This is a genomic window from Peribacillus sp. B65 (assembly GCF_058513295.1).
This window is the reverse complement of sequence record NZ_CP195840.1, coordinates 288,357-344,940: the sequence shown is the minus strand read 5'-3', so window position 1 is coordinate 344,940 and position 56,584 is coordinate 288,357. Positions and strand designations below refer to the sequence as shown.

General features: G+C 40.8%; 60 protein-coding genes and 1 pseudogene (2 of these 61 only partly in view). 43 read left to right on the top strand and 18 right to left on the bottom strand.

Translation table 11 applies throughout. The features are described from left to right. Both sigI and ACSR9O_RS01720 read left to right on the top strand, forming a co-directional pair. On the top strand, window positions 1–637 hold the 3' portion of the coding sequence (sigI, locus tag ACSR9O_RS01725) for an RNA polymerase sigma factor SigI (protein ID WP_101224483.1). It extends 107 nt beyond the left edge of the window; only the last 637 of its 744 coding nucleotides appear in the window; its start codon lies off the left edge, out of view; it ends in the stop codon at window positions 635–637. Continuing rightward, a complete protein-coding gene (locus ACSR9O_RS01720; protein ID WP_101224484.1) occupies window positions 634–1,887 on the top strand; it encodes an anti-sigma factor domain-containing protein in 1,254 nt (417 codons plus the stop codon). Before sigI ends, ACSR9O_RS01720 begins: the two co-directional genes overlap by 4 nt. Before the next feature lie 56 nt (window positions 1,888–1,943). On the opposite strand, the gene ACSR9O_RS01715 is transcribed toward ACSR9O_RS01720, so the two are convergent. Next, window positions 1,944–2,135, bottom strand: a complete 192-nt coding sequence (locus tag ACSR9O_RS01715; protein WP_034314196.1) for an alpha/beta-type small acid-soluble spore protein — start codon at window positions 2,133–2,135, stop codon at window positions 1,944–1,946. A 234-nt stretch (window positions 2,136–2,369) separates the two neighbouring features. On the opposite strand from ACSR9O_RS01715, the gene ACSR9O_RS01710 reads away from it, so the two are divergent. The 14 genes from ACSR9O_RS01710 to ACSR9O_RS01645 all read left to right on the top strand — a co-directional run bounded on the left by ACSR9O_RS01710 (window position 2,370) and on the right by ACSR9O_RS01645 (window position 16,197). Beyond that, complete coding sequence (locus tag ACSR9O_RS01710) at window positions 2,370–3,722, top strand: TrkH family potassium uptake protein (protein WP_101224485.1); 1,353 nt, start codon at window positions 2,370–2,372, stop codon at window positions 3,720–3,722. 197 nt (window positions 3,723–3,919) lie between these two features. Then, the gene (locus ACSR9O_RS01705) at window positions 3,920–5,242 is read left to right on the top strand and encodes an ATP-binding protein (protein WP_157831110.1); all 1,323 of its coding nucleotides are present in this window, start codon (window positions 3,920–3,922) and stop codon (window positions 5,240–5,242) included. Window positions 5,243–5,346: 104 nt separating this feature from the next. Continuing rightward, complete coding sequence (locus ACSR9O_RS01700) at window positions 5,347–6,576, top strand: acyl-CoA dehydrogenase (RefSeq protein WP_101224487.1); 1,230 nt, start codon at window positions 5,347–5,349, stop codon at window positions 6,574–6,576. Beyond that, window positions 6,573–7,346 carry an SDR family oxidoreductase gene (locus ACSR9O_RS01695; RefSeq protein WP_101224488.1) on the top strand — a complete coding sequence of 258 codons (774 nt, stop codon included), beginning with the start codon at window positions 6,573–6,575 and terminating at the stop codon, window positions 7,344–7,346. Before ACSR9O_RS01700 ends, ACSR9O_RS01695 begins: the two co-directional genes overlap by 4 nt. A 37-nt stretch (window positions 7,347–7,383) precedes the next feature. Continuing rightward, window positions 7,384–8,994, top strand: a complete 1,611-nt coding sequence (locus tag ACSR9O_RS01690; RefSeq protein WP_491725433.1) for a long-chain-fatty-acid--CoA ligase — start codon at window positions 7,384–7,386, stop codon at window positions 8,992–8,994. A gap of 72 nt (window positions 8,995–9,066) precedes the next feature. Then, a complete protein-coding gene (locus ACSR9O_RS01685) occupies window positions 9,067–9,630 on the top strand; it encodes a TetR/AcrR family transcriptional regulator (protein ID WP_260356997.1) in 564 nt (187 codons plus the stop codon). Between the two features lie 43 nt (window positions 9,631–9,673). Next, window positions 9,674–10,561 carry a 3-hydroxyacyl-CoA dehydrogenase family protein gene (locus ACSR9O_RS01680; protein WP_101224490.1) on the top strand — a complete coding sequence of 296 codons (888 nt, stop codon included), beginning with the start codon at window positions 9,674–9,676 and terminating at the stop codon, window positions 10,559–10,561. After that, window positions 10,558–11,337: an enoyl-CoA hydratase gene (locus ACSR9O_RS01675; RefSeq protein ID WP_230177626.1), complete on the top strand. Its 780-nt coding sequence runs from the start codon at window positions 10,558–10,560 to the stop codon at window positions 11,335–11,337. The genes ACSR9O_RS01680 and ACSR9O_RS01675 overlap by 4 nt, the downstream gene beginning before the upstream one ends. 16 nt (window positions 11,338–11,353) lie before the next feature. Continuing rightward, a complete protein-coding gene (locus tag ACSR9O_RS01670) occupies window positions 11,354–11,755 on the top strand; it encodes an acyl-CoA thioesterase (RefSeq protein WP_491723815.1) in 402 nt (133 codons plus the stop codon). A gap of 19 nt (window positions 11,756–11,774) precedes the next feature. Continuing rightward, the gene (locus ACSR9O_RS01665) at window positions 11,775–12,836 is read left to right on the top strand and encodes a phosphotransferase family protein (RefSeq protein ID WP_491723814.1); all 1,062 of its coding nucleotides are present in this window, start codon (window positions 11,775–11,777) and stop codon (window positions 12,834–12,836) included. 3 nt (window positions 12,837–12,839) lie between these two features. Continuing rightward, a complete protein-coding gene (locus ACSR9O_RS01660) occupies window positions 12,840–13,598 on the top strand; it encodes a 2-phosphosulfolactate phosphatase (protein ID WP_230177624.1) in 759 nt (252 codons plus the stop codon). Window positions 13,599–13,626: 28 nt separating this feature from the next. Then, window positions 13,627–14,406, top strand: coding sequence for an SDR family NAD(P)-dependent oxidoreductase (locus tag ACSR9O_RS01655; RefSeq protein WP_491723813.1), 780 nt, complete (start codon window positions 13,627–13,629; stop codon window positions 14,404–14,406). A 17-nt stretch (window positions 14,407–14,423) separates the two neighbouring features. Next, a complete protein-coding gene (locus ACSR9O_RS01650; RefSeq protein ID WP_402941623.1) occupies window positions 14,424–15,203 on the top strand; it encodes an enoyl-CoA hydratase/isomerase family protein in 780 nt (259 codons plus the stop codon). Window positions 15,204–15,219: 16 nt separating this feature from the next. Continuing rightward, entirely contained in the window at window positions 15,220–16,197 is a 978-nt protein-coding gene (locus ACSR9O_RS01645; RefSeq protein WP_101224496.1) for a quinone oxidoreductase family protein, read from the top strand. 60 nt (window positions 16,198–16,257) lie between these two features. Here the strand turns inward: ACSR9O_RS01645 and ACSR9O_RS01640 are convergent, their stop codons facing one another. Beyond that, window positions 16,258–16,593 (bottom strand): DUF3905 domain-containing protein, encoded by a 336-nt coding sequence (locus tag ACSR9O_RS01640; RefSeq protein ID WP_101224497.1) that lies wholly within the window; start codon window positions 16,591–16,593, stop codon window positions 16,258–16,260. A 123-nt stretch (window positions 16,594–16,716) separates the two neighbouring features. On the opposite strand from ACSR9O_RS01640, the gene ykzP reads away from it, so the two are divergent. Beyond that, complete coding sequence (gene ykzP, locus ACSR9O_RS01635; protein ID WP_094246584.1) at window positions 16,717–16,875, top strand: protein YkzP; 159 nt, start codon at window positions 16,717–16,719, stop codon at window positions 16,873–16,875. Further along, a complete protein-coding gene (locus ACSR9O_RS01630) occupies window positions 16,875–17,021 on the top strand; it encodes a hypothetical protein (RefSeq protein WP_157831111.1) in 147 nt (48 codons plus the stop codon). Before ykzP ends, ACSR9O_RS01630 begins: the two co-directional genes overlap by 1 nt. A 37-nt stretch (window positions 17,022–17,058) precedes the next feature. On the opposite strand, the gene ACSR9O_RS01625 is transcribed toward ACSR9O_RS01630, so the two are convergent. Together ACSR9O_RS01625 and ACSR9O_RS01620 are read right to left on the bottom strand one after the other, a co-directional pair. After that, a complete protein-coding gene (locus ACSR9O_RS01625; RefSeq protein ID WP_101224498.1) occupies window positions 17,059–18,819 on the bottom strand; it encodes a B12-binding domain-containing radical SAM protein in 1,761 nt (586 codons plus the stop codon). Window positions 18,820–19,012: 193 nt separating this feature from the next. Continuing rightward, on the bottom strand, window positions 19,013–20,038 hold the full coding sequence (locus ACSR9O_RS01620) for an acyltransferase family protein (RefSeq protein WP_101224499.1): 1,026 nt from the start codon (window positions 20,036–20,038) through the stop codon (window positions 19,013–19,015). 272 nt (window positions 20,039–20,310) lie between these two features. On the opposite strand from ACSR9O_RS01620, the gene ACSR9O_RS01615 reads away from it, so the two are divergent. Beyond that, complete coding sequence (locus tag ACSR9O_RS01615) at window positions 20,311–22,470, top strand: PAS domain-containing sensor histidine kinase (protein ID WP_202190630.1); 2,160 nt, start codon at window positions 20,311–20,313, stop codon at window positions 22,468–22,470. 608 nt (window positions 22,471–23,078) lie between these two features. Further along, window positions 23,079–23,318 (top strand): aspartyl-phosphate phosphatase Spo0E family protein, encoded by a 240-nt coding sequence (locus ACSR9O_RS01610; protein ID WP_101224501.1) that lies wholly within the window; start codon window positions 23,079–23,081, stop codon window positions 23,316–23,318. A gap of 304 nt (window positions 23,319–23,622) precedes the next feature. Here the strand turns inward: ACSR9O_RS01610 and ACSR9O_RS01605 are convergent, their stop codons facing one another. From ACSR9O_RS01605 to ACSR9O_RS01595, 3 genes are all read right to left on the bottom strand, one after another. Continuing rightward, window positions 23,623–24,354: a ZIP family metal transporter gene (locus ACSR9O_RS01605; RefSeq protein ID WP_101224502.1), complete on the bottom strand. Its 732-nt coding sequence runs from the start codon at window positions 24,352–24,354 to the stop codon at window positions 23,623–23,625. A gap of 113 nt (window positions 24,355–24,467) precedes the next feature. After that, entirely contained in the window at window positions 24,468–25,691 is a 1,224-nt protein-coding gene (locus ACSR9O_RS01600) for an MFS transporter (protein WP_101224503.1), read from the bottom strand. Window positions 25,692–25,833: 142 nt separating this feature from the next. After that, window positions 25,834–27,249, bottom strand: coding sequence for an ATP-binding protein (locus ACSR9O_RS01595; protein ID WP_491723812.1), 1,416 nt, complete (start codon window positions 27,247–27,249; stop codon window positions 25,834–25,836). A 234-nt stretch (window positions 27,250–27,483) separates the two neighbouring features. On the opposite strand from ACSR9O_RS01595, the gene ACSR9O_RS01590 reads away from it, so the two are divergent. From ACSR9O_RS01590 to ACSR9O_RS01580, 3 genes are all read left to right on the top strand, one after another. Beyond that, window positions 27,484–27,921, top strand: coding sequence for a MarR family winged helix-turn-helix transcriptional regulator (locus ACSR9O_RS01590; RefSeq protein WP_034314147.1), 438 nt, complete (start codon window positions 27,484–27,486; stop codon window positions 27,919–27,921). 216 nt (window positions 27,922–28,137) lie between these two features. After that, on the top strand, window positions 28,138–29,832 hold the full coding sequence (locus tag ACSR9O_RS01585; protein ID WP_427573970.1) for a M3 family oligoendopeptidase: 1,695 nt from the start codon (window positions 28,138–28,140) through the stop codon (window positions 29,830–29,832). Window positions 29,833–30,281: 449 nt separating this feature from the next. Then, window positions 30,282–31,322 carry a YkvI family membrane protein gene (locus tag ACSR9O_RS01580; protein WP_101224506.1) on the top strand — a complete coding sequence of 347 codons (1,041 nt, stop codon included), beginning with the start codon at window positions 30,282–30,284 and terminating at the stop codon, window positions 31,320–31,322. 52 nt (window positions 31,323–31,374) lie between these two features. On the opposite strand, the gene ACSR9O_RS01575 is transcribed toward ACSR9O_RS01580, so the two are convergent. Further along, window positions 31,375–31,989: a DUF8580 domain-containing lipoprotein gene (locus ACSR9O_RS01575; RefSeq protein WP_260357010.1), complete on the bottom strand. Its 615-nt coding sequence runs from the start codon at window positions 31,987–31,989 to the stop codon at window positions 31,375–31,377. Between the two features lie 189 nt (window positions 31,990–32,178). Next, window positions 32,179–32,355, bottom strand: coding sequence for a YkvS family protein (locus ACSR9O_RS01570; protein WP_064505160.1), 177 nt, complete (start codon window positions 32,353–32,355; stop codon window positions 32,179–32,181). Window positions 32,356–32,809: 454 nt separating this feature from the next. Between ACSR9O_RS01570 and ykzS the strand changes: the two genes are divergently transcribed. Next, complete coding sequence (gene ykzS, locus ACSR9O_RS01565; RefSeq protein WP_101224508.1) at window positions 32,810–33,004, top strand: protein YkzS; 195 nt, start codon at window positions 32,810–32,812, stop codon at window positions 33,002–33,004. A 63-nt stretch (window positions 33,005–33,067) separates the two neighbouring features. Here ykzS and ACSR9O_RS01560 read toward each other — a convergent pair whose 3' ends face one another. Together ACSR9O_RS01560 and ACSR9O_RS01555 are read right to left on the bottom strand one after the other, a co-directional pair. After that, the gene (locus ACSR9O_RS01560; RefSeq protein WP_230177612.1) at window positions 33,068–33,544 is read right to left on the bottom strand and encodes a sigma-70 family RNA polymerase sigma factor; all 477 of its coding nucleotides are present in this window, start codon (window positions 33,542–33,544) and stop codon (window positions 33,068–33,070) included. A gap of 853 nt (window positions 33,545–34,397) precedes the next feature. Further along, a complete protein-coding gene (locus tag ACSR9O_RS01555) occupies window positions 34,398–35,183 on the bottom strand; it encodes a thermonuclease family protein (protein ID WP_491723811.1) in 786 nt (261 codons plus the stop codon). Window positions 35,184–35,362: 179 nt separating this feature from the next. On the opposite strand from ACSR9O_RS01555, the gene ACSR9O_RS01550 reads away from it, so the two are divergent. From ACSR9O_RS01550 to ACSR9O_RS01520, 7 genes are all read left to right on the top strand, one after another. Then, window positions 35,363–35,992, top strand: a complete 630-nt coding sequence (locus ACSR9O_RS01550) for an ABC transporter ATP-binding protein (RefSeq protein ID WP_101224729.1) — start codon at window positions 35,363–35,365, stop codon at window positions 35,990–35,992. Beyond that, the gene (locus ACSR9O_RS01545) at window positions 35,992–36,777 is read left to right on the top strand and encodes an ABC transporter permease (protein WP_491723810.1); all 786 of its coding nucleotides are present in this window, start codon (window positions 35,992–35,994) and stop codon (window positions 36,775–36,777) included. The genes ACSR9O_RS01550 and ACSR9O_RS01545 overlap by 1 nt, the downstream gene beginning before the upstream one ends. Before the next feature lie 213 nt (window positions 36,778–36,990). Beyond that, window positions 36,991–37,257, top strand: coding sequence for a phosphocarrier protein HPr (locus ACSR9O_RS01540; protein WP_034314127.1), 267 nt, complete (start codon window positions 36,991–36,993; stop codon window positions 37,255–37,257). Then, window positions 37,257–38,975 (top strand): phosphoenolpyruvate--protein phosphotransferase, encoded by a 1,719-nt coding sequence (ptsP, locus tag ACSR9O_RS01535; RefSeq protein ID WP_434169000.1) that lies wholly within the window; start codon window positions 37,257–37,259, stop codon window positions 38,973–38,975. The genes ACSR9O_RS01540 and ptsP overlap by 1 nt, the downstream gene beginning before the upstream one ends. Window positions 38,976–39,282: 307 nt before the next feature. Further along, on the top strand, window positions 39,283–40,068 hold the full coding sequence (locus ACSR9O_RS01530) for an SDR family oxidoreductase (RefSeq protein ID WP_101224513.1): 786 nt from the start codon (window positions 39,283–39,285) through the stop codon (window positions 40,066–40,068). A gap of 38 nt (window positions 40,069–40,106) precedes the next feature. Next, window positions 40,107–40,976, top strand: coding sequence for an NAD(P)-dependent oxidoreductase (locus tag ACSR9O_RS01525; RefSeq protein WP_402941648.1), 870 nt, complete (start codon window positions 40,107–40,109; stop codon window positions 40,974–40,976). A 64-nt stretch (window positions 40,977–41,040) separates the two neighbouring features. Next, window positions 41,041–41,406: a hypothetical protein gene (locus tag ACSR9O_RS01520; RefSeq protein ID WP_034314117.1), complete on the top strand. Its 366-nt coding sequence runs from the start codon at window positions 41,041–41,043 to the stop codon at window positions 41,404–41,406. A 98-nt stretch (window positions 41,407–41,504) separates the two neighbouring features. Here ACSR9O_RS01520 and ACSR9O_RS01515 read toward each other — a convergent pair whose 3' ends face one another. After that, window positions 41,505–42,653: an aminotransferase A gene (locus ACSR9O_RS01515; RefSeq protein WP_260357012.1), complete on the bottom strand. Its 1,149-nt coding sequence runs from the start codon at window positions 42,651–42,653 to the stop codon at window positions 41,505–41,507. Between the two features lie 157 nt (window positions 42,654–42,810). Here ACSR9O_RS01515 and corA point away from each other — a divergent pair, with 157 nt between their 5' ends. Both corA and ACSR9O_RS01505 read left to right on the top strand, forming a co-directional pair. Further along, window positions 42,811–43,785: a magnesium/cobalt transporter CorA gene (gene corA, locus ACSR9O_RS01510; protein ID WP_434169004.1), complete on the top strand. Its 975-nt coding sequence runs from the start codon at window positions 42,811–42,813 to the stop codon at window positions 43,783–43,785. Window positions 43,786–44,138: 353 nt separating this feature from the next. After that, complete coding sequence (locus ACSR9O_RS01505) at window positions 44,139–45,044, top strand: chemotaxis protein (protein ID WP_491723809.1); 906 nt, start codon at window positions 44,139–44,141, stop codon at window positions 45,042–45,044. A 54-nt stretch (window positions 45,045–45,098) separates the two neighbouring features. Here the strand turns inward: ACSR9O_RS01505 and ACSR9O_RS01500 are convergent, their stop codons facing one another. Both ACSR9O_RS01500 and ACSR9O_RS01495 read right to left on the bottom strand, forming a co-directional pair. Then, complete coding sequence (locus tag ACSR9O_RS01500) at window positions 45,099–45,605, bottom strand: YkyB family protein (RefSeq protein ID WP_101224517.1); 507 nt, start codon at window positions 45,603–45,605, stop codon at window positions 45,099–45,101. A 289-nt stretch (window positions 45,606–45,894) separates the two neighbouring features. After that, a complete protein-coding gene (locus ACSR9O_RS01495) occupies window positions 45,895–46,206 on the bottom strand; it encodes a hypothetical protein (protein ID WP_397315031.1) in 312 nt (103 codons plus the stop codon). Window positions 46,207–46,368: 162 nt separating this feature from the next. Here ACSR9O_RS01495 and ACSR9O_RS01490 point away from each other — a divergent pair, with 162 nt between their 5' ends. Both ACSR9O_RS01490 and crcB read left to right on the top strand, forming a co-directional pair. Further along, window positions 46,369–46,749 (top strand): fluoride efflux transporter FluC, encoded by a 381-nt coding sequence (locus ACSR9O_RS01490; protein ID WP_101224518.1) that lies wholly within the window; start codon window positions 46,369–46,371, stop codon window positions 46,747–46,749. After that, window positions 46,746–47,108: a fluoride efflux transporter CrcB gene (gene crcB / locus ACSR9O_RS01485; protein ID WP_101224519.1), complete on the top strand. Its 363-nt coding sequence runs from the start codon at window positions 46,746–46,748 to the stop codon at window positions 47,106–47,108. The genes ACSR9O_RS01490 and crcB overlap by 4 nt, the downstream gene beginning before the upstream one ends. 169 nt (window positions 47,109–47,277) lie before the next feature. On the opposite strand, the gene ACSR9O_RS01480 is transcribed toward crcB, so the two are convergent. Beyond that, window positions 47,278–48,141 (bottom strand): metallophosphoesterase, encoded by an 864-nt coding sequence (locus tag ACSR9O_RS01480; protein ID WP_101224520.1) that lies wholly within the window; start codon window positions 48,139–48,141, stop codon window positions 47,278–47,280. A gap of 163 nt (window positions 48,142–48,304) precedes the next feature. On the opposite strand from ACSR9O_RS01480, the gene ACSR9O_RS01475 reads away from it, so the two are divergent. Then, a complete protein-coding gene (locus ACSR9O_RS01475) occupies window positions 48,305–50,161 on the top strand; it encodes an SLC13 family permease (protein WP_230177602.1) in 1,857 nt (618 codons plus the stop codon). Here ACSR9O_RS01475 and ACSR9O_RS01470 read toward each other — a convergent pair. Next, window positions 50,162–50,366 (bottom strand): annotated as a pseudogene (locus ACSR9O_RS01470) (transposase); the annotation flags it as partial. A 443-nt stretch (window positions 50,367–50,809) separates the two neighbouring features. On the opposite strand from ACSR9O_RS01470, the gene ACSR9O_RS01465 reads away from it, so the two are divergent. The 3 genes from ACSR9O_RS01465 to ACSR9O_RS01455 all read left to right on the top strand — a co-directional run bounded on the left by ACSR9O_RS01465 (window position 50,810) and on the right by ACSR9O_RS01455 (window position 52,985). Next, window positions 50,810–52,015 (top strand): EAL domain-containing protein, encoded by a 1,206-nt coding sequence (locus ACSR9O_RS01465; RefSeq protein WP_101224522.1) that lies wholly within the window; start codon window positions 50,810–50,812, stop codon window positions 52,013–52,015. A 74-nt stretch (window positions 52,016–52,089) separates the two neighbouring features. Then, window positions 52,090–52,317, top strand: a complete 228-nt coding sequence (locus ACSR9O_RS01460; RefSeq protein WP_101224523.1) for a hypothetical protein — start codon at window positions 52,090–52,092, stop codon at window positions 52,315–52,317. Window positions 52,318–52,499: 182 nt separating this feature from the next. Beyond that, complete coding sequence (locus ACSR9O_RS01455; protein ID WP_157831112.1) at window positions 52,500–52,985, top strand: DUF3993 domain-containing protein; 486 nt, start codon at window positions 52,500–52,502, stop codon at window positions 52,983–52,985. Window positions 52,986–53,076: 91 nt separating this feature from the next. Here ACSR9O_RS01455 and ACSR9O_RS01450 read toward each other — a convergent pair whose 3' ends face one another. Both ACSR9O_RS01450 and ACSR9O_RS01445 read right to left on the bottom strand, forming a co-directional pair. Beyond that, window positions 53,077–53,310 (bottom strand): glutaredoxin family protein, encoded by a 234-nt coding sequence (locus tag ACSR9O_RS01450; protein WP_061462251.1) that lies wholly within the window; start codon window positions 53,308–53,310, stop codon window positions 53,077–53,079. A 92-nt stretch (window positions 53,311–53,402) separates the two neighbouring features. Further along, the gene (locus ACSR9O_RS01445; RefSeq protein WP_260357016.1) at window positions 53,403–54,362 is read right to left on the bottom strand and encodes an MBL fold metallo-hydrolase; all 960 of its coding nucleotides are present in this window, start codon (window positions 54,360–54,362) and stop codon (window positions 53,403–53,405) included. A gap of 183 nt (window positions 54,363–54,545) precedes the next feature. On the opposite strand from ACSR9O_RS01445, the gene ACSR9O_RS01440 reads away from it, so the two are divergent. The 4 genes from ACSR9O_RS01440 to ACSR9O_RS01425 form a co-directional block, all read left to right on the top strand. Beyond that, window positions 54,546–54,785, top strand: a complete 240-nt coding sequence (locus ACSR9O_RS01440) for a YkuJ family protein (RefSeq protein WP_034314086.1) — start codon at window positions 54,546–54,548, stop codon at window positions 54,783–54,785. 115 nt (window positions 54,786–54,900) lie between these two features. Further along, on the top strand, window positions 54,901–55,047 hold the full coding sequence (locus ACSR9O_RS01435) for a hypothetical protein (protein WP_202190634.1): 147 nt from the start codon (window positions 54,901–54,903) through the stop codon (window positions 55,045–55,047). Between the two features lie 122 nt (window positions 55,048–55,169). Next, entirely contained in the window at window positions 55,170–55,610 is a 441-nt protein-coding gene (gene cbpB, locus ACSR9O_RS01430; protein WP_101224526.1) for a cyclic-di-AMP-binding protein CbpB, read from the top strand. Window positions 55,611–55,730: 120 nt separating this feature from the next. Beyond that, window positions 55,731–56,584, top strand: the 5' portion of a protein-coding gene (locus ACSR9O_RS01425) for an MDR family MFS transporter (protein WP_230177598.1). It continues 661 nt past the right edge of the window; 854 of the gene's 1,515 nt are visible here — the first part of the coding sequence; its start codon is at window positions 55,731–55,733; its stop codon lies beyond the right edge, outside the window.

Here is a 56,584-nt window from a genome sequence, read left to right as displayed (position 1 = left end):
ATTCAAACCTTTTATTGCGAAAACAGTGTCATCGGTTTGCAAACGTTACATATACGAATCAGATGATGAATTCAGTATTGGACTGATTGCTTTTAACGAGGCAATCGATAAATATTCCCCGGAAAAAGGCCGTTCTTTATTGGCATTTGCCGAAACCCTCGTTAAACGAAGGGTTATAGATTATATAAGAAGCCAGTCCAAACAAAAAGAAGTCCTATTGGATTTATCACTGAATGATGATAATGAGCAAAGCCATATATATATCGATAATGAAAATTCCATCAATGAATACGAGAAGCAGAAGGAATCGGAAAGAAGAAAAGAAGAAATTCTGCTTTATATAAGCCATCTAGAGGATTTTGGTCTGTCATTTGAGGATTTAGTTGAAAACTCTCCCAAACATGCAGATGCCAGGAAGGGAGCTATTATGATCGCTAAATTGTTAATGGAAGATGACGAACTGAAAGAAATCCTGTTTGCAAAAAAGCGGCTGCCCGTAAAACAGCTTGAGGGAAAAGTGGAAGTAAGCAGAAAAACGATTGAACGGAACAGAAAGTACATCATTGCTGTGGCAATCATAATAAACGGAGATTTTTTGTATTTGAATGATTATATAAAAGGGGCTATCGATGAATGAAAAAAGGAGTTATTCTTTCAGTTAATAAGCGATTTGTTACCCTATTGACCCCCGAGGGTGAATTTCTGAAAACCAAAAGGCAGGAACGGGAATATGAAGTGGGTGAGGAAATCACTTTTTCACCTGCTAAACAAAAGTTCACTTTAGCCTTTTCCAATTTTCATTCATCTTTCAAAAAAACGGCCGTGCTAAGCATTGCCTCCACCTTCTTGATTCTGTTTTCGATTCTTCCTTCTTATTTCCCTGGTCCTGTGTCGGCATATATGACGATAGATGTGAATCCAAGCATTGAATTGGAGCTTGACGATGATTTAGAAGTTCTCAAACTTACCGGTTTAAATGAAGACGGCAAGCTTGTGATTGGTCAGCTGAAGGACTGGAAAGGCAAGGATATAAAGACTGTTACAAACCGTATCGTTGAAACGACGAAGCAACTTGGTTATTTGAAAGGAAATAAACAAATTGTGGTTTCCACAACGTTATTGGAAAAAGATAAAGAACTGGATAAGAATTTAAAAGAAGAGATAAAAGAAATTTCTGAGCAGGATAATGTTTCTAACACAAAAATGAAAGTGATCCAGGCAACAAAAAGCGATCGGAAGCAAGCAAGGGAACAAGGCATATCCACTGGAAAGTATCTCGAAAAGAAGTTGAATGAAGATAAAGATAAGGATAAGGTAAAAGTCAATAAGAGGGAGCCTGCTCCAGCACCAGATAAAAAAGTCGAGGATAAGGGTGTTAATCCGAAAGAGAAGAGCGTAACGCTGAGTACGGAAAACAAATCGGATGGAGAAAAGAAAAAAGAGAATAATGAAATTGAAATAAAGCAAAAGCAGGCCAATGAAGCCAAACCGACTGAACGGAAAAACGCGGGTATGGAAGTTACCAAAATTAAGAAACAAAATGAACGGGAAGATACAATTGGAAAACGGAAACGGGATGCAATAAATGGACACAAGGAAAAAAGCAACGAGAAAAAAGGAAAATCCGAAAGCGACCACAGCAACCAATCAAAGAACAAGCAGAAAAATGAAAAGAATGATAAAAAGTTCGATGTGAAAAAAGTTTCTTCAGCCAAAGAAAATAATAATGATCATTTAAAGCACGAAAGTAAAAATAAACAAGCTAACCAAGTGAAGCAGGCTAATCGGGATAAGCAAGCAAAACAGCATAAGCAAAATAAACAAGATTGGGATAAGTCGAAAAGGGGTATCGGCAATAATGGAAAAGGAAATGGACATAATGATTAAAAAGAGTCCAGCATGCAGCTGGACTCTTAGCCATGGATATTTAATTGTGTTAGGAATTATTGACCTTTAAGTTGAGATTGTGCTTGTTGTACAAGGCGTTTCGTAATTTCTCCGCCAACTGAACCATTGGCACGTGCTGAAGTATCGGAACCTAATTGTACACCGAATTCAGATGCAATTTCATATTTGATTTGTTCTAATGCTTGTTCGATTCCAGGAACAAGAAGATTGTTACTGCTGTTAGCCATTTTTAAATCTCCCCTTTACTTTTTCAACGGCTTTTGCCGCTGTAATGATAGTATAAGTAGAATGTCGAGTTTTACTTATATGAGCAGTACCAAACTTATTGGTAAACCTGCCTTTTTGTTGTAAGTAAGTCAGTTTTAAAAGAGAATGGAAAAAAGAATGAAAAAAGGGTAAACTAGATATTTAATGGTTATGTGATTCACATAACTATATAGGAGTAAGAAAGGAAACTCTTTATGTTTGCTATCAAAAAAATATTATCAAAGTTAACACCAGCTCAGCTTATTGTCGGTTATTATTTTTTGGCCGTCACTATCTCGACCGTACTGTTGAGCTTGCCGGTTGCTCTGAAGCCAGGCGTGGAATTTAAATTCATGGATGCTTTATTCACAGCCGTAAGTGCAGTTAGTGTGACAGGTCTGACAGTTGTTAGTTTGCCTGAAGTGTATAATGAGGTAGGCTATTTCATTCTAATGTTCGTTCTCCAATTTGGCGGTATTGGCATCATGACACTCGGAACCTTTTTCTGGCTTATAGTGGGAAAGAAAATCGGTTTGAAGGAAAGGCAATTGATCATGACTGATCAAAATCAATCGAATCTTTCGGGCCTTGTTAAATTATTGATCCAAATCATTCAGATATTTGTCGTAATTGAAATGATTGGAGCTCTCGTTTTAGGTATTTACTTTCTGAATTTTTTTCCAGACTGGAAAGAGGCCTTTTTAAATGGCTTATTTTTAGCCGTAAGTGCCACCACGAATGCTGGTTTTGATATTACCGGTATATCGATGATTCCATTTAAAGACGATTATTTTGTACAGTTCATTACGATTATCCTGCTTACCCTTGGCGCCATTGGGTTTCCTGTTTTAATTGAGCTGAAAGAGTTTTTGTCCAATAGGGCCCGTACTTATAAGTTTCATTTTTCTTTGTTCACGAAGCTGACCTCAGTCACCTTCTTTTCCCTTATAATTGGGGGAACGATCCTGATTTACCTCCTGGAAATAAATGGATTCTTTAAAAATAAGAGCTGGCATGAATCGTTCTTCTACTCTTTATTTATGTCCTCCAATACTCGAAGCGGCGGGTTAGCAACAATGAATGTGAGTGACTTTTCGGAACCGACCCTTTTATTGATGAGCATTTTGATGTTCATTGGAGCATCCCCAAGTTCAGTCGGGGGAGGAATCCGGACAACTACATTGGCCATCATGATTCTATTTTTATGGAATTTCATGAGAGGAAGGCGTTCCATTAAAGTGTTCAAACGGGAAATTCACCCCGATGATATCCGAAAAGCGACTGCAGTTATGATCATGGGATCCCTCCTTTGCATAATGGCGGTCTTCATTTTATCAATTACCGAAAATTTCACTTTGATGCAAATCATTTTTGAGGTATGTTCGGCTTTCGGCTCAGTCGGCCTTTCGATGGGAATAACGCCTGACCTCAGCAATACCGGTAAAATTGTCATCATGATCATTATGTTCATTGGCCGTGTCGGGATAACCTCCCTCCTGTATATCATAGGCCATAAAGAAGTTACGGAAAATTTCCATTATCCAAAAGAACGCGTCATCATTGGGTAAATGATTTAAGTTTAACAGTGACCTTTCCACCCGTGGAAAGGTTTTTTGTGTTGTTTGCAGGAATCATGGATAAAATGTTGAAATTTACCTATAAGTGAGTTTTCCACCATTTCTATTTAAAAGATATGCTAATTTAATCCCTTACTTGGAATTCGATCAGATGAAGTATAAATCATTTTGGTAAGGAGGTGGAAGAAGTGAAGAAATATACAGGAAGAATCTTTGTCCCTGCCCTTTTCTTCATATTGATACTGCCCTATATAGGGTGGCTGGGTCATGAAGAACGCAGGTTTTCCGCCTTTGCAGGAATATATTTAATCGTAATTTTGACCATAGCCTGGTGTTTGGGTGCCAACTTTGATCATAAACGTAAAACGATTGCTTTATTGCAGGATAGCGAAGGGCGTTATCGCATTATCTCCAATTACTCCAAAGAACTGGTCAATAGCTTCAATGAGGTTATTTTCCAGACGGATGATAAAGGAAATTGGCTGTACTTAAACCCGGCATGGAAATCGATGAGTGGTGCAACCGTGAATGAATCCCTGGGGCTTCACTTTTCTAAACATATGGATAAAAATTCTTATCAGGATGTATTAAAGGCCTTTGCGGACACCTTTCATCGAGGGAATAAATACTTTCGCGCGGACATCAAACTAAATGCGAAAAAGGGAACAAGTTGGGTTGAAGCATTCGTTAAACTAATTTATGATGACGCTGGGAAATTCATCGGGACGGCGGGCATATTATCGGAAATCAATGAACGTAAACATGCGGAAGAGAAGCTTGTGAGCCTAAACGAACATTTGGCAATCACATCAAGCAAATTATCAACGGCTGCCCAACTTGCGGCAGGGATTGCACATGAGGTCAGGAACCCGATGACAGCGATAATGGGATTCGTGAAGTTGATTAAAGATGGCGGTGCCGAAAAGCAGGAGTACTATGATATTATTTTTTCGGAAATAAATCGAATTGAGCAAGTGCTGAATGAACTCTTGCTGCTATCGAAACCTGCTGAGGCGGTTTTTCTTGAGAAGGATTTAAAGGAAAGCTGCAACCATGTCGTGACGTTGTTGGAGACAAACGCCGTACTGAACGATATTCAAATTCATAAAAATTATGATTCGGAACCTATTTTTATGTACTTTGATGAAAACCAAATCAAGCAAGTACTAATAAACATGATAAAAAATTCCATAGAATCGATGCCGAATGGCGGAAATATTTTTGTAAGCATAAATGGGGAAAATGGGGAAGTTTTTTTGAGCATTTTGGACGAAGGGGAGGGTATTCCGGAAAACTCCCTGCAAAAAGTAGGAGAACCATTTTTTACTACAAAAACATCAGGAACAGGATTGGGTCTTTCCGTTTGTTTTAGAATCATCGAAAATCATGGCGGAAAAGTTTTCATCACAAGTGAACTGAAAAAAGGTACGAAAATCGTATGTATATTTCCCACCGTCCAAAAAAAGGAATATAGTGGGAAAGAAAAGGTCCAGGTACAGGGCTTTGAATGATAAGAAAATAATGATTTAATTGTTGAAAAAATCTGAATGTTGTGTATATAATTTAAAAGTAATAACATACTAACCGGTCAGTTAGTTTAAAAGGAGGATTCAATTTGAACTTTGAACATACTCAAAAGGTGAAAAACTTGGAAAAGAAGTTAACGGAATTCATGGAAAAGTACGTATACCCAAATGAATCAATATACAAAAAGCAGCTCGAAGCACAGAAGAGCCGCTGGAGTGAAATACCCCCGATATTATCTGAATTGACGGCAAAAGCAAAGGAAGAAGGATTATGGAATTTATTTTTACCTGATAGCGATTACGGTGCGGGTTTAACAAATATAGAATATGCCCCGCTTTGTGAAATCATGGGTAGGTCGACGATAGGACCTGAAATCTTCAACTGTAATGCGCCGGACACAGGTAATATGGAAGTGTTGGTGCGATACGGTTCGGAGGAACATAAAGAACGCTGGCTGAAGCCCTTGCTTGCTGGGGAAATCCGCTCATGCTTCTCGATGACGGAACCGGAAGTGGCGTCTTCCGATGCGACCAATATCGAATGCAGGATAGAAAAGACGGGTAATGAGTATGTCATAAACGGCCGAAAATGGTGGTCTTCGGGAGCAGGCGATCCTCGATGCAAGATTGCCATCGTCATGGGTAAGACAGATCCTGAGGCGTCCAAGCATGAACAACAGTCAATGATTCTTGTACCGCTGGATACACCGGGTGTCAAAATCGAGAGAATGCTCCCTGTGTTTGGCTATGATCATGCCCCGCATGGCCATGCTGAAATCACTTTTGAAAATGTGAGGGTCCCGGCAACGAATATTCTATGGGGTGAAGGCAAAGGATTTGCAATTGCCCAAGGACGACTCGGACCCGGAAGGATTCATCATTGCATGAGGCTGATCGGCGCTGCTGAAAGAGCACTTGAAGAATTATGTAAGCGCATTCAAAACCGTGTCGCTTTTGGTAAAACATTGGCGAGACAAGGTGTGATCATGGAGTGGGTCGCCGATTCACGGATTGAAATCGAACAAGCGAGACTTCTGACCCTAAAAGCCGCTTATATGATGGATACTGTCGGGAACAAGGAAGCGAAGGCGGAGATTGCCATGATAAAAGTGGTGGCACCAAATATGGCATTGAAAGTGCTGGACAGGGCCATCCAAGGCTTTGGAGCTGCAGGGATCTCCGATGATTTCCCTTTTGCTGCACATTGGGCAAATGCACGGACGTTAAGGCTTGCTGATGGGCCAGATGAAGTTCACCGCTCACAAGTTGCTAAAATAGAACTTCGAAAATACCAACAAAAGCATGAGGTGAAAATATGAAAGTTACCGATTTATTCGATTTGACTGGAAAGACGGCGATCATAACCGGTGGAGGGAGAGGATTGGGAGCACAAATAGCGACTGGCTTTGCCGAAGCTGGGGCGAATGTCGTTCTTTGTTCAAGGAAGAAGGAGGCATGCGACGAAGTTGCTTCACAAATCGAAAAGCTTGGAGTCAAGGCGCTTTCCTTCAAGTGTGATATCACCAATCCGTCAGATGTACAGGAAGTTGTTAACGAAACTTGCCGAGAATTCGGTGCCATCGACATTTTAGTAAACAATAGCGGGGCATCCTGGGGGGCACCGGCCATCGACATGCCCCTTGAAGCATGGCAGAAGGTGATGAATGTCAATGTAACCGGAACCTTTATCATGAGCCAGACAGCAGGCAGGGTAATGATTGAGCAGGGACATGGGAAAATCATAAATATCGCTTCCGTCGCCGGATTAGGGGGGACCGACCCTAGGGTGCTCGATACGGTCGGATATAATACGAGTAAAGGGGCGGTCATTACTTTAACGAAGGATTTAGCTGTTAAATGGGGTCAGCATAATATCAATGTAAATGCAATCGCACCAGGATTCTTTCCGACAAAAATGACGAAAGGGGTTCTTGAGCAAGGAAAGAATCCTATCTTGGATTCCACTCCGCTAAAAAGATTAGGGAGTGATGATGATTTAAAAGGGGCAGCGGTTTTCCTTGCCTCGAAGGCATCTGATTTTGTGACTGGAAATATCCTGATCGTCGATGGGGGTTCACATGCAAAGTAATGAAAGGTAAGTAAATATGGCTGGAGGGTATGAAATGATGAATGAAAAAAAATGGCTGTCCGTTTATCCTGATTCAATATCAAAGGAAATCAAAGTCCCTGAGTTTCCGATGCAAAGAATCCTTCAAAATGCATCTCAGTCCCATCCAAACAATACAGCTATTACTTTTTATGACCGAAAGATATCCTATCAGGAACTTTTTCATGCGTCGCAAGCCTTTGCTTCAGCCCTGCAAAAAAAAGGTGTTCAAAAAGGCGACCGTGTCGCCATCATGCTGCCTAACTGTCCGCAATACGTCATTGCGTATTATGGTTCGTTGACAACAGGAGCCATTATCACACAAATTAACCCAATGCTGGTTGAAAGGGAGTTGCAGCATATTTTACAAGACTCCGGTGCAGAAACGATCGTGGTATTGGACGGATTATACCCGAAAGTGAAAAGTGTACAGCAACATGCAAATTTGAAAAATATTATCGTCGTAAGCCTGCAGACTTCGGATGCAGATTTTCAGTCTGATGCTTCGTTTGACCAATTCTTGAAAACAGGAGATGGCAAAATCAATCCAGTATCAATCGATCCGGAAAATGATATAGCCGTTCTTCAGTATACAGGAGGAACGACTGGCCGTTCAAAAGGAGCGATGCTGACACACAGCAATATTCTGGCCAATGTCGTTCAAACGTATGAATTCTTCAAGCATGAATTAAAAATAGGTACTGAAAGAACGCTGTCGGTCATCCCGCTTTTTCATGTTTTTGGAATGTCGTCCGCAATGAATTTATCCGTGTATATCGCGGGTGACTCGATCATGCTGCCCCGATTTGAAATAGAAGAAGTGCTGGAAACGATAAAGCGTGAACAGCCGACCACTTTTCCTGGTGTTCCCACCATGTATGTAGCGTTGACGAATCACCCGAGGGCAGAAGAATATGGAATGGGCTCAATTCAGGTCTGTAACAGCGGAAGTGCACCGATGCCCGTGGAACTGCTGCGTGAGTTCGAACGAAAATCAGGTGCAAAGATATTGGAAGGCTACGGTCTTACGGAAGCTTCGCCAACAACTCATTGTAATCCGGTATTTGCAAAAAGGAAGCCGGGGAGCGTCGGGATCGGAATCCCTTCGACTGAATATAAAGTGATGGACCTGGGTGACGGGACAAAAGAAGTGGCCACTGGCGAAATGGGGGAATTGGTCGTCAAGGGACCACAAGTGATGAAAGGGTACTGGAATATGCCGGAGGAAACGGCGGTAACCCTTAGAGATGGTTGGCTTTATACGGGTGATATCGCCAAAGTTGATGATGACGGGTATCTCTATATTGTCGATAGGAAAAAAGATTTGATCATCGCAAGTGGTTATAATATATATCCGCGAGATGTGGAGGAAGTGCTTTATGAACATCCTGCTGTCCAGGAAGCGGTTGTCATCGGCGTTCCGGATGCGTACCGAGGAGAGTCGGTAAAAGCGGTGCTTGTACTTAAAAATAATAAAACGGCAAATGAGCGGGAAATCATCGACTACTGCCGTGCCAACCTATCGGCCTATAAAGTTCCGCATTTCGTTGAATTTCGTGAAAAGTTACCGAAAACAAATGTCGGAAAGATTTTAAGGCGGGCTTTAAGAGAAGAACTTTCCAGGAAATAAGAGGGCTTTGATAGTACGAAAGCGTATGATATCAATTCAGCTGAAATTTTAACAGATTGCGAGGGTGCTTACATGAAAGAAAAAATGACAGAACATAGCATACGCTTATTTGAAAAGAAGGGCTTTAGTGAAACGTCGATTTCTGATATCGTCGAATCGGTCGGGGTGACGAAGGGAACGTTTTATTATTACTTTACGAGCAAAGAGCAATTGCTTATGGATATTCATCTCGCTTATATAGACGAGTTGCTTAGTGAGCAGGAAATGATCATTTCGGAACCTGGGAAAAGCTGTAAGGATAAGCTTTTCGATATGGTATATATGCTTATAAAAAGCATCAAAACCAAAAAATCCAGCGCAACGGTCTTTTTCCGTGAAATGAAAAATCTAAGTGACGAAAAACTTGCACAAATCCTTCCTAAGCGGGATGAGTTCCGTAATAAAATCGAGCAAGTGCTGATTAGCGGCATCGAGAGCGGAGAACTACGTTCCAATCTCGATGCATCCATCATCTCTTTCGCTATTTTGGGTGTAGCCAATTGGAGCTATCATTGGTTCGACCCAGAAGGTGAAAAAAACGAACAGGAAGTTGCCTCCATTTTTATGGGGATGATTCTGCAGGGAATTGAAGCGTGACCAGGTAACATACTAACCAGTTAGTTGAAGGGAGATAGAAGGCATGGCCAACAAGCAAATTCAATCGATAACCGTAATTGGGGCCGGGCAGATGGGGCATCAAATTGCGATGCTTGCTGCACTTGGAGGGTACGAAACGATTCTTCAGGATGTTCAGGAATTAGCGTTGAATACAGCCAAAGAAAAACTGGACGCCATTTTGACTAAATGGGTTCAAAAAGGAAAATTGTCTGAAGATCGTAAATTGGCTGCTTTTAGCCGTCTTCAATATACTACCGATCTTGAGAAAGCGGCGAGTGGAGCTGATCTGATCATTGAAGCGGTAGTTGAAAAACTTGATGTGAAACAGGAGGTCTTCGCTAAACTTGAAGAATTCGCCTCCGCGGAAACCATTTTTGCTACGAATAGTTCAACGATCGTCAATAGCCTGCTTGCGAGTGTGACGAAGCGCCCGGATAAGTTTATTAATATGCATTTCTTTTTTCCGCCTCTAGTTATGGATTGTGTTGAGGTTGTCATGAGTGATCAAACATCGGAGGAAACAGCCGAGCTTGCGATGGAAGTGACAGAGAAAATGAATAGGACAGGAGTTTTGTTGAGAAAAGAGATATCGGGATTCGTAGCCAATAGAATTTTGGGAGCGTTGCAGCGTGAGGCCCTATATTTGTATGAAGAAGGAATTGTGGATTATAAGGATATCGATTTAATTTGCAGGAAAGCTTTAGGCCATCCCATCGGCCCTTTTGAACTGATGGATCTATCAGGTATTGATGTAGGATATTTTGTCATGCAGCAGCGATACAATGAAACTGGAAATCCAGAAGACAAGCCGAATGCTTGTATAGCAGAAAAGGTGAATAAAGGGGATTTAGGAAGGAAAACAGGAAAAGGCTGGTATGATTATCCAAATCAAGGGGTGAAGAATCGATGACAAAATTAATTAGAGTGGTTAAGGAAAATAAGCTTGCGATCATCACCATCGATAATCCTCCATTAAACGTAATCAGTAAACAAGTATTCAGGGAGTTGGGAGAAACATTCGATGAACTTTCAAAAGATAATGAAACAGTTGCGGTACTCATAACAGGTGCAGGCAATATCGCATTTGCGGCTGGTGCTGATATAAAAGAATTCCCTAGCATGATGGGGAACCCGAATATGAAGGAAATTGTAAAGGAGGGTCATGCCGTCCTAACCAAAATAGACCAGTTTCCTAAACCTACAATAGCTGTATTAAATGGCCTGACTTTGGGCGGTGGATGTGAACTGGCTCTGGCCTGTGATTTGCGAGTGGCTGAAACACAGGTTCAAATTGGTCTGCCGGAAGTGAAATTAGGCTTATTTCCTGGAGCTGGCGGTACACAGCGTTTGTCTAGACTTGTCGGAAACGCAAAGGCAAAAGAGATTATATTTACCGGTGATCCGCTAGGTGCCATGGAAGCGGAAAAGATCGGGCTTGTCAATAAAGTCGTCGAGCAAGGCTGCGGCTTATCGGAAGCGAAAATCTTGGCCTCACGAATGACAAGGCACTCACTTCAGGCACTTTCGAGAATCAAAAAGGCGATTAATGAAGGAAGTGAAGCCACGCTTGAACAAGGTCTGGAGATTGAAACGAATCTTTTTGAAGAAATCTTCCAAACTGAAGATGTTAAAGAAGGGGTTTCCGCTTTCTTGGATAAACGTAAACCTGCTTTTGTGCATCGTTAATTCAAGGAGGGGTCTTATGCATGAATTGGAAGTCGACGTCCGTTTTTCCGAAACGGATGCTTTGGGCCACATCAATAACACAAGCTATTTCATTTACCTTGAAGAAGCGCGAATGAAATTTTTTGAAGCGTTGGGCTTGGCTACGAATGTCGAGTCATGGAACTTTTTGTTAGCCTCCACTAAATGCGACTTTATTGCTCAGGGATATTTCAATCAACTCTTGACCATTCGTTCATCTATAAAAAAGGTAGGGACGAAAAGTTGTGAAATGGCCCATGATATCCTTTGCTCAAAAACTGGGGAAATCATTGCTAAGGGAAGTGCAGTTTTAGTTTGTTTTAATTTTTTGAATCAAAAAAGTGAACCTATTCCTGAAATGATTAAAGAAAAACTCATTTCACATCTTGTTCATAATTAGAATGAAGGAGTGGAAGAACATGGTTGGCGATACGATTCCTGTTCGGCCCGGCGAGGAACTGAATATTGGTGCATTAGAAGGTTTCTTAAGAAAAAATGTATTGGACCTTCCAAATGAACCGTTAGAATTGCAACAATTTTCAACGGGCTATTCCAATTTGACTTATCAGCTGAAAATTGGTGAGTGGGAGGCTGTTCTAAGAAGGCCACCGCTTGGCCCTGTTGCGCCAAAGGCACATGATATGAAGCGTGAACATCATATCCTTTCCTCAATAAACCCATATTTTCAAGCGGCTCCCGAGCCTATTCTGTTCTCGGATGATGAATCGATTGCGGGGGCCCCTTTTTTCCTAATGGAAAGGAAACATGGAATTGTAATAGATACCGAATTTCCCAAGGGAATCGAGCCTACTGTTGAAAAGTGCATACAGCTTTCTCATGTCATGGTCGATCGGCTTGCTGATCTTCACTCGATTCCCTATGAGAAAACTGCGTTGGTGGAAATCTCCAAACCTGAAGGGTTCATTGAAAGACAAGTGCGCGGGTGGATTTCCCGCTATGAGAGAGCAAAGACAGATGAAATCAAGGAAATTCGACCGCTCATCGATTATTTTCAACAGTATATCCCGAAACATAGCCAGACTTCCATTATCCATTATGACTATAAGATCAATAATGCCATGTTTAACCAGGACCTTACAGAGATGGTTGGTTTATTTGATTGGGAAATGTCCACCGTTGGTGATCCGTTAGCCGATCTAGGAGTGGCTTTAAGCTACTGGACGGAAAGCGGTGATCCGGAACTTATCAAAATCGGTGTGGGTAAAGGATCCGTCACCACTTTACCTGGTTTCCCGACACGAAGGGAATTTATCGGGATGTATGCAGCTAGAAGCGGCAGGGATGTTTCCAACGTCGATTTTTATTTAACATTTGGTTACTTTAAGTTGGCTGTCATTCTTCAGCAAATTTATTATCGATATAAAAAAGGCCAGACTAATGATCCCCGTTTTTCCAATCTCGGAAAAATGGTTAAAAGCTTACTCACTCATGCAGCAAATGTAGCTGCGAAGGAAGTTTAATATATGGAATATATACAAAACATTCATTTGCTGCTAAAAAAAGAAGAGATAGATGGAAAAAAGCTTCAAGAAGGGGAAAAAGTTGCGGTCGTACTTGATGTATTATTAGCGACCACTACGATTATTTCAGCACTTCATGAGGGAGCACGCCAGGTGATACCTGTCATGGATCCAGTGGATGCCTTGGTGAAAAGCCAGGAATTGGACCATGGGGATGTTGTAGTTGCAGGGGAACTAAAAGCTAAGCCGGTTGATGATTTAATGTATCCGAGTCCGACGCTATTGAGTAAGTTGGTACGCGGCAAAACATTAATACTTTCCACGACTAATGGAACGGTTGCGCTGAGAAATTCTGCAGCTGCCAAAAAGGTTTATATCGCATCTTTGTTGAATAATCCGTCTGTTGCAGAAAAAATAAGAAAACATCATAAAACAGAAACGATCATCATCGTTTGCTCGGGAAATTCAGGTGAATTCAGTCTGGAAGACTTTTACGGTGCAGGTCATTTGATAGATTGCCTGATTGCTGGGTCGCAAGGCTCTTTCATACTCAACGATGCAGCAAAGGCTGCCAATGCGCTTTATCGCACGAATAGCGAAAATGCCTTTGATATCCTGAAATCATCATATGTCGGACAGCTGTTTGACAAACATAGTTTGATCGCCGATTTGGAATTGGCGGCGCAAAAAGGTTCGTTGGATCTTGTCCCGGAGTTGGTGGATGGAAGGATCGAAGCTGAATTGAAAAGGCAGGAAACGTAGTTCAAAATCCAGATAAGGAGTGAAGGGGATGAGGTTTTCACAATCAATAGCGGTGGTGACAGGTGCAGGCTCAGGTATTGGGAAAGCTACAGCGATGCGCCTATCGGACGAAGGGGCAAAAGTGTTATTGGTAGGGCGGACGAAAGGAAAGCTGGAGGAAGCAGCTGCAGAAATCAATGCGAGGCATACGATTCCCGTGGCCGACATTTTCCCTGCAGATGTTACCGTCGAGGAGGATGTAATAGAGCTGGCCATGTATGTGAAGGAACAATATCGTGACCTTCACATTTTAATCAATAACGCAGGTGGATCAAAGTCCTCGAAGCTTTTGGATACATCTGCTGCTGATTGGGATATGATTCAGCATGTCAATTTGAAAAGTGTCTTTCTTGTTTCCAAGTACTTGGGGAAAGTGATGGAAGAAGGAGCGGGCAGTGGTAATGAAGGCTCCGCCAATCGGGCAATCGTGAATGTGGCTTCACTGTCAGGGCATCAGGCAGGTGCATTCATCCCGCATTACAGCTCTGCTAAAGCAGGTGTCATCAGTTTAACTAAATCATTGGCACTGGAACTCGCTGCAGTCGGCATTCGGGTCAATTCCGTATCACCTGGATTCATTGAAACTCCATTGACGGAGGATGGATTGCAAAATGAAAAATTCGTAAAGTCCATTCAACGGAACACGGCACTGGAAAGAGTGGGGAGAGCGGAGGAAATAAGTAATGTCATTACCTTTGCTGCTTCCCCGGAGGCTTCCTATATGACTGGGACGGATTTATTGGTGGATGGCGGCTGGTTGATCAAATAGAAAAAGGGGATGGGTAAATGTTAAAAGAACACTTATTGACAGAAGTAATCGATAATGTAATGATCCTTACTTTGAATCGTCCTGAAAGTTTGAATGCGTTTAGTCCTGATATGATCGCAAGCTTAACGAAAGCGATTAAGGATGTAAAACATACACCACATATAAGGGCCGTCGTCATTAAAGGGGCGGGAAGGTCGTTCACTGCAGGAGGAGACGTAAAGTCGATGGGGAAGGCCTCTGCAGGTCAATTGTATGATCATGTCGGCAGAATGAACGAATGCATAATGGCTCTCGATGCCTCTGAGGTTCCCGTAATCGCTGCCGTCCATGGATTTGCGGCAGGGGCAGGATTCAATTTGGCACTCGCTTGTGATTTGATCGTGGCTTCCGATGATAGTCAATTTGCCATGAGTTTTTCACAGGTAGGCCTGATTTCTGATGGAGGGGGCTCGTATTTTTTACCTAAGTTAGTAGGGCCCCACCTTGCAAAGCAGCTCTTCTTTTCTGCCGAACCGATTTCTGCGGAGCGCTTATACCAGTTAGGTGTCATTAATTATTTATACCCACTCAATCAACTTGAAGAAGAATCATTGAAACTTGCGGAAAAGCTGGCAAATGGACCGACAAAGGCTTATGGAATGATGAAAAAGCTCGTAAGTCATTCATTTACAGCTACACTTGATGAAATACTCGAACAAGAGCGCATCACGCAAACCTTGATGGCTTCAACAGAAGATCATCTGGAGGGAGTTGCAGCATTCAAAGAAAAGAGAAAACCGGAATTTACAGGGAATTAATGAGGGAGGGATAAAGATGAGAGCCATTCATTTTGAAGAATACGGCGGACCGGAAGTACTGAAATTGACTGAAATGGAAAGACCCGTGCCAACTGGGCATGAAGTTCTGATTGAAATCGATTGTGTCGGCGTCAATTATGCAGATACAGCCAGAAGGGAAGGGCAATATGTAGTACCTACGCCGCTTCCTTTCATTCCAGGTGCGGAAGTGGCTGGCGTTGTGGTGGAAGTTGGTGGAAAGGTGACTAAAATCAAACCTGGTACAAGGGTTGTGAGTTTAATTGAATCAGGTGGGTATTCGGAATACGCCCTATCTGATGAGTTCTCGGCCATTCCGCTTCCTGATGCCATTCAGTTCCATGAAGCTGTTGCCCTGCCCCTTCAAGGTCTGAGCGCCTATCATATTTTAAAGACAATGGGACGCATGCAACAGGGGGATACGGTATTGGTCCATGCTGCTGCAGGTGGAGTAGGAACGATTGCTGTCCAGCTAGCCAAAATCTTCGGGGCTGGAAAAGTGATTGCCACAGCCAGCACAGTGGAAAAGTTGAAACTGGCTAAAGAGATGGGGGCAGATGAACTCATCGATTACACGAAAGAAGGATGGGAAATGGAAGTCCGTGAGGTCACGGGAGGTAAGGGAGTCGACGTGGCGCTGGAAATGGCTGGAGGGGATATTTTCAATAAAACATTGAAATGTTTGGCACCATTCGGACGTCTAGTTGTTTTTGGTAATGCCAGCCGTAAGCCATATACGATGAATCCGCAGCAATTAATGAGGCGCAATCAATCCGTTGTAGGTTTTTTCCTGCCACAGATCATGAAACACCCAGATTTACTGTTGCCCAGCATTCAAGAACTTTTTGCATACGTCGCGTCTGGGGAACTTAAGCTAACCATCGGCGGCATCTATCCAATTGAAAAGGCAGCAGCCGTCCATGAGGAAATGAACGCACGTCAAACAAAAGGGAAGTTGATTTTGCAGGTTAAATGAGAAGAAGGGGTGTGATGCACCCCTTGTATGATAATGGGATTCTTGCCCTTCTAGAACGACTCAATCCGCATCGGTGCTGACATCCTTATCGGGATGCATGAAAGGCGGCTGCGGTGCTCTTTTAGCCTCTAACAATTCACGGTTTTCAGTTGTATTCCAGCCTATATCATTGGTGGGGTGTATCCATTCGTCTCCAGCCATGATTTCCGGATCTGTATCTTCACTCCAATTTTCAAGTGGTGAGTTTTCGGATGCATATTTACTGTCGCCGATGACGACTCCATAATCATTAACGAATGGAGCCTTTGGTTTTATGCCGGTTCCTTTAAAGCTTGGTGCGTTAATTTGGTGCGGTTGTGTATCGTCGATAATTGGTGAATCCAATTTTTTTTTCATATAGCGACTCCCTTTCCGTTTTACGGTTATTTTTCTCGTCTGTCCCTATATTATCCCTGAATAATTTCCGGCATTTTTACCCCACTCTAAAGAAGTAAACTATATTAAAAAGGGTGGATGAAAATGAAACGGAAAGCCAATGTGGATGGTGCTGTCAAAGCAAGTAAAACGCCAAAAAGAAACCAAGCTGAAAATGAATTTTCCAATGAGTTCGCAATGGAGGAAAACGCGATGAAAGGTGCCAACCGCAATTCAAAGCAGGGCAGAAAAGGAAGAAGTTAATGGATAAAGAAAAACGGGACAGCGGGGAAAAGATGGGGGAACATGTACGGACGGAATTTGGAATCGAATTCAGCGGCGATATGAACGCAACAAAAATTTATGAGATTTTGGCAAAAGAAAATAAAAAACGTGAAAGTGATAAGTAAATAAGGACGGACCCAATTCTTGGGTCCGTCCTTATTCTTAAAGTATGATGCTGCCAGATTTTGATTGAGGGAAAATCGTTGATCCCTTACCACTCGGATCAAAATAGGCAAGCATGAACGATGGTTTATCGACGATTGTTCCCTCAGCTAAATACGTTTCCAAATCAAAGGGAAGTGCCTCGAGCAATGTGTGTTTGTGTATTTCCTTTTCATTAAGGGCCAAAGCTGTGAAAGAGGAACCAAGCTGTCCAGGGTTATTCAGAATATCTTCATATATCTCTTTCCGCCCATTTTTATCTAATGAAGCTTCCCACCAAGGTTTACGTGGTTTGTATTTTTGATTGATGAAATAATCCAATTTCATGAGTCCGATAATGTTTTTCAGTTCGGCAGATTCCCGGGAAGCCAAAAACTGCTGTAAACGTCTGAACAAGTCTTCAAGCTGATGTCCGATTCGTGACCACCCTTGTTCATCCCAATAGGTACCGAAATCTTGAAAGAAGTCGAACGGTGATTGAAATACCGTTTGGACAAGATATTCCGTGGTATGGTCCATTCTATGATCGTTCCAGTATTTTTCAAGGACATCTTCAACTTGTTTAATGCGGACAATGTCATCGAAGGATAAAACATTATTCCCCAGGATTTCATAGGGAGCATGTTCGCTGTATATATATTGGTGTTCATCGGCACGTATCCGTAAGCCAGTGCCACGAAGCATCTTTAAGAAACCAAGCTGCATCTCTTCGGGTCTGAGCTCGAAAACATCATTGAAGGTCTTTCTGAAAGAATGATAATCTTCTTCAGGCAAACCTGCAATAAGGTCTAAATGCTGATCAATTTTCTGCCCTTCTTTTACCATGGTTACGGTCCTTGTCAGTTTTTCGAAGTTCTGCCTTCTCATTACTAGATCATTCGTATGATCATTCGTCGACTGTACTCCTATTTCAAAGCGGAACAATCCTGCAGGGGCATTATCATTCAAGAACTGGATAACTTCCGGACGCATGATGTCTGCCGTGATCTCGAATTGGAAAACCACACCGGGAAGATGTTCATCGATTAGGAATTGAAACATTTCCATGGCATAGCTTCGGCTGATATTGAACGTTCTGTCAACGAACTTAATTGTCTTGGCACCATTAGCCATAAGGTACCTGATATCTTCTTTAATCTTTTCTCGATCAAAATACCTGACACCCACTTCAATCGATGAAAGGCAAAATTGGCAGCTGAACGGGCACCCTCGGCTAGTTTCGATATAGGTGACACGTTTAGATAGGTCTCCGCGGTCTTCCTCCAAACGATATGGAGTAGGGAGGGATTTTAAATCAACCTTGCCGTTCTGAGGCTGGATGATTTTTCTCCCATCCTGCCGATACGCAATGCCGCCGACCTTCTTATAGTCATTCGAACCTTCGATTTCAGATAAAAGGGCCTTGAAGGTAACTTCACCTTCGCCAATTACGATGAAATCAGCCCCGGGAATCTGATCAAGCCATTCCCCAACATCATAGGTGACTTCAGGTCCGCCCAGGATGATAACCAATTCTGGATTGATCTTCTTCAGCATGGCTACGACCTTCATTGTTTCCTCGATGTTCCAAATATAGCAGCTGAATCCGATTACGTCAGGTTTTTTGGAATGAAGGTCACCAACTATGTTCATAATCGGATCTTTTATTGTATATTCCGCCAGCTGTACATCATAATCTGGCTGGGCATAAGCTTTTAAATATCGGATGGATAGCGATGTATGGATATATTTTGCATTAAGAGTACTGATTATTATATTCATGTTAAAGGGCGTAAAGTAAACGCCTGACTCCTTTCGTGTACATGTCTTTTTAAGCCAACAAGCACTAACGAGTAATTTTACCATAGCGTGCTTCATTTGAAAAATGAGTTATTGTATTGAAGGGGAATCTTTTCCCTTGAAGGTCGATATGAAATAAAAACGGATAAAGCAGAAAATGCTTCATCCGTTTTATTTAAAAAGCTTGTTTAATATATTCTTTTGTTTTAGTCATGAAACGTTTTGTTTTGGTCGCCTTCAATTCGATGATCGGCTGTGCCATCGTAGCGATCATTTCACTTGATAATAACACCGTAATCAAGAAAGAGAGACCGGCGAGCATGATGAAGCTCTCGGTATTGCTGAAGTATTCCTGTATGGTGCTTTCACGGAAGAACCGAATGAAGAAACCATGCAGCAGATAGACATAAAGGGTTTGTTTACCCCAATTCGTAAAGAAATATTGTCCGCGTGGGATGAATGAAAGGAAGCTGAACACTGAAATTATGCTCAATCCATAAAATCCCAGACGTTTGAACATGGACACGATTGTCGCATCTTCAAGTTCGGCATATGGTTTCGAACCGAGCAGCCATTTATAATTGATATCGGTATTTAAATAAAATCCGATAAAAATCACTAACATGACACTAAGTGAAGCCAAACGAATTTTGGGAGTGAAAAGTTTTTTTAAATGGTCCTTGCTTAAATGGTATCCGATCAAGAACATCGGGAAAAAAACGAATGTCCTGGAAAGACTAAGGTAATTGGAGATATTGTCAATATATCCAATCAATAATGCGATTAAGATTGATAAACCTATGCCTACTGATGGCTTTAGCTTTGAAAAACCAAGCAGCATGATGTTCCAGCAGAATAAACTGATCAAGAACCATAGCGACCATTGGGGATCAAGCAGGTCTACGGTGATGGCAGAGCGTTCATATAAAAAATAATAGTAAACGGTATATATCAATTGGAAAATGATGTAGGGTAAAATCAGTTTTTTAGTAATTTTACCTAAATACCCTTTTTGATAAAAACCTTTTGCAAAGAAGCCTGAAACCAGGATAAAGGCAGGCATGTGAAAGGAATAAATGGTTTTATATAAAGCATAAATCGTTTCACTGTCATGTATATACGTATTCAGCAAATGTCCAAAGACGACAAAGGCCATGAGAATGAACTTGGCGTTATCGAAGAAAAAATCACGTTGTTTCATTGTTGCCTCCATTTAATAAATTTTTAAGGTAGCTAGAAAGAAAGCATTGTTATCTCTTATACCCTAAATACCTTGTACGAAATCAATATTTATTAAATTTATTATAAAAATCTTAAATTAAGCTTAACGCGAAGTTTTATAGTATTCAATATACTATCATTTGATATATAGTAAAATTTTGTAATTTTATCGTTTTTCGAAAATACCGAGGAAAATCAAGATGGATGTCGAATAAAGTTTGGTAAGTTGGGGTTTTGATGAGGGGGGTTAATATGAATATCGGTTATGAGAATGAAACGGGATATAAACAGGAAATTATAAAGTTGAATAAACAAATCGAAGGGTTTTTGAATATTTTCAATTCAATGTCAGAGCCTTATATTAGGGTTGATGAGGAACTGCGTATCACTTTTGCCAATGATGCCTCATGTGCCCTGCTGGAATCATCGAAAAATCAGCTGGAGTCCATGAAGATAACTGATTTTCTCGATGTCATCCCTTTAAATAATCAGGAAGTGTCAAGTTCCCTAAAAACCTCGAATGAACCTGAAAGGCAAATTATCCAGCTTCATACCGGAGCCCTTAAGCAAATAGAGTTTATGCGTATAGGCGAGCTTTCCGAAGGACAGCAGTTCTATCGTTTGAGGGATGTGACATTGGATGTTTCTTCGTCAAGGGAAACAAGGATGTCAAGGCAGATGTTTTTGGACATTTTTGATACAGCCATAGAAAGTATCGTTCTATTCGACAGTTCAGGAATAATCATGGAAGTGAACCATGCCTTTATCCATGTCATGGGCATCCCGAAAAAAGAGATTGTCGGTAAGAATATGAGGGACCTCATATCCCCTGATTATCGGGGGTATTGGGATGAGAGCATACAAAGAGCCTTTTATGAGTCGAACTTCAAAGGAGAGGTAGAGATTGAGGTTGGGGATGAACTGCATCACTTTACTTTTTCCATAAGTTCAACGGTAGGAAATGAATTATATATGTCGGTGCTTCGAAGAATTACAGAATCAAATATAATAGAAAAAAAGTTAGAAACGAGCGAACGGATTTTTGCGGAATTATTCGACCAGTCGATGGATGCGATCATATTCTGGAATGATGATGGAATCATTTTTCGGGTCAATCATTCAGCATGTAAAATATTCGAATCCAGCAGAGAGGATTTGATAGGCAGTTATATCTGGAAATACGTGTACAGCAATAATCACCATTTTGGTCAGATGATGGAAACGTTTGAAAGAGACACCCAAGTTCGGGGTGAGCTGATTTATAAAATGCCTAATAACCAAATTAAATTGCTTGAATTGACTGCCAAAAAACATGAAGGTGACGGGTATAACGTAACGATATTTCGAAATGTCAGTGAGCGCTGGTTGATTGAGAAGGAATTAAGGGATAGTGAGAAGAAGTTCAGGAAAATTTTTGAGGGAACATTAGACGGCTTGATTCTCTGGAATCATGAAGGGTTCACGGATATTAATGAAGCAGGTCAAAAAATATTGGAGATTTCAAAGCGTAAACTGATTTCTTTATCTGTTAAGGGATTCATCAAAAAAATTCCTGAAAATGCTCCTGTCTTGAACGCTCACATTGAAAATGTTTATAAGCATGAGGTCTACTCATCCATCATTCCAATAACATTCGAAGATGGAAGAGTAAAGCATATTGAATTTTTGACAAGGAAAAATTTATATTCGAACCTGAATTTAAGCATTTTCCGAGATGTGAGTAAAAATCTCGAAATGCAGGAACAGATCAGGAAATCGGATACTTTGAATGTCGTTGGTGAACTGGCGGCCGGAATTGCTCACGAAATCAGGAATCCAATGACAGCCTTAAAAGGTTTTATCCAGTTACTTGAGGATGGTGTCAAGGGGGAGTTTTCCACATATTTTCATGTGATAACATCCGAAATTAAGCGAATCGAATCCATTATCACGGAATTTTTGGTACTGGCAAAGCCGCAGGCGCTAAAAATTTTTAAACAGGATGTTCATACAATTTTGAGAGAGACACTAGAATTACTGGCCGCTCAGGCACTGTTGGAAAATATTCAATTCGAGACAGACTTTGAAGAAGAGGAATTTAAGGTTTTATGTGAAGCGAACCAGTTAAAGCAAGTGTTCATTAACATCATCAAAAATGCATTGGAAGTCATGCCGGATGGCGGATCTGTTCAAATTAAAACAAGCCGGTTTTCAGAGAAATACGGCTGCATCTCAATTACCGATAAAGGTATGGGGATTTCAACGGAAATGCTAAAAAAATTGGGCGAACCTTTTTATACGACGAAGGATAGGGGAACAGGACTGGGGCTCATGGTCAGCTATAAAATCATTGAAGAGCACAATGGCTATATAGAGGTGGAAAGCGAAGTGGGAAAAGGGACGAGCTTTCATATTTATTTGCCTTTCGAGTAAAAGATATTTGCGACATTACTGCCGAATAACTGCTATGCCTGCTTTGATGTGGCTTGGAAGGCAGTAGGCGGAAAGGGAGTGGATTCTGAGAATAACTAGGACGTTTTTCGTGAAAAAAGGTTCTATCTAATTTATTAAAGGGATTGGAACGGAAAGCGTGTGCCTGGAGTGGACAAATAGTACTTATCCTAAAAAACTGCAGGCAGACTGGCATTTCTTCGAATTTTCTACAGTCTGGGGAATCCTTTATTGGATTCCTTTTTTTGTTCCATCATTATTATCTTGGAATCACAATTAAGCTCATAAAAAATGTTGTGCTTTCATAAAAGGGAACTGTGCCGAATTAATTAAGCGGAAACTAATAATCCCCTCAAATTGGGTGACTTTCGAATCATTTCTCGGAGCTGGCTTCATATGATTCTTCCTGATAATTATCAGGGTTTTATGGTTAGAAATTTCCGTCATATCCTGTCTGCTGGTGGGTAAAGCTTTATCGCAATTTAAGAAGTTTTGTCTTTTTTTGCGAATCTATTTACATATAAGGCATATTTTGTAATACTTCTTTATTATAATGTAACTTTAAAAGGGCAGGAGTAGTGAATGTTGTTATGAATTCTAGGTGTGCAATGGAAATTTGTTCTGAGATTCGAATGAAGCGTTGGGAAATGATGGAGTTAGCCAAAATGTATGGACTAGGTCATGAGTATACCCTTCGCCAAAGCGAGCAGCTTGATAAACTAATAAATGAGTATTTGATCCTTCAACATCATTCATCGGAAGTGAGAAATAAGCGGGAAGAAATGGTTGTTATAGTGCAGCAGCCCTTTAATGATGACATAACCTTTTAAGGGAACTGAATGCGTGCATGACCTTTTAAATTGGCAGGCAGGGAGACAATCCCCTTTTTGCGATTTCTCATGAAGGAACCTTTACGAACATATCATTTAAAACAATTAAAGAAAGACTCATATACACAAGAAATATCTTTGGAATTTCATGGGCTTGGGATATATATCGGGAGAGGTCACCAGAAGGTGTCCTTCATGCATCGGGATTGGTTTAGAGGCCTTATTTTTCTGAATGGATTACACTGATAAATGAAAAGTAAGGGCTGACTCACTTGATGGAGCCAGCCATGGCAGGTGGGGGAAATTACAAAACTTCCAATAAAATTACCATGAACAAAAGGCCGACGATGAAGGAATAGGTTGATGTGCGTTCATTACCATCCCCATGGCTTTCAGGAATCAATTCCTTATAAACGATGAAAAGCATGGCCCCGGCGGCGAAGGCTAGGCCGTATGGAACCAGGAACCCAATGTAAGAGGTTAAATAATAACCCAATAATCCTGTAATTATTTCGATGGTACCGGTTAAGGTTGCTATAAGGAACGCTGTGAGTTTACCAATTTTTTGATTAATTAAAAACAAAGCCACCAGCAAGCCTTCCGGAGCATTTTGCAGGCCGATGGCAAAAGCGATCAAGTTACCTGTATCAGCTGTATCAGACGCATAACTGACCCCGACGGAAAGACCCTCAGGAATATTATGAAGTGTAATGGCAGTGATGATGAGCAAAGCCTTTTCATCGAACTGAATGCCACTTTTCGTATGGCTGAGATCGATATGAGGAATGTTTTTTTCCATGATCGTTAATGTCAATACCCCGAGAAACACTCCAATGACTAGCTGAATATACCCTCCGGTGGCCAGAGACTCCGGGATCAGGCTCAATAACGAAGCAGCCATCATGATTCCAGCGGTGAATGCCAGAAGAGTGTCTCTGAATCGATGTGTGATTGAACCTTGAATGAACAAGATCGGTAACGCACCAAACCCTGTAGACATAGCAGATAGGATGCTGCCTAATAAAACTCCACTCATAAATTTCTCCTTTGTATGGTACTTATCGTTACTGTTTTAAATTTTTGGGTTGAAACAATAATTTATTGTATTTAGACACAAAAAATATGTTCCAGGAAATAACAATTTTGCAGTTACTCTTCTGCATACCATTTTTTCAATGTTTGATCAGTCGGCAGCGACATGCTGATGATTCCCAGCAATGGCAGGAATCCCACTAGCTTAATCATGGATTCGATTCCAATTATATCGGCAATGGCTCCTAATGAAACGGATCCAATGGCACCCATTCCAAAGGCTAACCCTACAGTCAACCCTGCCATCGTTCCGACTTTCCCCGGGACCAATTCCTGTGCGTATATTACAGTGACGGAAAAACTGCTCATTATAATGAAACCCGCCATCAATAATAAGATAAAAGCGGCTGTAGGAGGTACGAATGGTAAAAGTGCTGTTAGTGGCATGCTGGCAGCGAATGAAAAGAAAATGACATTTTTGCGCCCGAATCTATCAGCAAGCGGACCTCCGAAAAACGTACCTACAGCACCAGCGGCCAAAAAGGCAAATAGGAAAAATTGTGCGGATTTTATCGTGAATGAATACTGCTCGATCAAATAAAAACTATAAAAGTTCGTCATGCAAGATACATACCAAGAACGTGCAAAAATAATGAATAATATCAATACCAGGGCTTTTGCCACTTTATGGGACCGCTCTTTATTGATTACTTTCGCAGCAAGCTTTTTAGGTTGGAAGTGAACTAACTTTTGGGAATACCACTTCGCAATATACAGCAATAGGATAACGGCCATTAAGGCAACCAGGGCAAACCAGAGTGCGCCTTTTTGTCCAAAAGGAACAAGTACGATGGCTGTGATGAGCGGGGCAAGTGCCTGCCCGCTATTCCCTCCGACTTGATAAATTGATTGTGCCAGGCCTCTCTTTGATCCGCCTGCCATGTAGGCAACCCTGGAGCCTTCCGGATGGAATATGGCTGACCCTAAGCCCATCAAGATGACTGCACCAAGGATAATGGTATAGTTTGGGGCAAGTGCAAGAATGATGACCCCGATTAAAGTACTGGTCAACCCGATGGGCAATGCATATGGAAATGGCTTTTTATCAGTATAGAACCCAACTGCCGGTTGCAGAAGCGATGAGACGATATTCAGGCAGAATGCAATCATCCCCAGCTGTGTATACGTTAACGACATTGATTTTTCGAGGATTGGGAACATGGCCGGTACGACGGCCTGTAGAGAATCATTCATTAAATGGCATATGCCTATGATGATCATGATTTTAAGAGTCATATCCTGTTTTTGCGGTTTTGTTTTAATGGCAGCGATACTTCCCATCTGTTTATTTCCTTCTTCCTGATTGAGATTTTTACCTATTCAATAAATAGATTCAAGAGGCATACACCGTATGCATGACATCTTAAAATAAATCGGAATCGTTACTAGTCTTCATAAAAAAATGAAACCCTTCAATGTATTGCTATGAATGTTTTATCAGCGGTAAGCTGATTGTAACGGTTGTACCGATTTGAGGTTTACTTGAAAACTCGATGGTACCGTTAAAAGATTCAATAATTCGTTTACACACAAATAGCCCTAATCCGGTTCCTTCCTTTTTCGATGTATAGAAGGGATCGAACACTTTATCTATATCTTTTTCATTCAGTCCTTGCCCGGTGTCGATGATCATGATTTTAGCCCATTCATTTTCATGGTGAATTTGAATCTTTAACTTTTTCCCAACTTCCATGGCCTCGAAACCGTTTTTGGCAATGTTAAGAATGACTTGTTTGAGTTGGTCCTTTGTACAATGAACCCGGATCGGCTCCTTTATGATATTCCATTCCACTTCAATATTGAAGTGACGTGCTTCTGATTCTATTATTGGTCTCAATTCAGCAATGATACTGCGAATATCATATAAGGATAAAGTCTGGGCCATTGGCTTCCCTAAAATTAAAAATTCGCTGACGATGCTATTGATCCGTTCAATTTCCTTCATGATGACAGAGTAATAGAACTGATCTTGTTCTTCAGGGTGTTTTTCAACCAATAATTGCACTAGCCCCTTTATGCCGGTAAGTGGGTTTTTTATTTCATGTGCAGTACTGGCAGCTAAAGTACCGACAAAATCTATTTTTTGGCTTTCGTTTAGTAACTTTTGTTTTTTGGTATTCCTGCGAACGATAAGTTCCTCCACGATGATATAGATCATGTGAGTAAAAAAGAAGGTGAAAAAGACAAGCATTAAAAAAACATTCATGTCATTTGTGTTAATCTTATCGGGCACTTTGACCGACAGTGTCCAATCGACTTCGGTCAAAGGGAAATCCACCAATTTTGAATGTCCAGTGAATCCTTCGGCATTCATATCTATAATTCGGGTTTTGTCCTTTGTTTCCAATTTAAAGGTATGACCGGGGTTAAGGATCTTTAATCTTTTTTCCATATGATCCAGTCTGATTTGTGCTAATAAAAACCCTTGCACTTTTCTATCTTGATCCAGAATGGGAGCAAAAATGGAAAAATAATTAAAATCATGGCTATGTAGCTCTTTTGTTTCTGCAACAACCGCTTTTTGAGTTTTTAAGGCACGCTCAATATCATTCTGTTCAATTAAATAGTTATGATGGAAATTCTTATTCGTCCCTGAAATGGACACACCGTCGCGATTTAGCCAATACACTCCTGCATACCTGGAATCTGTATCTTTGATCCATTTCAAAAGAAGTTCTGTTTTTTTGTCATCCATATAAAGCATGGAACTGCTAAGGCTAAGCAGCTCAAGGCTTTCCTTCGTTTCACTGATAACTTGATCTATGTATTCTTGATAAACCGTTCCCGCCCATTTAGCTTGTTCCTGTCTTTCTTTTTGAATGGAACGATCTAAATGCATCCAATAAATGATAGAGAGAAAAATTAATGGTAAAATAACAATAAGTAGATATGTGGTGAATTTATGCCTTGTTTTCATGTTTGTCACTACTTTAGCTTTTTTTTCAAGTATATCAAAATGATTGATTAAACAATAGTGCATACTAACAGGGCAGATTGACAAAGAAGTCTTTATGTCATATAATAACTTTTAATTCAAGATATTTTAATTAAAAATTTTTAAGGTTGTGAAGTTATGGAGAATAATAACATCCAACAGTCTTTGAAACTGTTTATCGTGATGTCTAGAGCTCATCGATCCATTAATGATGTAGTAAATAAACATATAGCTGAAGAGGGTTTGAATCCAACAGAGTTTGCAGTACTGGAATTACTTTATCATAAAGGGGATCAGCCTCTTCAGCAAATAGGCGGAAAGATCCTGCTGGCGAGCGGCAGCATTACCTATGTTGTGGATAAACTTGAACAGAAGGAATATCTACAGCGAATTGCATGTAAAGAGGATCGCCGTGTAACCTTTGCAAAAATAACGGATAAAGGAAAGGCCTTCATTGAAGGAGTATTTCCTGAGCATGAAAAAAGAATCGATGATATCATGAGTGTACTTACGCAAGATGAAAAGGCCACCGTGATCGAATTGCTTAAAAAGATTGGGTATTCCGCCCAAAATTAGCTAAAGAACCAGCACCCGGATTGACTGCAGGTGCTGGTTTTTTTATGTCTGATAAAACCTGAATTTGTTTCGAGGACATAGAGGTTTTTAATAACGCTGTGGCGAATTTTTATATTACGATAACCGTGACAATGATGAATGTGACCTGGATTGGAAACTGTTACTCTGGATTATACAGGAAAAAAATGTTTTTATATCGTGAAAAGGAGCGTACATATGAAATTTAATGAGTATGAATATAAACGTCCTGAAATGGATGAAATTAAAACACGGTTCATGAAAGCTTTGGAAAAGTTTACTGACGCTGCTAATGCCGATGCACAAATAAAAGCCATGGAAGAAATAAATGAAATTCGAAATTATGTAGGTACGATGTTTAATTTGGTCTATATACGGCATTCCATTGATACCAATGATGATTTTTATAAAGCGGAGAATGATTATTTAGATGACTTCTCCCCTGAAATGGAAGAGTTAACCTCCAAATTTTACAATGAACTCGTTCGCTCGAAATATCGCAAGGAGCTTGAGTTGAAATGGGGAACTCAACTATTTGACCTGGCAGATGCCCAACTCAAAACTTTTTCGCCCGAAATCATACCACAGCTGCAAAAAGAAAATAAATTATCAAGCGAATATTCACAATTGATTGCCTCTGCAAAAATCCCCTTTGATGGAAAAGAATTAACACTAGCGCAGCTTCAGCCTTTTATGGAGTCCTCGGATCGTGAATTAAGGAAAAATGCAAGTGAGGCATACTACGGTTTCTTTGAAGAAAAGCAGGAGGAATTGGATCGTATATTCGACGACCTTGTCAAGGTGAGGCATGGAATTTCGACAGCGCTCGGTTATGGGAATTTCGTGGAACTTGGGTATTATCGAATGACAAGGACTGATTATGATGCTGAAATGGTTGCTTCATTCCGCAAGCAGGTGAAAGAGGAAGTGGTACCGCTTGTCACCCGGCTGAAGGAACGTCAGCGCGAACGTCTTGGATTGGAGAACCTGAACTATTATGATGAGAATTTTCATTTCAGAACGGGTAATGCCACTCCAAAAGGCGATGCCGGGTGGATCATCGAAAACGGGAAAAAGATGTACAAGGAGCTTTCGCCTGAAACGAATCAGTTTTTCAACTATATGATAGATAATGACCTGATGGACCTTGTGGCGAAGAAAGGAAAAGAGAGCGGAGGCTATTGTACTTTTATAGAAGACTATAAAGCTCCATTCATCTTTTCCAATTTCAACGGAACTTCCGGGGATATAGATGTTTTGACACATGAGGCAGGTCATGCATTCCAAGTGTTTCGCAGCCGTGATCTTGACATTCCTGAGTATTATTGGCCCACATATGAAGCATGTGAAATCCATTCGATGAGCATGGAATTTTTAACTTGGCCATGGATGGAGCTATTTTTCAAGGAAGATACGGAAAAGTATAAGTTTTCCCATTTAAGCGGTGCCCTCATATTCCTTCCGTATGGGGTGGCTGTTGATGAATTTCAGCATTTTGTCTATGAAAATCCTGATGCTTCACCAGTTGAAAGAAAGCAGGCTTGGCGTAAGATCGAGATGGAATATTTGCCGCATCGCGATTATGAAGAAAATGAATTCTTGGAGAATGGCGGGTATTGGCAGCGGCAAAGCCACATTTATCAATCACCTTTTTATTATATCGACTATACATTGGCCCAGATTTGTGCTTTCCAATTCTGGAAAAGGTCGACTGAAAAAGATGAAACGGCTTGGGAGGATTATTTGAATCTGTGCCAACTTGGAGGCAGCAAGTCTTTTCTTGATCTCGTTGAATCTGCGAATCTGAAATCCCCATTTGTTGACGGGACTGTAGAGTCCGTTGTGAAGGTGATAGACGAATGGCTCTCCACTGTAGATGATAAGGCATTATGAAATATCAGGCTTGATGATACGAACTGGATACTTGAAGGAATGGTCTAACTCCGAATCATGATTATAAAAGTTTTATATAGAAAGAAACCTTATTATTGGATTGAAGAAATTTTGCGACACTCCTGCCGAATTACTGACTAGCCGAGACCCCACAGGCGCCTGCTTTGATGCGGCATGGCAGACAGTCGGCGGCAAAGGGAGCGTATTTCTGAAATCAATTGGAACTTTTATTAATTTGTTTACAGTCTGAACGCTTGGAGATTATTCCAAGCGTTTTTTTAAATCTTTCATACGTTCGGAATGATGATTCACAGTGAAATGCATGAGGAGTTTCAGACTGCACAATGAGAGGAAGTAACCCAGGAAAAAAACAGCCGACGAAAGGAATATTACTCGGCTTGTCTTAAATGTCTCTTCCTTACATATAAATGTAGGGAGGAGGTGAGAGTATGCTGTCAAGGTGGTCAGGGAGTTTTCAGATTGCAGCGGTTTATGTAGGCACAGTCGTCGGTGCAGGATTTGCAACTGGAAAAGAGATTGTCGAGTTTTTTACCCGTTATGGCTTTTATGGTTTTATCGGGATTTTAATAGCAGGTTATATTTTCATTTTCACTGGAACGAAAATCATGCTCATTTCCGCAAGGATCAGAGCATCTTCTTATGAGGAGTTCAATCAATTTCTTTTTGGCAGGAAAATAGCAGGAATCATCAACATCTTCTTCCTTATCATGCTTTTAGGGGTGACAGCTGTCATGATTTCGGGCTCTGGAGCCGTTTTCGAAGAACAACTTGGCGTGTCTAAAAGTATAGGAAGTTGGTCTACGATCATACTGGCATCCTTGGTCCTGATGATGGGCATGCGCGGTGTTTTCACTGTGAACTCGTTTGTTGTACCAATCATGATCTGTTTTAGTTTGATCCTTTTTTTCTCGACTTTGGGTAATGGGGATTTCTTTAAGACCCTTACAAAAGTTCCAGATGAAGTGATCACCGTGAAAATGCTTTTATCACCATTTGCCTATACAGCCTTTAACCTTGCTTTGGCACAGGCTGTGCTGGTTCCGGTTGCTTATGAAGTTCGAGATGAGAAGGTCATTAAACATGGAGCAATCCTTGGAGGGATATTCCTTACGATCATTTTATTGACGGGGCATTTTTCACTTATGACACTTCCTGACGTGAATGGTTATGAAATTCCTTCAGCAGTTATTATGAGAACGGCAGCCAGTCAGTTATATTGGATGTTCATTTTGGTGATTTACGGGGAGATATTCACTTCGGTCATCGGAAACATATATGGATTACAGAGGCAAATCAGCAGTTATATTAAATTGCCAAGCATGCTGATCATAGCGGTGATTTTTTTAATAGCTTTGATCATTAGTGAATTCGGCTATGGAAGGTTACTAGGATATATTTATCCGGTTTTTGGATACATAAGCCTCCTTTTTTTAATTCTGGTCTGGAAAAGCAAGGCGGGGAAGGAGTGATGAAGAACGGGGGGCCTGAACTTAGCCCTCCGCATCAGGGGGGAATCAATGTTCATCCTTTCATCAGCGTCTTAGCCATCTCTAGAAAAGCATCCCGGTAATCTCGATCTTTTTTTGTGAACATAGTTAAGCGGACGGGTGCTTTTTCATCCTTGAGCAATATGGAAGTGATCACATCATCCCCACTTTCCACTTCAAATCCCGTGCCGCCCTCGATTTCAAGTGAAGGATCCCTAATCGTTTCTGAAATGCTTTCCAGCTGGGATTGAACATTTTTTTCCACCTCATCCCAATTGACATCCGTATTCAATAGTTCTATTCTCATATAAATGGAGTCATCTTCAGTCAGGAACACAATATCCTTTCCAGGTTCTTCGGCACTTAATCTGAATTGTTGCAAAACATAAAGGCTGAACGGTTGATTATCACTTTTTTTTAAGAACGCTGTTTTTTCCTTTGCTTCACCGTTAATTGAATATTGCAGGTTTTGCTCCATCAGTCTTATTTTGTTATTACGATTATCTCCTTGAGAGGTATTGCCTTCGTTCCCCTCTTTTACTGAACCCTCTTGTGGCTCATCTGCATTTTCGTCTGTGGTCGTACCGCAGCCAGTCAGCAGAATAGCGGCGAATGTGACACAGCCAATATAACGTGTCCAACGAGTCATTTGTTTCCCTCATCTTTCTGATAGAAATTCAAATCTGAATTTGGATATGTTGCACCACATACAAGTGTTTTGCCCTTTAATGAATTAGACGGAGTAAAATGGAAATGGTTACAAAAAACTGAAGAATCAATTCATACGCTTGCTAAAAAGTAAAAACGGAATGGTATAGAGAAACCATCCCGTTTTGTATTAACCTATGATTTTATAATTTTTATGGTTGACGACGGTTTTCTGTTCAAGTTCCAAATCACGATAATTTTCCATATACGTGACGTCCACGATTACTGAGTTCTCGTTCACTTTCTCGACGATTCCTTTTAAGCCTTCTCTAAATTCAATGATATTTCCAACTTCCGCTTTCTTCATGGTAATCATCCTTTCCCATTTTGTTTCCAATGATCAAAAAGTAACTATGGAGTAATTGGATTATTCGAACATCTTGCCGTTTAGATTTTGACGTGGGAAGTGCCAGTAAGAGAATTAGTTATCTCTCATGTCGGTACAGTAAGCTAAACTTTTAAAGGGAGGTGCGATTCTTGAAATGGACCAGCTGTAATGATGTGGCATAATTTGGTATATATTGCAAACGCAGTTATACGTACCAGTATGTAATTCTATGTACAAAATATGCCAATCATTTTACATTATGATATTTTACTATACAGTTTGCACTATTTTAAAGCATACGTAAAGAATAATGTAGCAAGAGGGCCTCAAAAAATTCTGATTTATATTTAGTGGCCTGCTTATGTTAAAATGAAAACGGAATTTCTCCTGTCTGAATATGATGGAACATTTGATAATTAAGGAGGATAATATGATGAATGCAGATGAAGCAAAAGAAGTACTCGATAAACTGGCGAACCGGGAAATGGATGAATTCAGGATAACAAAAGAAGAATTTTTAGCTTTTCGTGAGATTCTTGTTAAAAGGGAAGACTTTAAACATTTTCGGGGGAATGCCCAACATAACGGTGTGATAATTTATACGTATTTAGAAGAAGCGAGAAGTTAATCGATGTAAATAATTTGGGGTGGCTCATGATTGAGCCACCCCAAATTATTTACAATGGAAAAATCACTTGTTCCTTAATTTTTTTAAAGCGGACCTTCTCCATGATTTGACGGCTGCTGCAGTGACTTGATAGACCTCAGCGATTTCAGACACTGTTTTATTTTCGAGGTATGTCTGTAAAAGCCAGCGTTGCTGATTCAGTGTCAATCCTTCCGTGTAGGTTAAGATATTATCGATGGCAAAGGCCTCTTCATGCATCGTAAAAGGATCCTTAATCTCTAATATGAAGGAATCAAAGGGTTCAGTGCGGATCTCATATTTATGATGATGCTTTAATTCGTTCAGAATTTTGCCTTTGATTACCGTATAGGCATAGTTGGAGAATTTTCCGTATTCCTCATTGAAATTCCCCAATGACTCCCATAAAGCAATCAAGCCTACTTGAAAATATTCTTCCTTATTTTTATAGATGGAAAGTGAGCGGATAATATGATGGATCATCGGGGTGAATTCCTTCGTTAGTGCTGAGAAATCTTCCATTAAGCAAGTCACCTTTAGAAAGTGCACTTTTCTGTATTCCCGGGTGCTTCTACCATAAATAAAACGATCATATATAGCCAAAATGCGTAACGGAAAAATGGAGGGGGAAAAAGTGGGTTTTAAGGGAGCTGAAAAGAACCTTATTGAAGGGAAAAACTAGATTCAGATAATCTTGAAAAAGGTGACCAAATGAAAAAAACACATCCTGATATTGGATGTGCCGAAACAATTCACTACTATTTTTTTTAGTTTTTCCTCTTCACTCAATGTAAAGCCATACACATGAATGCTCCGTTTGTCGAGAAAAGGGAGTTTGGAAAGGTCTCATTCCGAATTGTGAATATAAAACTTTTTTTGGAGGGGTTGTAAAATTTGGTAGGGCACTCGCTTTTCCCGCAGGAGTATCACGCCTTCCGTTCCAATCAAATATGTTTTAAAAGATAGAACTCCTTTTGTCTACAAACTAGATAATAACGAAGGTTCGAAAGGCTCTCACCCCGACCATTATTTTAAAGGAAAATAGGTTCCTACTTGTTTTTTTGCTTATTATACATATGATGGAAACTATCTGGATGGAGGCAGGCAGACGGCGGAAAGGGAGCGGATTTCTGAAATCCGCTGGATCTTTTTAAAATAAAAAACTGCAGGCAAACGGATCTTCTTTTAATTTGCCTGCAGTCTGTACATTTAAAGATGTGTAATTTTCCAAATCATCATTTAGTTTTTAAAAATAAGGAAGCGGGGGAGAAAAGCAGTAACGAAATATTTTTGGTTGTATTTCATTTTGTACCACCCCTCAAAAAATTCCAAATGCGAGTTCGGAAGCGGGCATATTGATAAACCGTTGAATTTGTTAACTTTGCGATTTTCGGAAACCGGCATCCTGTGCGTCCTGTTCGGTACAAAACATTTCTTCTGGTTTAGTTATTTCGTAATATTGGCCCGAAGGAATGTGATATATTTTATTGCCTTTAGAGTTTATATTCCCTTTAATTTGCGGGTTACTGCAAGATCCAGTCGGATTTTCCACTGTTACTTCTTTTGACTGGGAATCATCAAACCCCTTTGAAGTTGCATAGTTTTCAATAGACCAAATACCGATTTCGTCTCTTTGGGCTTGTTTCTGAGTATCTTCCAATTCTTCAAGATATTTCGTGTTCGGTGCATAAACATAAGCTACCCTTGCCAGTCCTTTTTCCAGCAGGAGTTTATTCACCATTTTGCCATCAACATAAAAATAGGCCAGCAGCCGGCCGTATTTATCCCTTTCACCTATGCCGGTTTCTACTTCCACTTCAGAGCCCGCAGGCATGAGTTCCTTGGCGAACTTGCTTGCTTCAGGTCCAAAAGGCTGAACGGGCTTGGATGGGTGCACGGTTTCTGGAGTATCTACCAAAAGGAGCCTGACCGTTTCTTCATTTCCATTATCCATTTTGATTTTTACTGTATCTCCGTCAACAACTTTGATGATCTCGGCTGTGAATGTCTTGCCTTTTTCTTCATTTGAAATTGAATCTTCCTGTTTGGATTGATTAATCTGGTCATCTGATGCTGCCTGGCAGCCAGACAACGTAATCAGGCAAAGTGCAGCCAGGAGAAAAACATTCAGATAAGAATGTAACAAGGAATTTCCGTTCATGATAAGTCCCCCCATTTATTAAGGTGTTTTCCACGTCCGTCATGGATATATTCGGCAGGACTAATACTAACCCATAAAAAAGCGAAAGAAAATGAAAAATTTTACATGCATCGCTACCCCGTATCATGATAGTTTCTTATAATGATATGGTGGAGTAAGGGAGGCAGGCGTGCAAAATGATATTTAGGCTTGAAAATATTAGGTATAAAGGGATTTTGAAAATTGATGATTTGAAAATACCCGCTTGTATGGTTACTTGCTTGACTGGGGAAAGCGGTGCAGGAAAAACCTCACTGCTCCGATTATTGAACAGGATGGATGACCCGGATAGCGGTTCGATCTATTATCAGGATCAGCTGCTGGATAAATTCAACCCGATAGAGCTCCGGCGTAAAGTCACAATGCTTTCTCAGGCACCGTTCACTTTACCTGGTACGATTGAAGAAAATCTTCAGATTGGCCTGGAATTGACGGAACGGGAAAAAAAGGATAAAGCCGAATTGGTTAAAGCACTTGAAACCGTCCAGTTGCAGAAGTCTTTAGACGAGGGGGCGGAGAATCTTTCTGGCGGGGAGAAACAGAGGCTGGCACTGGCGAGGCTACTTTTATTGAAACCCGAGGTGTATTTACTGGATGAGCCGACCTCGGCTCTCGATGAGGAAGCCGAGCTGACGGTCATGAGCCGTTTTTTAGAAGAAGTAAAGCGGGAAAAAGGAACGGTCATCATGATAACCCATTCAAAACAGCTTGCGGACATCTGTGCTGAAAAGAGGATCGTTCTGAAAAAGGCGAAGGAGGGTGACTATTAATGGAGGCGAATGGGATAATAGATATTGAGTTCTGGCGTCTTTGTGCGGCCTACGTGTTTGTAGTAATCCTGCTCATAATCGTGAAATGGCGCGGGATTTCACGGGAAAATCAAATCGTGCTCGCTACGGTACGGATGACGGTCCAACTCGTTCTCGCCGGTTATGTTTTGACATATATCTTTGAAAATCCCCACCCTTTACTTTCTTTGGGATTTCTATGTGCGATGTCCCTGTTTTCCATCCATAATATTTTTAAGCAAGTGTCCCATACACTTAATAAGAAAATCAAAAGGATGGTTATCCTAAGTATGTTATCAGGTCCCATGGCTGCCTTGTTTTATTTTAATGTGGTCGTGATCCATTTCACCCCATGGTATGAGCCGAGGTATTTCATTCCAATTGCTGGAATGATCGTGGGAAATGCGATGACAGGAGTGACATTGGCGCTTAAAAACCTCCATGATGGGATTAGCAGTAATCGTGAAAAGGTAGAAGCGATGCTGATGCTTGGAGCGACTCCAGCGAGGGCTGTTAAGAAATATGTGGATGCTGCATTCGACTCGGCAGTGCTCCCGACTTTGAACAATATGCTCGGGATGGGGATTATCTTCCTACCAGGAATGATGACAGGGCAAATCCTGTCGGGGATAAGCCCGCTAATCGCTATTGAGTACCAGATTGCGATACTAATCGGGATTCTCGGAAGTGTTTCATTAACGGTGGTCCTTTTCATTATGCTGAGTTTCAGGGCTTTTTTTACCAAAAATGCACAGCTGTCCATTTAAACATTGAAGAATCTGAAAAGTAATAGTTGCAGTTCCTTCTATATTTTTGTACTATTTTGTAGGTACCAATAGTTTTGGTTTGTTTGTTGGGAATGATAATGCTATCCTGATAAGGAAAAGGGCATTTCTTTTTTTCGTTTCTTTCCTGATGGATGGAGAAAACCCCTTACATAACCTATTTTTGTTAATTTATCTTAAAGGAGATTGATTTATATGGTAGAAAAAACATTTACAGTAACTGCAGAAACAGGAATTCACGCTCGTCCGGCTACATTGCTTGTACAAGCTGCAGGAAAATTTGATTCAGAAATAAACCTTGCTTATAAAGAGAAAAAAGTGAACCTTAAGTCCATTATGGGTGTAATGTCTCTAGGTATTGGCAAAGGGGCGGAAATTACGATTTCTGCTGAAGGAAGCGATGAAAATGATGCACTAAACACACTTGCTGAAACGTTAAACAGAGAAGGATTAGCAGAATAATGTCCACTTTGATTAGTGGAATAGCAGCTTCAAACGGAATAGCCATCGCTAAAGCCTATCGACTGACTGAGCCAGATTTATCGATTGAAAAAAGAAGCATAGAAGATGTCGGGGCTGAAATATCCCGTTTTAAGGAAGCTATTCAAAAATCAACAAATGAATTGGAGATAATCAGGGATAAAGCCGAAAAAGATTTAGGGGCCGATAAAGCCGCTATCTTTGACGCGCACCTGCTTGTTTTGGCTGATCCGGAACTTATCACTCCAATTCAGGATAAAATACAATCAGAAGGCGTCAACGCTGAGTTTTCCTTAAATGAAACCGCAAGCATGTTCATTACGATGTTTGAACAAATGGATAATGAATACATGAAGGAACGTGCGGCGGATATCCGTGACGTCACGAAACGGGTTCTGTCACATCTTTTAGGTGTTCATATTCCTAATCCGAGCATGATTGCTGAAGAAGTGATCATCATTGCGGAGGATTTGACTCCATCCGATACAGCACAGTTGAATCCGGCATATGTTAAAGGATTTACGACAGATATTGGTGGACGTACATCCCATTCAGCCATAATGGCACGTTCATTGGAAATTCCAGCAGTCGTTGGAGCGAAGTCAGTGACCTCGTCCATTGAAAATGGTGACTTGGTCATAATTGACGGGCTAAAGGGTGAAGTTCACATCAATCCTACTCCTGAACTCGTGAAACGCTACGAAGAGGAGCAGGAAGCCTATGCCATGCAAAAGGCTGAGTGGGCTAAGCTGGTTAATGAAAAAACCGTTACAAATGATGGCCATCATGTGGAATTGGCAGCCAATATTGGTACGCCGAAAGATCTTGAGGGCGTTCATCAAAATGGCGGTGAAGGCATCGGGTTATATCGTACGGAATTTCTTTATATGGGCAGAAATGACTTTCCAAGTGAAGAAGAACAGTTCGAGGCATACAAAGCGGTGCTGGAAGGAATGTCAGGTAAGCCTGTAGTCGTCAGAACGCTTGATATTGGCGGGGACAAGGAGCTGCCATATTTAGAGCTTCCTAAGGAAATGAATCCTTTCCTTGGATACCGTGCTATACGCCTATGCTTAAATGAGCAGGAGATTTTCCGGACTCAGCTCCGTGCCCTGCTTCGTGCAAGCATTTACGGAGATTTGAAAATCATGTTCCCGATGATTGCCACGCTTGCTGAATTCCGCGAAGCTAAAGCCGTTTTGGCTGAAGTTAGGCAGGAATTGCTTGATAATGGTGTTCAAGTTGCCGAAAAAATTGAAGTCGGAATCATGGTTGAAATCCCTTCAACTGCAGTGATGGCGGATATTTTTGCTAAGGAAGTCGATTTCTTCAGCATTGGCACTAATGACTTGATTCAATATACGATGGCCGCTGACCGAATGAATGAGAGAGTATCCTATTTATATCAACCATACAATCCAGCGATTTTACGCCTGGTTAAAATGGTAATAGATGCAGCTCATAAAGAAGGGAAATGGGCCGGAATGTGCGGGGAAATGGCTGGAGATGAAGTGGCCATACCGATATTGATCGGATTGGGCCTTGATGAATTCTCAATGAGTGCCACTTCGATTTTAAAAGCACGTTCTCTAATTAGCCAACTTTCACTTGAAGAGATGAAAAAACTATCTCAGGAAGTTTTAGGGCTTGATACGAATGATAATGTGAAAGAAGCGGTAGTTAACGCTTTGAAGAAATAAATATATCAGGAAAAACGCACCCCATCCACAGAACCTTCGGATGGGGTGCTGTCCTGTAATTCTTGCTTGATTATTTGAGAAAAAATGTTTATTGCTTCAAAATGGGGGTAAATAAAAAGCAAGCACAGTTGTTTAGCTCTATTAGGGCAGCTGACATTCTCATTTCCCCCTTTGACGCCGGTTGGGTTATCCAACCGGCTATTTTTTGTAAATAAAAATCACAATAATGATTATTCAGATTTTTCACTTTACGGTTATGACGATATAATGGAATTATGATTTTAAGAAATTGGAGGTTAAATATTATATGGAATTACATTTGGAAAAGAAAAATGCCTTGATTTTAGCTTCAAGTCAAGGTTTGGGGAAGGCTATGGCAGCTGAATTGGTTAAGGAAGGGGCAAATGTCATGCTGGCAAGCCGTGATGGAGAAAAGCTTGCCGCCGTACAAAGGGAATTATCGCAGCTTGGGACGGGTAAAGTTTCTTATAAGGTAACGGATATAACAAAAGCTGAAGATATTAAAAGCCTGGTTGGGCAAACTGCTGAGGAATTCGGCGGTATCGACATTCTTATTAATAACGCCGGAGGTCCTCCAGGGGGTTCATTTACGGATTTCAATGATGAAGAATGGCAACAATCCTTCGAACTTAATTTACTAAGTTTCATCAGGACGATCCGTGAAAGCTTGCCACATTTAAAAAAACAGGGCGGGAAAATCGTTAATATTGCTTCTTCATCCATTAAGGAACCGATTCCAGGATTGATATTATCGAATACATTCCGGACGGCAATCGTTGGATTGTCAAAGACGTTAGCTTCAGAATTAGCACCGGACCGGATTTTGATCAATACAGTCGGTCCAGGAAGAATCGCAACAGACCGCGTTCAGCACCTTGATGAAATGAATGCGGAGAAACAAGGCGTCACTCCTGAGGAGGTGACTGAACAATCGATTAACAAAATCCCTCTTGGCCGTTATGGGGAACCCGAGGAATTTGCAAGGTTCGTTACTTTCCTTGTTTCAGGCGCTAATACATATTTAACGGGCCAGTCGTATTTAGTTGACGGAGGAATGATAAAGTCCATTTAAGACTTTTTGAAACAAAATGATTGGGAGGAATCTGCAATATGCAATCGAACAAAGTGATCGGCTTCATAGGTTTAGGAGTTATGGGAAAAAGCATGGCCGCAAATCTTCTTAAGGCGGGATTTGAGGTGTTTGTTTATACAAGGACGAAAGATAAGGCAAGTGAGCTGCTCTCACAGGGAGCGAAGTGGGCATCTGCACCAAAGGAAATTGCGCAGAGAGCCAATGTGATCATTTCCATGGTGGGATACCCTAGTGATGTGGAAGAAATCTATCTGGGGGAAAATGGGCTTATCGAGAACGGGAAACAAGGAACCCATTTAATCGATATGACGACATCCACTCCATCTTTGGCAGTGAAAATTGCAGAAGAAGCCAAGAAAAGGGGCATGGAATCATTGGATGCACCGGTTTCCGGAGGAGATATCGGTGCTCGTGATGCGAAGCTTACGATCATGGTCGGCGGGTCTAGTGAGGCATTTGAAGCTGTCCTGCCCATTTTTGATATCATTGGCAGCAATGTTGTCCACCAAGGCCCGGCTGGCTCAGGACAGCATACGAAAATGTGCAATCAAATCGCCATTGCATCCAATATGATCGGAGTGACTGAAGCGATTTCCTATGCCAAAAAGGCCGGGTTGGATCCGGACCGGGTTTTAAGGAGCATATCATCGGGTTCCGCCGGAAGCTGGTCACTGTCCAATCTTGTGCCGCGAATGGTTGAAGGGGATTTTGAACCTGGTTTTTATATCAAGCACTTTATCAAGGATATGAAGATTGCACTTGATGAAGCGGAAAGAATGGGAATGGACGCTCCTGGATTAAGCCTAAGCAAATCCCTATATGAGGGGCTGGCAGAAGCTGGCGAGGAAAATAGCGGTACACAAGCATTATATAAACATTATAATTAGTGCTAGCATTTCTATATCATGAATAAGCTGATAGCGACAGCCTTTACAAAAAGGAGTGAAAGCTATGGGCGAATTCGATGATATCAATATGAAATTCCAGGAATTAGAAGATGGTCGATATATTGTAAGGATTGAAGGTTTTAAGCGAGAAAAAACCATTCACCAAACAAAGCCCATTCGTTGGGATCTGAAATTAATGAATGAAAGTCCGCTGATACTGCCGGTGAAATTCAGTCATATCGAAACGAATGCCGGTTTTCAGATCCTGATGCGCGAATTGAAGAGTTTAGGTTTTTCAAAGCCGCGCTCCGCAAAGGAATTTGAAGAAGTGATGGCTGATTTACTTGGGTCAATCGTTGAAGTGAGCCTTACCACGACAAATAAGGAAGAGGGATATCGGGAAATTCGTTTCTTACGGAGGTTGTATTAATTGACTGACTTGGTGAAAAACCTTCGGTAGCATACAACTTTGAAAATAGGAAAACGGCCTTCAATTGTTCATTCAATTGAAGGCCGCTTTATTTTCGGTTACTTTATGGCTAAAAAAGCCTCAATACGATCCAAAGCCTTTTCAAGGGTTTCCATGGAATATGCATAAGATATCCTGAAGTACCCTTCACCAAGGGGAGAGAATGCATCTCCAGGGACCACTGCCACTTTTTCCTGTTGAACAAGCTTAAGGCAAAAATCAAGCGAAGAGGCATAGCCTTCAGGCAGCTTTATAAAAAAGTAAAAGGCACCATTTGGTTTGACTACTTCCAGATTCATCGCTTGTAAGCGGCTGAATACGTATTCCCGTCTCCGTGCATACTCAGTCTTCATGGGGATTGCATCATCTCTGCCTGCCGTCAATGCTGCCAAGGCAGCTCTCTGCGATATGGAGGCGGCACAGGTCACATTGTATTGGTGAACCTTCAGGAGATGCTGAGAGATGGCTGCAGGCGCAAACAGAAGGCCGATTCTCCACCCGGTCATGGAATGGGACTTGGACAGTCCGTTCAGGACGATGGTTTGTTCTTTTAAGAAAGTGCCAATCGAAACATGCTCCTGATCGAATACCAGTTCACTGTATATCTCGTCAGCCAATATGAAGATGTCCTTGCCCCTGACAAGTTCGGCAATGTCCAATAATTCTTCGGCAGATAATGTAACCCCGGTCGGATTCGATGGATAGGGCAGAACGATGCACCGGGTATGCTCAGTTATGTATTTTTCAAGTATATCAGCAGTCAAACGAAATCCATTTTTTGTTGTATCGGCATAAACAGGTGTTGCCCCGCACATCTTTATGATGGGTTCGTATCCCGGATATACCGGACCCGGTAATATTACTTCGTTTCCTGGGGTGAGGATCGTCCGGAACGTAATGTCTATGCCTTCGCTGGCACCAGAGGTCACTATCACTTCATTCTCCGGATCATAGTTAAGCTTGTATTTATCCTTTACATAATTTGAAGCGGCTTCCCGTAATTCCAAATAGCCCGCATTGTGAGTATAAACGGTATAGTCATTATCGATGGCATGTTTTGCAGCTTGTTTAATATGCATCGGAGTTGGAAAGTCAGGCTGTCCTATCGTTAAGGAAATGGTGCCTTCGATATCAGCTACCATATTGTAGAATTTACGGATTCCTGATATTTTAACGTCTTTTACTAGAGGGTTTATTAAATGTTCCATCTATGAATATCCTCCCTTTTCTTACTACATGAATTATGTACAATGTTTGACTCATTCATTCTATTTTATCATTTAGTTTGGAGGGGGGAGAAAACTTTTTGAGATTAATGAATTAAAGGTATAATGTATGATAAGAAAATTTTGAGGGTTGATACATATGATAAGGACTTGCGCAATAACTTCTAATCATGAAGTCAGTTTTGGTTTACCGCTAACCGAAATGAATAATTCGGATATCGAGTGGTACTGGGTGGATTTTTCCAACCCCACAAACAAGGAAATCGAACTTTTAACCAATCATTTTCACTTTCATCCGCTGGCAATCGAAGACTGCCTGGATGATTTTAACCAACGTCCCAAAATGGATTTTTATGAGGGCTACCAATTTCTTGTGATACATGCTCTAAGGGAGAAGGTATTTAAAGCAGTGGAATTGGATATGTTTGTTGGTGAAAAATGGATAGTCAGTTTTCATAAGGAAGACATGCTTGAACTGGAAAAAGTATGGGAAGAAATTGCTGGTAATAAAATGTTGAAGCAAAGTCCCTTTTTCTTGATGCATAGGATAATTGACAGGATCGTCGATGAATTTTTCCCGCCTGTTTATAAAATAGAAAGCGAATTGGGCAGCATTGAGGAAAATACTGAAAATGACACGATTAACGAATTGATGGATCAGCTTTTCGATTTACGTACAGATATGTCCAAGCTCCGTCGGACCATATTGCCGATGCGTGATTTATTGTACAGAATGATCTCATCAGAGCGTCTGAATTACTTGAAGGATCAGCACCTTTATTTTAATGATGTGTACGATCATCTTCTTAAATTGACTGAAATGCTTGAATCGTATCGAGATTTTTCGTCAGATATCCGAGATAGCTATTTGTCTGTGAACTCTAATAATATGAATTCAACGATGATGACATTGACTGTCATCACTACCATTTTCATGCCGCTGACCTTCATAGTGGGCGTATACGGGATGAATTTTGAATATATGCCGGAATTAAATTGGCATTATGGCTATTTCCTCATTCTTGGAATGATGGGCGGAATTGCCTTGATGATGTTTTTATTCTTTGTTAAAAAAGGATGGCTCAATCCAAAGAAAAGGTCGCGAAGGAGATGAAAAGACCCAACTGACCTGCTATTTTAAGTGGGTTTAGAAGGGCTGCAAGGAGTTATTTGCTGATCCACCCAATATGGAGGTTTTTATCGAAGAGACAGCCTTACGATCGATATGATGGCCGGTATGGCAGTGGTGAAAAATGAGAATGGAAAAAGGGACTCTGATGGGTCCCTTTTTAGTTTGGTATTAATAAATAATCACTTCTTGATTCTTTTTTTAGCTGTGCCCTAAACAAAAGAAATATTTAACCGAATTATTAGGTATGAGTTCATTGATGAAACCATGGTATTTTTCCTAGCGGTTAAATGATTTATGGATTATGAAATGAAAAAGTAGAAGGGCGAGATGAAACAATGGAAGCAAATAAAGGAATATTACTTGAAAGTGGAACGAATGAGCTTGAGATAGTGGAATTCGGTCTCGGAAATAATAAATTCGGCATTAACGTAATTAAGGTGAAGGAAATCATCAATCCTGTCCCCATTACGCTAGTCCCGCATTCGCATCCAAATGTGGAGGGGATCATTGAGCTTCGAGGAGAAGTCCTTCCAGTTGTGAATGTGGCGGATGCTTTAGGATTTCCGCCATCTGAAACTCCTGAGCAGGATAAATTAATAGTGGCTGAATTCAATCAGCAAAAAGTGGTTTTCCATGTCCATACCGTAACACAGATCCACCGTATTTCCTGGTCACAAATCGAAAAGCCTTCAGATATGTATCAAGGCCTTGAAAGTCAGATTATCGGAGTAATAAAATTAAATAGTGACATGTTATTGTTACTAGATTTTGAAAAAATAATGGTCGAAATCAATCCAGAATCAGGAATAAACATCCAACAGGTTAAAAAGCTTGGTATCCGGCAAAATTCAGACAAGAGAATCCTGATTGCAGAAGATTCTCCATTACTGAGGAAGCTGCTGTTTGATACATTGTCAGAAGCTGGGTTCAAGTACTTGGAGTTTTATGAAAATGGACTTGATGCATTTAATTATCTGGAGAATTTAATTGATTCAGGAAAAGTGGTTGAAGAAGAAGTGCAACTGGTGATTACCGATATTGAGATGCCTCAAATGGATGGGCATCATTTGACTAGAAGAATAAAGGAAAACGGGGAACTCGCTGGATTGCCGGTGATTATTTTCTCTTCTTTGATTACGGACAGCCTGCGTCATAAAGGTCAGGTCGTAGGGGCTGACGCACAGATCAGCAAGCCAGAAATTGCAGAGCTAATAAAGTTGATAGACAGATTGGTATTATGAATGTGAAACGGGCCTGTGAGGCATTACCTCACGGCCCGTTTGGTTTATCAATGATTAATACTTGGAACCTTTTCCTAAAAAGGAGGATGGAAATGGATTGTGGAAAGGTTGCTTGACCGACCCACGCCCGTGAGCCCTTTTCTCGGTGTTGGTAGGGTTAGGTTGTTTTTCACCTGCTTGTCCAACGTAAGATTGCAGGATCTGTTTTGCCTTGGATAATGACAATGCGGCTTTAGGGTTCCGTATGGAGGCTGCCCGGCTGCCGAGGTGGGGTAGTTTTTTCAAATCTTCCTTAGTTGGAGGTAAATGAAAAACATATGATCCGCATTCGACGATGACGTCGGATTGTTGTGCTGCAAAGCGAGGGTTATCAGAGAAATGAAGTCCAATCTTCTTCGCTTTTCCTTCTTGCATAAGCTTGCTTAATGCGAGCCGTTTTAAATTATATAAATTTTTGGGCTCCAATGCAGTCTTTGCATGTTTATTGACAATAAACACGGCTTGGGCAATGGAGTTAATCGAAAACTCATCCCTTTCAGAATGTCCTTTCGTTTGGTTCATCATGGAAACTCCTTTTCTTAATAAGGTTAGAAGGACGTTACAAACAGACGTCCTTCAATCAAAACCTGTCTTATATATTGGTTGAAATAGAGACGTGTGCGCAACCAGGCACAAATAGTGAAAAAACAATGCATGTACATCTCTAAGGTATGACCATCATTTCCTAACATTTTACCTTCTATTCATTTTCATATTATACCACTTCAAAATATATAGTGAAGTAAAATTCAATCTGACGGCTTTTGGTCCAAGAAAAAGAAGGCGTTCAATGTCGCCTTCTGTGCAATCCTTATTGAGTGTATATATTGATATTTTCGGATACCCCAGCCTGTGCGCCGAATTGTTGTTGCTGGTAACCCTGAAAGCCTTGATAAGCAGGATAAGCTGGATAAGCAGGGTAAGGAGGGTAAGCGGGCGGGTATGGAGGAGGATATGGAGGATAGACAGGTGGACGGTTATTGAATAGCAACGGTCCAATTGCCAATCCTGCAACAAAAGCTACAGGCGCCAATAGAGGAAAGAAAGGAAAGAAGCGCTCGTCATTCCAATATTCAGGTCCATATTCATTCCCATATGAATTTCTGTATTCGTTCTGTAGCATCATGGTCTGTGGATAGTGGTAGTAAGGAAAATACTGTGTTTGCATAATTAGCCTCCTTTTCTCAAATTCTTTACATAGTATGGTTTTTTTTTAGAAAAGAGCCTGTTTCATCTTAATCTGTTATAATGAGTCTACTTATGAGAAAAATTCGGGGGGACCTAAATGGATCGATTAAAAAGCATCTTTGCAGTCGGTTTTGGAGGAGCGGCAGGAGCAATATTGCGTTATTGCGTAATCTTGACTGCTGGCCATTCCTTCTTCCCGTTTGGAACCCTATTGATAAATATAGTAGGCAGCTTTTTGCTTGGAATGATCAATGGCTATTTCGCCGCGAAAAAGAAGTCGCTTGTTTTTTTAGTGCTGGGCAGCGGGTTTTGCGGCGGCTTCACCACGATGTCCACATTTTCCCAAGAAGTGGTTAATCTACTGCAGACTTCTCTGCCATTGGCGGGACTGTATCTTGGAGCTACGCTTTTATTTGGTTTGGTCGCTGGTTTCCTCGGACTGGGCCTTTTTAATAGACAAAGAGGTGACTCGCTTTGATTGAGTTTCTTTCTGTTTTTATAGGAGGTTTTTTTGGGGCGGCCTCCCGATATGTCTTGCAGATTATTTTTAATAGGCTTTTGCCAGCGGTCTCTATACCCATTAGCATTTTACTGATTAACCTTTTAGGTTCCTTCGGGCTGGGATTGGTGTTTCCGCAAAAAGAGAGCTGGGCTTTATCTTTGCAGGTTTTTCTGACGATAGGTTTTCTGGGTGCTTTTACGACCTTTTCGACATTCAGTATGGAAACGCTTGAACTTATTAGAAAACACCGTTATATAGATAGCCTTATCTATATAACGGTGTCTGTTTTAGGGTGTATCGGCACTTTCCTGTGTGGCTATTTAAGTATGGTATAACCTTTATGGCATTACCGTTGATTCTGGTAAAAAAGACCTGGTTTTCTCGATATACTTCTAATGCTATAATTCATAGGAGTCCATTATAAATGATACATGGCAACAAGTTGTTTTATCCGCACAGGTTTTGTTAATAAGTCTGGCGGTTTTCCCCTGTTTTCGTTTTCTATCATTTTTCGGCTTGTAATTCGTAAACAGTCAACTCCGGACGTGAAAGAAAACGATAGGGGAGACGGGTAGTGCCAAGCCCTCTATTAACATGTAACGTTAATGAATCGATTTCATATGTGCCTTCCCGGTACTTTTCAGCGTATGGAGGAGTTACAAGGGCACCGGCAAACGGAATTTGTACTTGGCCTCCGTGACTGTGACCGCTTATTTGATATTGGATGTCGTAAGTCCTTGATATGTCGGCAAGATCAGGGGCATGTGAAAGCATAATGGTGAACACTTCTTCCGGGATGCCGGAAAGGGCTTTTTCAAAATCCGGCTTTCCTAGCATGGCATCATCAACCCCGGCAATGATTATTTCTTCAGCCGTTAATAAGGTTATCTTAGCTGAGGTATTCTGCAACATGGTAAAATGGGATTTTTCCATGATATCACTGTAAATTTCTGAGCCATATCCCCCATGATCATGGTTACCATAGATGCTGAACTTTCCAAGCGGCGCTTTGAGCTGATTCAAAACGAGAGGGATTTTCTGGTGAGCCTTGTATTTATTAGGCTGGTCCATTAAATCTCCGGTAAAAAAAATAACATCAGGGTCCAGTTGATTTATCTTATTGACAATTGCTTGTAAATCTTTAAGCTGAAATTGAAAGCCTAAATGCGTATCACTGAATTGGACCATTTTCATGCCATGAAAACTTTTTGGGATAAGCGGGTGTCTGATGATTTTGTGCTTGATTTCTAACCATTTCGGCTCCAAATTATGGGCATAATAGTTTCCGCCAATACCTAAACCGGTTATGGTAGCCAATGTACCAAGACTTTTCTTTAAGAATGTTCTTCTTGATATGGGTTTATTCAAATTAATCAACCTATCTAATATAAAAATGTTACTTCCTCATACTAACAAACAATATACATAAATTGAAGAAAATATCTTCTATAAGCCTATGAAAAACATGTAAACTGGGGTTTGATGAAACCGTATCCGGTTTGAAATTGAACATCTATACGGAGGTAACATGATGACCGAACCAATGTTTATTACACTGATTATACTTCTATGCGCGATTGCGCTTTTTATACAAGGAAAATTTCGAGCTGATTTAATTGCACTTAGCGCACTTTCCATACTGGGTTTATTGGGGATTCTTACATTGGATGAACTGGTGGCCGGGTTTGCGAATCAAGTGGTCATCATGCTGGCTGGGCTATTTATCGTCGGTGCCGGCCTGTTAAATTCAGGAATCGTGGAAAAGGCAGGAAATAAGTTGTTAGGTTTATGTGGGGGCAGTGAATGGAAATCGCTGCTTATCGTCATGCTGACTGCAGGAATATTAAGTGCATTTCTAAGCGGAACAGGAATTGTTTCCATACTGCTTCCGCTCGTTATGAGCATGGCCTTACAACAAAAAACAAGTCCGACAAGGTATTTATTGCCCCTTGCCTATGCAAGCAGTATTGGGGGGCTATTAACACTTACCGGTACTCCCTCCAATATGATCGTCGCTGATGTATTACGGCAAAACGGAATAGGGACTTTAGAATTTTTCGACTTTACACCTGTTGGCTTAATCGCCTTTGCAGCAGGGTTATTCTTCATGTTGACACTCGGGCGCCTGTTGCTTCCCGAGAAAACGATTGCCGCGAATAACAGTGTCAAGGGACTGTCTGCAGGGGAGCTTGCCGGCATGTACAAAGTGTATGACCGATTGCATTATCTGCACATACCCGCTACTTCCGATATTGTTGGAGAAAGGCTGTCAGACCTCCAGCTTCCTATTCAGTATGAATTGACTTTGATTGAAATCCAGCGGAAGCCAAAGGACAAACAATTGCCGCTGCTGCAAAGACAGCTGACGATTTCAGCCAGGGCGGATGAAGTTCTTCATCCTGAAGATGTCATTTTGGTGTTTGGAGAAGAAGAAGCAGTCGAGAGGTTGGCACTTAACTATGAACTGGAGTTTAAACATTTCAATACAGAACAAATAAAGAAACATTTTCTTAGCAGTAGATTTGGATTGACAGAAATATTGATCGTCCCGAATTCGGATTATGAAAATCAAACCTTGATAGATGTGCATTTTCGCGAGAAATACCAATGTAATGTGCTGGCAATCAATCGGAATGGCGAATATATTCAAGCGGATGTCGGAACGGAACGCTTGAAACCGGGAGATGCAATCCTGATACATGGAGAATGGGAGAACATTGAGAGGATTTCCTCGGATTTACAGGATGTCATCGTTATTGGAAGTACTTCAGAAGATGGCTCTCCGGTCAACTCCAGGGGGAAAGCATGGATCGCTTTGGGAATCACTGCATTGATGGTCATTCTTTTATCGATGGAGTCCGTCCCTGCTGTATTATCGGTACTGACTGCAGCATTGTTGATGGTGATCACTGGCTGTGTCCGTTCGATGGAGGATGCATACCAAAAGATTAACTGGGAACCTGTTCTCTTGATTGCTGCCATGTTCGGAATAACGGCTGCTTTGGATAATACGGGTGGAGTGAGAATGATAAGTGATTGGCTGGCCGTTTTATTCAGTAATATCGGGGCACACGGCATATTGGCGGTCTTTTACCTCCTGACACTGATACTGAGCCAATTCATCCCATATGGAGCCGCGACAGTAATCATGACGCCCATTGCCCTGACATCTGCGGTGAATCAAGGAATCGATCCGCTTCCTGTGTTTCTATGCCTTGCCGTTGCTGGAAGTTTGGCGTTATCCACTCCAAGGGTTGCCACTACCAACGCGCTTGTCATGACGGCGGGTGATTACAAGCATAAAGATTTTATCATGATCGGGATATCCATACAGATCTTCATTGGTGTTATCATGGTGATCACAATTCCGTGGTTCTTCCCTTTTTGATCAGACTGAAGGCATTGTTCCATATATGGACAATGCCTTCGGTTTCTTTGAATTAATCGCAGCGAAAGTAAGCATCGCAGCAATCGACAATTTTTTAAGTCCCCTTAAAGTATTCAATGCATACCATGCTTTTCTTTTGCATCTGCGGATACAAGCTCAATCGTTTCTTTACGTTAGCATATATAGGTTTTATATCTTGATGATGACACAGATATGCATCCTCATCACATCAAGTTTTATTAATTCTATTTAAAACCATGAAGACTTTAGGCAAAGGGTTCTATCTACAAGTTAAACAAAGTTGATTGGAACGGAAGGTACGAGACTCCTGCGGGAAAAGCGAGGCCAGGGGAGACCCCACAGGCGCAAAGACGCCGAGGAGGGCTCCCGGACCGCCCGCGGAAAGCGAGTGCCTGGAGAGGAAATCGGCGTTCAATGTACAAACCATAAAAAACGGTAGGCATTGTTCCATTTATGGACAATGCCTTTTCAAAGTATTTCTTTTCAAAACGATAGGATGAACGGGTATTTTAATGTTCTGAAAAAAGAGTTGTTCAGTAGGAATTAAAATTATTTATTATCAATGCCGGAAACTAATGGTATAATTTTGGCATATTGGTGTTTTCGTAATTAGGGGGAAGATGCATCATGGATACAGAAAAGATATTAAAGAATTTAGACAAGGTGACACCATTCTTTCAACCGATTTTCAGTGCAGATCAACATCAGGTAATCGGGTATGAAATTCTAGGGCGCTATGAGGAACAGGCGGAATATAAAAGCCTTGGCCCTTTTTTTCACGATTCTGCAGTGCCGGAAGAGTATAGGGTGGAAGTGGATAATTACGTACTTGAAATTGCCTTGGAGAGAATAAAAGACTATGGTGAAGATTTTCTTATCTTTATCAACAGAGATCCTAATTTGCTTATGCTGGATCATGGCGAAGAATTCATGGAGATATTACATCGTCATTTTCAACCGGAGGAAATGCACCGGATCGTGCTGGAATTATCAGACACGATCAGTCCGGAAAACTTAGATCCTTTGCAGCATGTGCTTGCTTACTTTAAAACATATGGGATTAAGATAGCTTTAGATCATTTAGGGGAAGATACGCAATTGGACCGAATCGCACAGATTTCTCCGAATATTTTAAAAGTTAACCTGGACCAGCTTCGCATTTCAGGTGGAGATGCCTATCAGGTCATCCTGTTTTCTCTAAGCATGCTTGCACGAAAAATCGGCGCCAATTTACTATTTGAAAACATTGAGTCCGAATACCAGCTTCGCTTTGCATGGAAGAATGGGGGACGATATTATCAAGGGTATTTTTTGGCGAAACCGGAAGGCGAGTTCATTAATAAAGATTTACTTCGTGAAAAATTCCATCAAGAATGTCAGTCTTTCATTTCTTTAGAGACCAAGAAGCTTGAAGCCGTTTATCAAAAGACTTTGCAATTCAACGAGAATATGCAAAACTTCCTAAAGCAGCATAAACGGGCCGGCTCCCATGAAGAGTTTCTCGGAGTTTTGGCGAAAAAGTTGGATTCCGTATGTTTCCGGCTTTATATTTGTGATGAAGAAGGGTATCAAAAATCTCCCAATATCCTCCATAAGGAAGGGCAATGGTTAGTCCAACCGAGCTATATGAATAAAAATTGGAGCTGGAGACCTTACTTTCTCGAAAATATCGTAAAGATGCGTAATCGGAAAACAGGAATACTATCCGATTTATACAGTGATATCGAAACGGGAGAAACCATTCGGACCTTTTCATATCCCCTGAATAATAAGGAATACATTTTCTGTGATCTTTCTTATAGTTATTTATATGAAAATGAAGCATTGTTATAAAAAACGATTCATGAATATAATCGCTTTAAATGTGTAACGATAAGCAGAAATGATGCGCTTGGAGGAGACATATTTTGAGCACGTACATCTGGATTCTAATCATAATCGTTACAGTCATGGCGTTATATCTGCTCTTTTATACTTATTCTGTGGCAAGGGCACAGAAAGTGAAAGCCAGATATGATTCGACTATCGATGATACAGTTAAAGAACATCCTTATTTAAAGAACCCGATATTAGTTTCTCTTTTAGTTGGGACGATTTTGGTTGCCGGTTTTATTTTTTACTATGCTTTTCGATAGGTGTAAGAAGAAGATTTCAATATCATGAAATCTTCTTTTTTATTGTGAAGAATGGGCAATGGTTTCAAAGTCTAACGGAGAAATTAATTTTTGTAGTTTGGCTTTGATCTTGACGGGTATTGAAAGACATGGGCAAAAATCCGAATCATTAGGAGAAATTCTATAATTAGGAGATGATTGTAATGAGTAAATATTTAGTTGCATGTCTTGCCAGCGTCCTTTTATTTTTAAGTGGAGGGTTCACTGCTTCAGCGGAGGGCTTACATAGAGAGGAAGTATTATCCTTAGTACAGGATGCCATGGAGAATCAAGGCTCGATCAGTGAGGAAGTACGTACTAAGGAAGCGATTGAAGGGAAGTTGGATAAACATTTCACAGATGACTTCATCGAGAAGTTCGTCCAAGCGAATGTAGTGAAAGTCGATGGCGGTTATACCGCATTTGGATCAGATTTCGCACCATATTATATCCCATTTTTCAGCTACGACAAAAATACGGAAATTATATATGGGAAAAACGGTGACTTCATTTATGTTCAGGAGGAATTCCAGGACACAGGGGACGGACCTGTATCGATGGAAAAACATGTTGAATCAGTTACTTTGAAAAAGGAAAATGGGGTTTGGAAGATAATGGACGTAAAGTATGGAAGTGAAAAAATGGAATAAGGGATTTAGAGGAAAGTCCTTCAAAGCTGAAAAGTATAGAGGCTGAAATGAAAAAGTCCAAGGAAGGTTACAGCCTTCCCTGGACTTTTTGTTATATATTCAGTTCTTTCTTTATTTCGTCCAATTCAAAACCAATAATGGCTTTCCCATCGATGACGACCGTCGGAGTGGAATAGGCGCCATATTTATTCGTTAGTTCTTTTCGTGCATGTCCATCCGCTTTAATATCTTTTTCTTTGTATACGACATTATTATCATCAAAGAACATTTTCATGATTTTGCAGGGAGGGCAATCAGGTTGGGTATAGAGCGTAACATCTTTCATTTCATTCCTCCATGTATGCTTTAGGTAAGGTTTACTTTTTCATTATAGAGAATGCCAAGACATTTGAATAGGAAAAAACCTTAAGGACCATTCTACCGATCTTTATCCTGTTTTATCAGGTAGTCTATCAATCCCATGGAACAAACGTTAAGGTCCATGGCAATGATATCAAAAACAGGATGATCAGCGGTGATTCCCTTTTCGCTTAAATGAACAGCGACCTTCGTGAAAATATTTTTACTGGTAGCTGCCACTTGTTCCTCGAAGCCAGCATATTCCCTATATGCCGATTTGGCAGTCTCCACGAATTTAGGCAGCCAGTAATGAAGTTGTTTATAGACTTCATTAGGATTTTCCGATACCCCGTAATGACCAAAATATATACGTTCGACGCCGATGCTTTCATACAATTCCGCTGCAGCAAGCATCGCATCGGGATTAAATTGGTTTGGCGATGTGGACGGTAAGTAAAATTCCAAACCTTCTTCATCGAGTTCACGATAATAGATGCCTACGGTGTCACCTGAAAACATCCCTTTTGAAACTGAATCGAAAATGCTTAAATGATGGTTAGCGTGTCCTGGCGTGTCATAAAAGGTCAACTTGGAATTTTCACTTGTTTTTAGCGATTCCTTATCATGTTTAGTCAGGATTCTATCTATTGGAATAGGTAATATCGGATTGAAAAGGTTGTTGAATTCTTCACCATAGACCGCTTTAGCCCCAGCGATCAAGCGTGTTGGATCTTCTAGATGCCGTGCGCCTTTTGGGTGGACGATCACTTTCGCATTCGGACAATGTTGTAAAAAAAGTCCAGCTCCGCCTGCATGGTCCAAATGAATATGGGTAAGAATGATATATGTAATATCTTCGAGGGCGATTCCCAAATGTTCGAGCCCCTTCATTAAGTGGGGGATGGAAGGGCTGGCAGAAGTTTCGACTAAGGTGATGTCTTCATCGGCAATTACATATGTTCCTGTACGATTTCTTCTATCCAAATCAAAACCATCAATCAATGAAATGCGATATCCAAGCTCACTAATGTTTTGCAACTGAATCTACCCCCAGAAAATTTTTCATGTACAAAATCCATTCCTTATTTTATTCTGTTAATAGTGCCATGTAAAGAATGAAGTTTTAAATTATTCTGAATTTATTTCAGCGTGGCTACTGGATAGAAAAGTATGGTATAGTGAAACCTATCGAAAAGGTTTTATTCAGAAAGGAGAGGGAGTATGTCTCAATTACAGGGCATCCTTACCAGATTGAAAAGTCTTCAAGAGCAAGCGAAGGAATCTGAATCTGCTCAACGTTTTTTTGAAATAGATGGTGTGAAAAAGTGCCAGGTTACATATTTCAGCAAAACAGAAATGTTCGAGCTTGAAGTATACAGTGATAAAGGGAAATCATCTAAATATCAATTCGATAATATTGATATGATTACCATTGAAATCTTTGATCTTCTTCAATCTTAAAAAAATCACAAAAAGCCGCCTTCCATTGGAAGCGGCTTTTTTATTTTGAACCGGTCAATTTTTACTTGAATGAAGTAGTGATTTTTACGACATCTTATTAATTGGAGGGATGTAAATGAAAAATCCAATGGTAATATGCCCGGCATGCGGTGAGGAAAGGGAAATGGAAAATGTATTAACCGCACAATCCAACCAAAATGTGATTTACCAATGCCCGGAATGCGGTTTTAAACAGGTTAACATCAAAACTAGTAAGGGCTAAGGGTCTATTGCGGAAATCCCGCCGATTGGGATTTTATTGGTCTAGGAATGAGCCTTTTCCGCTTACATATGTTAAACTATAGAAAGAGCTGTATATAAAAACATATGGTAAGGGGTTTTAACATGATCGGTACTCATGATGGGGATTTATTGGAAACCAGCGTTAAAGACTTAATGATTTCTTCTGAACGCGTGGCCCACGTGCAGGTAACCAATAATTTAGAACATGCACTATTGGTATTAACAAAGAGCGGTTATACGGCCATTCCTGTGTTAGATCCGATGTATAAACTGCATGGTTTAATTAGCACACCAGTCATTCTTGATTCAATCTTGGGACTGGAGCGAATTGAATTTGATAATCTTGAGAATAAAAAAGTTTCCGAAATAATGAATATAGAAATACCTCGCCTGCATATTGAAGATACATTGACCAAGGGTGTGGAATTGTTGATTGATCATCCGTTTGTCTGTGTAGAGAATGACGAACATGTATTTGAAGGTATCTTAACGAGAAGGGCAATCTTGAAAAAGGTATTTAAACAAAATACACCTGATAAATAAGCAAGGCATAAAATGATGGTTAACCTCAAGACTCGCCAGTTGGCGAGTTTTCTTGTTTTTTTACATATTCTACCCAGCTAGTGGTAAAGTCTATAAAAACAATTAAGGTCTAAGGGGGGGATGCGGGAATTGGGCCAAGCAGTGGATAGTGCAAAAGTGCAGAATAAAAAATTGAAACGTCCCTTCATACTAGCTGCCATCATGTTGGCTATGTTTATGAATGCTATTGAAGGAACGATCGTTTCGACGGCTATGCCAGCCATTGTAAGTGATTTAGGTGGTTTTTCACTTTACAGCTGGGTGTTTTCAAGTTATTTGCTAATGAACGCCGTAACAGTCTTGATTTATGGTAAGCTATCGGATATTCTCGGAAGAAAACCTGTCTTATTGTTTGGAATCGTTGTCTTTTTAATTGGCTCCATTCTTTGCGGCTTTGCCGATTCCATGACGGAACTCATCATTTATCGCTTTGTACAAGGATTCGGGGCGGGAGCTGTAGCTCCTGTAGCTTCGACGATTGTTGGTGATATTTATAAAAATGAAGAGAGGGCCCGCGTTCAAGGGTATCTATCGAGCGTTTGGGGCATTTCAGCGGTCATGGGACCCGCTTTGGGCGGGGTGCTCGTTGAATCCCTGACATGGAAGCTTGTCTTTTGGGTTAATGTTCCTTTGGGCTTATTATCTTTTATTGGGATTTGGCTTTTCCTTCATGAAAAAATCGAAAAGAAAAAACGTGATATCGATTACCTGGGTGCAGCGCTATTGACGTTATCCATATCCACTCTCATGGTGATACTCGTAGAAGGAGGAGTGAAATGGTCATGGGCTTCAGCTCCGGTCATTTCCTTGGCATTAGTGGCCATCATCACCTTCATCTTATTCATCCTTCAGGAAAAGAAAGCGGCCGAACCGATGATGCCATTTGAAATTTGGCAGGAGCGTTCGATTCTGATTGCGAACCTTGTATCCCTGAC

Bases quoted from the DNA above. Each gene is read 5' to 3' on its own strand.
- ACSR9O_RS01520 (WP_034314117.1), top strand. From the start codon at position 41,041: ATGGGCGAATTCGATGATATCAATATGAAATTCCAGGAATTAGAAGAT.
- ACSR9O_RS01660 (WP_230177624.1), top strand. From the start codon at position 12,840: ATGGAATATATACAAAACATTCATTTGCTGCTAAAAAAAGAAGAGATA.
- ACSR9O_RS01645 (WP_101224496.1), top strand. From the start codon at position 15,220: ATGAGAGCCATTCATTTTGAAGAATACGGCGGACCGGAAGTACTGAAA.
- ACSR9O_RS01570 (WP_064505160.1), bottom strand. From the start codon at position 32,355: ATGAAGAAAGCGGAAGTTGGAAATATCATTGAATTTAGAGAAGGCTTA.
- ACSR9O_RS01465 (WP_101224522.1), top strand. From the start codon at position 50,810: ATGGATACAGAAAAGATATTAAAGAATTTAGACAAGGTGACACCATTC.
- ACSR9O_RS01515 (WP_260357012.1), bottom strand. From the start codon at position 42,653: ATGGAACATTTAATAAACCCTCTAGTAAAAGACGTTAAAATATCAGGA.
- ACSR9O_RS01595 (WP_491723812.1), bottom strand. From the start codon at position 27,249: ATGCATTTAGATCGTTCCATTCAAAAAGAAAGACAGGAACAAGCTAAA.
- ACSR9O_RS01650 (WP_402941623.1), top strand. From the start codon at position 14,424: ATGTTAAAAGAACACTTATTGACAGAAGTAATCGATAATGTAATGATC.
- ACSR9O_RS01640 (WP_101224497.1), bottom strand. From the start codon at position 16,593: ATGAAAAAAAAATTGGATTCACCAATTATCGACGATACACAACCGCAC.
- ACSR9O_RS01530 (WP_101224513.1), top strand. From the start codon at position 39,283: ATGGAATTACATTTGGAAAAGAAAAATGCCTTGATTTTAGCTTCAAGT.
- ACSR9O_RS01670 (WP_491723815.1), top strand. From the start codon at position 11,354: ATGCATGAATTGGAAGTCGACGTCCGTTTTTCCGAAACGGATGCTTTG.
- ACSR9O_RS01605 (WP_101224502.1), bottom strand. From the start codon at position 24,354: ATGAGTGGAGTTTTATTAGGCAGCATCCTATCTGCTATGTCTACAGGG.
- ACSR9O_RS01555 (WP_491723811.1), bottom strand. From the start codon at position 35,183: ATGAACGGAAATTCCTTGTTACATTCTTATCTGAATGTTTTTCTCCTG.
- ACSR9O_RS01505 (WP_491723809.1), top strand. From the start codon at position 44,139: ATGGAAGCAAATAAAGGAATATTACTTGAAAGTGGAACGAATGAGCTT.
- ACSR9O_RS01585 (WP_427573970.1), top strand. From the start codon at position 28,138: ATGAAATTTAATGAGTATGAATATAAACGTCCTGAAATGGATGAAATT.
- ACSR9O_RS01610 (WP_101224501.1), top strand. From the start codon at position 23,079: ATGAATTCTAGGTGTGCAATGGAAATTTGTTCTGAGATTCGAATGAAG.
- ykzP (WP_094246584.1), top strand. From the start codon at position 16,717: ATGAAACGGAAAGCCAATGTGGATGGTGCTGTCAAAGCAAGTAAAACG.
- ACSR9O_RS01525 (WP_402941648.1), top strand. From the start codon at position 40,107: ATGCAATCGAACAAAGTGATCGGCTTCATAGGTTTAGGAGTTATGGGA.
- ACSR9O_RS01690 (WP_491725433.1), top strand. From the start codon at position 7,384: ATGAATGAAAAAAAATGGCTGTCCGTTTATCCTGATTCAATATCAAAG.
- ACSR9O_RS01490 (WP_101224518.1), top strand. From the start codon at position 46,369: ATGGATCGATTAAAAAGCATCTTTGCAGTCGGTTTTGGAGGAGCGGCA.
- ACSR9O_RS01630 (WP_157831111.1), top strand. From the start codon at position 16,875: ATGGATAAAGAAAAACGGGACAGCGGGGAAAAGATGGGGGAACATGTA.
- cbpB (WP_101224526.1), top strand. From the start codon at position 55,170: ATGATCGGTACTCATGATGGGGATTTATTGGAAACCAGCGTTAAAGAC.
- ykzS (WP_101224508.1), top strand. From the start codon at position 32,810: ATGAATGCAGATGAAGCAAAAGAAGTACTCGATAAACTGGCGAACCGG.
- ACSR9O_RS01475 (WP_230177602.1), top strand. From the start codon at position 48,305: ATGACCGAACCAATGTTTATTACACTGATTATACTTCTATGCGCGATT.
- ACSR9O_RS01695 (WP_101224488.1), top strand. From the start codon at position 6,573: ATGAAAGTTACCGATTTATTCGATTTGACTGGAAAGACGGCGATCATA.
- ACSR9O_RS01710 (WP_101224485.1), top strand. From the start codon at position 2,370: ATGTTTGCTATCAAAAAAATATTATCAAAGTTAACACCAGCTCAGCTT.
- ACSR9O_RS01685 (WP_260356997.1), top strand. From the start codon at position 9,067: ATGAAAGAAAAAATGACAGAACATAGCATACGCTTATTTGAAAAGAAG.
- ACSR9O_RS01500 (WP_101224517.1), bottom strand. From the start codon at position 45,605: ATGAACCAAACGAAAGGACATTCTGAAAGGGATGAGTTTTCGATTAAC.
- ACSR9O_RS01715 (WP_034314196.1), bottom strand. From the start codon at position 2,135: ATGGCTAACAGCAGTAACAATCTTCTTGTTCCTGGAATCGAACAAGCA.
- ACSR9O_RS01720 (WP_101224484.1), top strand. From the start codon at position 634: ATGAAAAAAGGAGTTATTCTTTCAGTTAATAAGCGATTTGTTACCCTA.
- ACSR9O_RS01620 (WP_101224499.1), bottom strand. From the start codon at position 20,038: ATGAAACAACGTGATTTTTTCTTCGATAACGCCAAGTTCATTCTCATG.
- ACSR9O_RS01545 (WP_491723810.1), top strand. From the start codon at position 35,992: ATGGAGGCGAATGGGATAATAGATATTGAGTTCTGGCGTCTTTGTGCG.
- ACSR9O_RS01665 (WP_491723814.1), top strand. From the start codon at position 11,775: ATGGTTGGCGATACGATTCCTGTTCGGCCCGGCGAGGAACTGAATATT.
- ACSR9O_RS01455 (WP_157831112.1), top strand. From the start codon at position 52,500: ATGAGTAAATATTTAGTTGCATGTCTTGCCAGCGTCCTTTTATTTTTA.
- ACSR9O_RS01590 (WP_034314147.1), top strand. From the start codon at position 27,484: ATGGAGAATAATAACATCCAACAGTCTTTGAAACTGTTTATCGTGATG.
- ACSR9O_RS01540 (WP_034314127.1), top strand. From the start codon at position 36,991: ATGGTAGAAAAAACATTTACAGTAACTGCAGAAACAGGAATTCACGCT.
- ACSR9O_RS01655 (WP_491723813.1), top strand. From the start codon at position 13,627: ATGAGGTTTTCACAATCAATAGCGGTGGTGACAGGTGCAGGCTCAGGT.
- ACSR9O_RS01600 (WP_101224503.1), bottom strand. From the start codon at position 25,691: ATGGGAAGTATCGCTGCCATTAAAACAAAACCGCAAAAACAGGATATG.
- ACSR9O_RS01440 (WP_034314086.1), top strand. From the start codon at position 54,546: ATGTCTCAATTACAGGGCATCCTTACCAGATTGAAAAGTCTTCAAGAG.
- ACSR9O_RS01450 (WP_061462251.1), bottom strand. From the start codon at position 53,310: ATGAAAGATGTTACGCTCTATACCCAACCTGATTGCCCTCCCTGCAAA.
- ACSR9O_RS01495 (WP_397315031.1), bottom strand. From the start codon at position 46,206: ATGCTACAGAACGAATACAGAAATTCATATGGGAATGAATATGGACCT.
- ACSR9O_RS01580 (WP_101224506.1), top strand. From the start codon at position 30,282: ATGCTGTCAAGGTGGTCAGGGAGTTTTCAGATTGCAGCGGTTTATGTA.
- ACSR9O_RS01560 (WP_230177612.1), bottom strand. From the start codon at position 33,544: ATGGAAGATTTCTCAGCACTAACGAAGGAATTCACCCCGATGATCCAT.
- ACSR9O_RS01625 (WP_101224498.1), bottom strand. From the start codon at position 18,819: ATGAATATAATAATCAGTACTCTTAATGCAAAATATATCCATACATCG.
- ACSR9O_RS01435 (WP_202190634.1), top strand. From the start codon at position 54,901: ATGAAAAATCCAATGGTAATATGCCCGGCATGCGGTGAGGAAAGGGAA.
- ACSR9O_RS01575 (WP_260357010.1), bottom strand. From the start codon at position 31,989: ATGACTCGTTGGACACGTTATATTGGCTGTGTCACATTCGCCGCTATT.
- ptsP (WP_434169000.1), top strand. From the start codon at position 37,257: ATGTCCACTTTGATTAGTGGAATAGCAGCTTCAAACGGAATAGCCATC.
- ACSR9O_RS01615 (WP_202190630.1), top strand. From the start codon at position 20,311: ATGAATATCGGTTATGAGAATGAAACGGGATATAAACAGGAAATTATA.
- corA (WP_434169004.1), top strand. From the start codon at position 42,811: ATGATAAGGACTTGCGCAATAACTTCTAATCATGAAGTCAGTTTTGGT.
- ACSR9O_RS01680 (WP_101224490.1), top strand. From the start codon at position 9,674: ATGGCCAACAAGCAAATTCAATCGATAACCGTAATTGGGGCCGGGCAG.
- ACSR9O_RS01675 (WP_230177626.1), top strand. From the start codon at position 10,558: ATGACAAAATTAATTAGAGTGGTTAAGGAAAATAAGCTTGCGATCATC.